A 57,064-nucleotide genomic window follows, 5' to 3' on the forward strand; every position below is an offset into this window, starting at 1 on the left:
GGGCGGGGGCGGGCTCGGCGGCGAGCTCGGTCGCCTTGCTGGACGTCATGGTGTCTCCCTGGAGGTCGTCGGAACGTGTGCGCCCGCCGGTCACGCGGGCAGCGCCGCCGCGGCCTCCCGCAGCGGACGGTGCGGGGACAGCGCGGCGCGCTTCTTCAGCGGCTCCCACCAGTCCCGGTTCTCCCGGTACCAGCGGACGGTCTCGGCCAGCCCCTCGGCGAACGCGACGCGCGGCCGGAAGCCCAGCTCGTCGCGGATGAGCCGGTCGTCCAGGGCGTAGCGGCGGTCGTGGCCCTTGCGGTCGGCGACCCGGCGGATCCGGCTCCGGTCCGCGCCGACGGCGTCCAGCAGCAGCTCGGTCAGCTCGAGGTTCGACAGCTCGGTGTCGCCGCCGATGTTGTAGGTCGCGCCCGGACGGCCGCGCTCCAGCACGAGCTGGAGGCCGCGGCAGTGGTCGTCCACGTGGATCCACTCGCGGACGTGATGCCCGTCCCCGTACAGCGGGACGTCCTCGCCGTCCAGCAGGTTCGTGACGAACAGCGGGATGACCTTCTCCGGGAACTGGTAGGGGCCGTAGTTGTTGGAGCAGCGCGTGACGGACGTCTCCAGCCCGTGCGTCCGGTGGTAGGCCCGGACGAGCAGGTCGCTGGACGCCTTGGACGCCGCGTACGTGGAGTTCGGCTCCAGCGGGTGCCGCTCGTCGGACCGCCCGTGCTCGACCGATCCGTAGACCTCGTCGGTCGAGACGTGCACGAACCGCCGCACCCCGGTGCGCAGGCAGCACTCCAGCAGCGTGTGGGTGCCGACGACGTTCGTGGTGACGAACTGGGCGGCGCCCGAGATGGACCGGTCGACGTGCGACTCGGCGGCGAAGTGGACGACGGCGTCGTGGCCCGGCAGCAGGTCCATCATCAGGCCGCCGTCGCAGATGTCGCCGTGGACGAAGTGGAGCCGCGGATGGGCCAGGTTCAGGCTGTCGAGGTTCCCCGCGTACGTCAGCTTGTCCACGACCGTGACGTCGACCGGGTCACCTCCCGTCAGCCTTCCCTCCAGCGCGCTCCGGACGTAGTGCGAGCCGATGAATCCGGCACCGCCGGTGACGAGCAGCCGCACGGTTCTCAATCCCTCCGCAGTGAAGACGGGACGGACGTCCCTATGCGAGGAGACTCGGCGGCGGGGGTCGAGAGCCGTTCGAGATCCGCTGAACCGGCCCTCGACCGGGCCCTCGACCGGGCCCTCGACCGGCGCCTCGGCGGGTCCGCGGAAGGGGCTCGACCGAGGCTCGACCGGCGCGGAGCACGCTGGGCGCCGACATCCGAAGGGGGAGCCCATGCCGGAAGAGGCCATGCCGGAACAGGTCATGCCGGAACAGGTCATGCCGGAACAGGCCGTGCCACCGGAGCCCGTGCGGGACGAGGCGGCGCCCGAACCGCCGCCGTTCCCGTTCCCCGTCCCGGACGGCCCCGACCCGGCCGCCGAGTTCGGCCGGCTGCGCGCGGCCGGGCCGGTGGCTCGGGTGCGGCTGCCGTCGGGGACGGACGCCTGGCTCGTCACCCGGTACGCCGAGAACCGGGAGGTGCTGGCCGGGGCCGCGTTCAGCCGCGCCGCCGCGGCCGCGGCGGGGGCGCCCCGGCTGCGCCGCGTCCCGCTGGAGTCCGGGTCGATCACGACGCTGGACCCGCCGGAGCACACGCGGCTGCGGCGGATCGTGGCGGGCGCGTTCACGCACCGCCGGGTCGCGGCGCTGCGGGTCCGGGTCGCCGCGATCGCCGACGAGCTGCTCGACGGCCTCACCGCCGGGTCCCGGACCGCCGACCTGGTCGGCGGGTACGCGCGGCCGCTGGCGATGACGGTGATCTGCGAGCTGCTCGGCGTGCCCCGTCCCGACCAGGACCGCTTCGCCGCGCTGAGCGCCGCCTACCTGGGCGGCGCCGCGACGCCGCCGGAGGAGACCGAGCGGGCGGCGAAGGAGCTGCGCGGCTACCTCGCGGAGCTGGTCGCGCTGCGGCGCGCCGAGCCGTCCGGCGACCTGCTCGGCACGCTGGTGCGGGCCCGCGACGAGGACCGGATGACCGAGACCGAGCTGGTCGCGCTCGGCCTGACGATCCTCGTGGCCGGCTTCGAGACGTCCGCCGGGATGGTCGCGGGGTCGGTACACGCGCTGCTGCGCCGCGACGGGATGCTCGACCCGCGGCTGGCGGACCGGGCCGCGCTGCGCACGGCGGTGGAGGAGCTGCTGCGCCACGTCGCGGTCTCGGCGGCCGGGGGGACGATCCGGGTCGCGACGCGGGACGTGCGGCTCGGCCCGCCGGGGTCCGGGGTCACCGTGCGGGCGGGCGAGGCGGTGCTGCCGGCCACGACGTCGGCGAACCGGGACCCGGCGGTGTTCGCCGAACCCGACCGGCTCGATCTGACGCGCAGCCCCAACCCGCACCTGGCGTTCGGGCACGGGCCGCACCACTGCCTGGGCGCCTCCCTGGCCCGGGTGGAGCTGGAGGAGGCGCTGGCCGCGCTCGTGCGGCGCCTGCCGGCGCTGCGGCTCGCGGTGCCGGACGCCGAGGTCCGCTGGCGCGGCGGGGGGATGGTGCGCGGTCCGGAACGGCTGCCCATAGCCTGGTGACACGGCTGGTGACACGGCTGGTGACACGGCTGGTGACACGGCTGGTGACACGGCTGGTGACACGGCTGGTGACACGGCTGGTGACACGGCTGGTGACACGGCTGGTGACACGGCTGGTGACACGGCCGGTGACACGGCCGGTGAGGCGGGCGGTGCCGCGCGCGGCGCGTCCTGTTCCCGCCCCTTGGACCGCCGGTGATGATGGCCCGTGTCCCCGACGGGCCATCATCACCGGCCCTAGCTTGCGCGCAGGCTCTCCGACAGCGACTCGACCACCTGGTCGCACACCATGATGCGGTGGAGTTCGGACGTCCAGCGGTAGACGCGGTGCTCGGCGCCGGGGTCGGAGCCTTCGTACATCGGTGTCTCCCGCAGGAAGCGCGCGGCCGTGAGCCGTTCCAGCACGTCGGACGCCTGCGCCCGGTCGGTGCCGATCAGGGCGGCGCACCCGCGCGGGGTGAAGGCGGAGCCGGAGAGCAGGCTCAGCCAGCGCAGCGCCGTCCGGTCCGCCTCGCCGAGCCGCCGGTAGGCGGCCTCGAGCTGGGCGCGCAGGTCGAAGTCGGACGAGCGCAGCTGGGCGAGCCGCTGCCGTTCGACCGCGAGCTGCTCGGCGTAGGCGGCCAGGCTCAGGAACGGCAGCGCCGCGAGGCGCGCCCCGGCGGCGCGCACCGCGAGCGGGAGCCGCCCGCAGTACCGCACGATCCGGTCCGCGGCCTCGGTCTCGTCGGCGAGCCGCTGCCGTCCCACGACCCGGCCGAGCAGGACGCGGGCGGACTCGGCCGACAGCTCGCCGACGGCGACCTCGCGGTCGCGCAGCGGTTCCGGGGGGACGCCCCGCATGGTGGCGATCAGCGCGCAGCCCGGGTCGCTGGGCAGCAGGTCGGCGGTGCCCGGCCGGTCGCCCATGTCGTCCAGCAGGACCAGCGTCCGGCGCCCCTCGAGCCGCCGCCGGTACAGCTCGGCGCGGCCGGCGCGGTCCGGCGGGATCTCCTCGGCCGCGACGCCCAGCGCCCGCAGGAACCCGTACAGGACCGTCGCGGGGTCGGCGGGGTCGGTGCCGGAGCCGCGCAGGTCGACGTACAGCTGGCCGTCCGGGAAGGCGTCCCGGACCCGGTGCGCGGCGTGCACGGCGAGGGCGGTCTTGCCGGTCCCCACGGCCCCGGTCAGGGCCGCGGCGGGCGCGCCGGTGCCGGCGGGCGGGCCGGACAGCATGCCGAGCACGGCGTCCAGCGACCGGGCGCGCCCGGTGAAGTCGGCGATGTCGGGCGGGAGCTGGGCGGGGGGGCGCGGTCCGGCGGGTGCGGTGGCGGGGCGCTGCCGCGCCGGGCCGAGCGGCCCGCGGCCGGCGTCGCGGGGCAGGTCGAGCGACGGGTCGCCGGTCAGCACCGCCTGCTGCAGCTCGGCGAGTTCCTGCGACGGTTCCAGCCCCAGGTCGCCGACCAGCACCTCGCGCAGCGACCGGTAGGCGTTGAGCGCCTCCCACTGCCGGCCGGAGCGGTAGAGCGCCAGCATCAGCGGGCGGTGGAAGCCCTCGTGGTAGGGGTGCTCGGCGGTCAGCGCCTTGAGTTCGCTGATCAGCTCCCGGTGCCGGCCGCAGCGCAGGTCCGCCTCGATCCGCATCTCCAGCGTCCGGATGCGGCTCTCCTCGAGCCGGGTCACGTGCGCCTGCAGCAGCCGGCCCGTCCGGACGTCCGCCAGCGCGGCTCCGCGCCACAGGCCCATCGCCTCGCTGAGCAGGTCCGCCGCCGTTTCGGGGTCACCGCCGTGCAGCGCCGCCCGCCCGCGCTCGGTGAGCGCCTCGAACCGGAACAGGTCGATGTGGTCGCTGGGGACCGCGGCCATGTAACCGGACGGCCGGGTGAGCAGGAACCGCTCCCCCGCGTCCGGTTCGAGTTCCTCGTTGATGATCTTCCGGAGCAGGTAGATGTAGGTCTGCATGGTGGTCATCGCACTGCGCACGGGCGAGTCGCCCCACAGTTCGTCGATGAGCGCTTCGGTCTGCACGATCTGGTTCGGATGGAGAATCAGGAAGCACAGCACCCTCCGCAGTTTTGGTGCGGTCGGGGTGATGTCTCGGCCGTCGTGGAGTACTTCAAGACCCCCGAGGATCTTGAATTCCATGCTGCCTCCCATGGTGAAACCCGGGATCATCCGGCGATCCGCCGCGCCGGCCGGCCGGGTGGCGGCCTCCGCCGGGGCGGCATCGGACGGATGCGGTCTCGATCGAGACCTGGCGCCGGAGATCTCCACGCCCGGTCAACGTGACGATCATCTGATAGCGCCGGTCGGACTTTATCAGTACATATTTCGACAGTCTAGGACTTATAGGGTCAGGAACCAGCAAAGCCGCTAATCGTTCGCAAAGCTAAGACAATTGAAAGACGAACCTTCGGTGCACGGAAGGGACCCGTGACAGATGACACTTGCGCGCCGGAGTCTCCCCTCCCGGGTTTCGGTCGGGGACCGAAACCCGGCCGGTGGCACGGTCCGACACGGGAGCGCCCCTGGACGCCCGTTCACACGAGTCGGCTCGCGCCGTCGACGAATGCCGTCAGTGCATGACAGGGATCTTCGGAATGCGGTCGGTCCGAAACCCGTACCGCGAGACGGGACGCGGGGCGGCGGCCGGGACCGCCGGTGCGCCCGGGACCTCGCCGGTTTCTCGATCGAGAGCGGTTCCGCGGCGGCTCGGGAGCGATTCCACGCCCCGCCGCAGAGTGTCCGTAATCGAATGAAATCCGGTATTACGGATTCTCGCGGGCCCCGCGGCGGCTCAGCCGAAGTATTCGGCGAGGAAGGCGTAGGCGAAGGCTGCGAATTGGTAACGCATCCGCCCCTCGCCGGTGTACCCCGTAATCACGAGGAAACAATGTTCGGCCGCGACGGCCACGATCGCCTCGGCGGCGCGCTCGTCGGTCCCCAGCGCCCGCGCCGCGTCCGCCACCGTGGCGGGGCCCGGCTCCAGCTCCGCGAGCCGGCGGACGGCGGCGCGCTCGTCCTCCGACAGGCGCGCGTACATCGAGGCGCACAGCGCCCGCAGCCGCTCCCCGCCCGCGCCCAGCTCGTCCAGCGGGCGCCGCGCGCCCAGCAGCCGGTCGGCGAGCGCGCCGGCGGGCAGGGACGGGTCCTCGCGCAGCCTCCCGGCGATGGCGTGCGCCGTGAGCGGGCTGCCCGCGCACAGCCGCGCGAGCCGCTCCATCCCGCGCCGCTCCCCCTGGCCGCGCCGCCCGGCCGCGGCCAGCAACCGGACGAGGTCGTCGCGGGACAGCCCGTCCAGCCGCAGGACGCGCGCGCCCGCCAGCCCGTACAGCGGGACGCGGCCGGTCACCAGCACCGCGCTCAGCGGGCAGCCGGGCAGCAGCAGCCGCGCGTCCGCCGCGGACGCCACGTCGTCGAGCACCAGCAGCGTGCGGCGGCGCTCCAGCACGGTCCGCAGCAGCGCCGAGCGCTCCGCCGTCTCCGCCGGAAGCTGCCGGGACGGGACGCCCAGCGCGCACAGCATCCGCTCCAGCGCGGCGTCCACCGGCATCGGGTCGGGGCCGCTGCCGCCCAGCGGCACGAACAGCGTGCCGCCCCGGAAGCGGCGCGCGACCCGGCGGGTGATCTCGGCCGCCAGCGCCGTCTTGCCGATGCCCGGCATCCCCGCGAGCGCCACGATCGGGGTCGCGACCGCCGCCTCGCCGTGCTCCAGCAGCATCCCCACGGCGGTGCCGCGGTCGCCGCGCCGCCCCACGAACGGGTCCGGCACCGGCGGCGGCCGCAGCCCGCCCGGCGGCGCGCTCCGCGGCGCGCTCCCGGCCCCCGGCAGGCGGCCGCCCCCCGCACCGCGGCCGCCGGAGCCGTCCCGGCCGTCCGCGCCGTCGTCGTCGAGGGCGAGGTACAGCCGCCGGAGCGCCTCCGACGGCTCCAGGCCCAGCTCGCCCGCCAGGGTGCGGCGGACGCGCCGGTACACCTCGGCGGCCTCGCGGCCCAGCCCCGAGTGGGACAGCGCCGTCATGAGCTTGTGCGTCAGGCCCTCGTGGGTCGGATGGTCGGCGCTGAGCCGCCGCAGCTCGGTGATGACCTCGCGGTGCCGGCCGAGCCCCAGCTCCGCCTCGATGCGCCACTCCAGCGTCGTCAGCCGCCGCTCCTCGAGCCGCATGGCGTGCGCCGCCAGCGACCCGCCGGGCGCCGCGCCCGCCAGCGCCGGGCCCCGCCACCACGACAGGGCCTCGGCCAGCGTCGTCCGCGCGCCCGCCGCGTCGCCCCGCGCCAGCATCCGCCGGCCCTGCTCGCTCAGCCGCTCGAACCGGCACAGGTCGAGGTCGTCCGGGGCGATCCGCAGCTGGTAGCCGCGCGACCTGGTCAGCAGGACGTTGTCGCCCCCGAGGATCCGCCGCAGCTTGTACACGTACGTCTGGACCGTGGACGCCGCGCTGTGCGGCGGGCCGTCCCCCCACAGCTCCTCGATCAGCTCCGGGATCTGCACCACGCGGTTGTGGTGCAGCAGGAGCAGGGTCAGCAGGGCCTGCAGCTTCGGCGTCGTGGGCGTGACGTTCCCACCGTCGCGCCGGACGCTCAGCGGGCCGAGCACCCCGTATGTCGTTCGTCCATCGCTCATCGCACGGCTGCTCTCACGCGCCCCCCGTACCGGATGCCCGCACAGTCACATCGACTGCTCGAATTCCCCTCGAAGCCGCCTCGAAGGGAGCGGCGCGCCCGCCGGCGGGCGGCCCCGTGACCTGCGGCTCGCCGGGAACTCCAGGCGTCTTCGAGCGTCCCGCGCGACGGTCCGGGCATGCGCGTGCTGATGACATGGACATGGCCGACCCACTACCTGCACATGGTCCCGCTCGGCTGGGCGCTGCGCGCCGCCGGGCACGAGGTCCGGGTGGCGTCGCGGCCCGGGCACGTCGCGGCGACCGTCCGCTCCGGGCTGCCCGCCGTCGCCGTCGGCCGGGACGTGGACGTGATGGCCGCGGCCCGGCGCAGCGCCGCGTCCGGCGACGGCGGCGCCGCGGACGAGCGGCGGTGGACGGCCCCGCACCGGGAGCGCGTCCTGCGCGCCATCGGGACGTGGGCGCGCGTCGCCGACGCCATGGTGGACGACCTGCTCGGCTTCGGCCGCGCCTGGCGCCCCGACCTGGTGGTCTTCGACCCGATGGCCTACGCGGGCGCGCTGGCCGCCGCCGCCCTGGACGTCCCGGCCGCGCGGCACCTGTGGGGCGTCGACCTCGCCTACGGCGACCGCCACCGCGACCCCGGGCTGCTCGGCGACGTCCCCGAGTTCGGCCCGCTGCTCGGCCGGCTCGGGCTGCCCGGCTTCGACGACCTCGGCGACCTCACCCTCGACCCGTTCCCGCCGTCGCTGCAGATCCCCGCGCCGATCCCGCGCCGCACCGTGCGCTACGTCCCCTACAACGGGCCGGGTGCCGAGCCGGACTGGACGCTCGCGCCGCCGCGCCGCCCCCGGATCTGCGTCACGTGGGGGACGACCGGCGGGCAGTACGCGGCCGAGGGCTACTTCCACGGGTCCGCCGCGGTGGCCGCCGCCGCCGAGCTGGACGTCGAGGTGGTGGTCGCGACGACGCCCGAGCAGCGCCCCCTGTACGGGGACCTGCCGGACGGGGTGCGGGTCGCCGAGTCCGTCCCGCTGCACATGCTGCTGCGGCACTGCTCGGCGATCGTCCACCAGGGCGGCGGCGGCACCACGCTGACCGCGCTGGACGCGGGCGTCCGGCAGCTCGTCGTCGGGCACCTGCCCGACCACCGGCTGCACGGCCACAAGATCGCGGCCGCGGGGGCGGGGATCGTCCGGGAGGCCACCGGGACGGACGCGGCGGCGCTGCGCGCGGACCTGGTGCGGCTGCTGTCGGAGCCGCGGTTCGGCGAGCGGACGGCCGCGCTGCGCGCCGAGGTGCGCGCGCAGCCCGCGCCGGCCGCCGTCGTCCCGGACCTGGAGCGCCTCGCGGCGGGCGTCCCCGCCGGAGCCGCCGCCGGACCGGTGCCCGTGGGGTGAGGTGCCGCGCCGACACGCCGCCGCCGCCCGCCCGGTCCCGGGCGGGCGGCGGCGGCGTGTCGGGCCCCGGCGTCAGGACGCGCGGAGCAGCGCGTCGCGCGTGTAGGCGCCGATGTAGCGGTCGATGACCGAGCGGTAGTAGTCGGGGCCGAACCCCATCCAGGCGACCCCGGGCACGAGGGACGTCAGCCGGGTGAGGTCCACCGGCTCCTCGATGTTCCCGTCCGGCGGGTCGACCCAGTGCTTGTCGGCGGTGCGGCCGAGCCGCCGCTCGATGTGGGCGACGATGTCCTCGATCGGCACCGGCACCCCGGAGGCGATGTTGACGACCCGCCGGCCGACCCCCCGGAACAGCAGCGTGTCGAGGATCGCCACCATGTCCACGACGTCGAGCAGGTCGCGGCGGGCGCCCCGGTGCAGGGTCAGCGACCCGCCCAGCGCGCCCCGCACCAGGTGCGGGAACAGCTGGTGCGGGCGCTGGAACGGGCCGACCAGATGCGTCAGCCGGATGACGAGGTAGTCGATGCCCGCGGCGGCGAGGACGCCCTCCATCGCCAGGTTGTGCCGCCCGTAGGCCGACAGCGGGAACACCGGGGCGTCCTCGCGGCGCAGGCAGTCCGGCACCCCGTACATCGCGGCGGAGCAGGTGGAGAAGAACACCAGCCGCCGCCCGTCCGCCTTGCACCGGCGCACGACGTCGTAGAGCAGCACCGCCTCGCGGCGGAACTGGTCGTCCAGCGTCGTGCTCGTCGTCGGCACCCCGGCGGCGAACGCCACCACGTCGTCGTGCGACCCGGAGATGGGCCGCAGGTTGCGCGCGATGAAGCCGCGCCCCACGATCTCCACGGCCGCTCCTCAGCCCGCGGGCGCCGGACCGGCGGGCACCGGCCCCGGCGCCATCGACCGCAGGCACGCGATGAGGCTGCGGGCCTGCATGTTCAGGTAGTGGCTGTGCCGGAGCAGCCCGGTGAGCTGGTGCAGGGTCATCCAGCGGTAGTCGTCCAGCTCGCCGATGATCTCGTCGATCTCGTCGCCGACCTCGATGACGAGGTAGCGGTTCTGGGCGTGGTGGAACCGCCCGCCCTCCTCCGACAGCAGGACGTCGTAGCGGACCCGGCCGGGGTCCGCCGACTGGACGTAGTCCAGGAACGGCGGGCGGATCTCGGGCGGCAGGTCCTTGTAGTTGCCCGGGTTGAAGTGGACGGTCGGCGACAGCTCCAGCAGGTCCACGTAGCCCGGCTCGACCCAGGCGTGCACGAGCACGTGCAGCACCCCGTCGATGGGCCGGGCGAGGAACGCCACGATGCCGTGGCCGGTGGGCCGCAGCAGCGGCTGCGTCCACCCCCGGACCTCCCGAGTGCTCGCCTCCACGTTGACGGCGATGACGTCGAAGTACCGTCCCTCGTCGTGGCTGATCGTCGTGTCCGTGCGGTGCCAGCGCTCCACCCGCCGCAGCGGGACGCGCTCGACCGTGACGGTGTGCCGGGCCTTCGCCGACGTCAGCCAGTCCAGCAGGTCGCCGACCGGGTGCAGGGGGCGGGCGTCGGGCGCGAACGACCGCGCGAGGGCCGCGCGGAAGCCGTCCCCCTCGATCCCGCCGGACGCGCGGTCGGGCAGGACGAGCGGAAGGTGCGCCATGACCGACCGGCTGTCCATGTTGAGGACGTTCGGCTCGTGCAGCAGCTCGTACAGGACGTCGAGCGGCACCCAGCGGAAGTCCTCGTCGGCCGGGACGTCGCCCTCCACCTCGACGATCATGTTGCGGTTCCGCTTGCGGAAGAACCAGGAGCCCTGCTCGGACTGCAGGACGTCGATGAGCATGCGCGACGGCGCCTGCCCGGTGAAGTACTCCAGGTACTTCACGCTGTTCCCCGCGTGCACCCGCGTGTAGTTGCTGCGCGTCGCCTGCACGGTCGGCGAGAGCTGGAGCGTGTTGACGTTGCCCGGCTCCATCTTCGCCTGCATCAGCGCCTCCCAGCCGCGGGCCGTGCGGCGCAGCGCGATCCCGACGATGCCGAGTTCGGGCTGCACCATGATCGGCTGCGACCAGGCGGTGACCGGGCCGAGTTCGGAGCGGACCGAGACGCCCTCCACCGAGAAGAACCGGCCGCTGTCGTGCCGCAGGTTCCCGGTGTCGGGGTCGAAGCCCCAGCCGCGCGTCTCCTGGAACGGGATGGGCGTCACCTCGAACGAGCCGGCCCCTCGACGCTCGTCGAACCAGGCCGTGAACTCGGCGGCGGACCGCACTCCTTGGGATGGACCTACCGTCAGCTTGGGCATGCCGTCATCGTCCGGAACGGCTCTCGAAGACCGCTCGACCCGGAATCGAGCCTCCCCGGCGACGCTGACGGCGGAAAGGAGCCTCATGGACGAGATCCGGTTCGGTGTGCTGGGCTGCGCGGACATCGCCGCGCGCAAGACGATCCCGGCGATCGCGGCGGCGGGGCACCGCGTCACCGCGGTCGCGAGCCGCGACGGCGCGCGGGCGGAGCGGTTCGCCGCGCGGTTCGGGGCCGCGGGCGTCGCCGGGTACGCGGCGCTGCTCGACCGCGGCGACGTCGACGCGGTGTACGTGCCGCTGCCGCTGTCGATGCACGCGGAGTGGACGGCGGCGGCGCTGCGCGCGGGCAAGCACGCGCTGGTGGAGAAGTCGCTGACCGGCGACGCCGGCACCGCCCGCGACCTCGTGGCGCTGGCCCGCGGGCGCGGGCTGCTGCTGATGGAGAACTTCGCGTTCCTGCACCACGCGCAGCACGACGCCGTCCGCCGCCTCATCGCCGACGGCGCGATCGGCGAGGTCCGGTCGGTGACCGCCGAGTTCGGCATCCCGCCGGGCCCGCCGGACGCCGTCCGGTACGACCCGGCGCTCGGCGGCGGGTGCCTGCTGGAGACCGGCACCTACCCGGTGCGGGCCGCGCAGCTGTTCCTCGGGCCGGACGCCGAGGTCGCGGGCGCGGCGCTGCGCCGCGACGACCGCGGCATCGACGTCGACGGGGCCGCGCTCCTGCGCGACGGCGCGGGCGTCACCGCGCACTGCACGTTCGGTTTCGACCACCACTACCGCTGCGCCTACGCCGTGTGGGGGTCGGCGGGGCGGATCGCGCTCGACTGGGCGTTCACGCCGCCGCCGACCGTCCGGCCCGTGCTGCGGCTGGAGCGCCGGGACCTCCGCGAGGAGCGGGTGCTGGACGCCGACGACCAGTTCCGGGGCATGGTGAGCGCGTTCGCGGCGGCCGTCCGCACCGGGGAGCACGCCCCGCACGGCGCGGCGATCGAGCGGCAGGCGCGGCTGCTGGAGGACGTCCGGACGCTGGCGGGCGGGACGCGAGCGGAACGATAGCCGTCCTTGAGCCGCCGGGCGCACGCTGGCGGGCATGTCGAAGGTAGAGAGGGTCCCGGCGGCCGCGCCCGCCGGGACGGTCATCGCCGCCCTGGAACGGGACGGCGTCGTCATCGTCGAGGACCTGCTGGACCCGGACCTGCTCGCCCGGTTCAACGCCGAACTGGACCCGGTGCTCGAGGCCGCCGCCCCCGGGCACGACGCGGCGTTCATCAACGAGAGCGTCGCGGCGTTCTTCGGGGAGCGCACCCGGCACGTCACCGGGGTGGCGGGACGGTCGCGCGTGTTCGCCTCCGAGGTGCTCGTCCATCCGGTGCTGCTCGCCATCGCCGACCACGTGCTGCTCCCGGCGTGCGCGAGCTACCTGCTGAACGTCGCCCACGTCCTCGACCGGGGGCCGGGCGCCGAACGGCAGTGGACGCACCGCGACGAGATCGTGTGGTCCCATCTGCCCTCCCCGCACCCGGAGATCGAGCTGTCGACCGTGATCGCGCTGAGCGAGTTCACCGCGGCGAACGGCGCCACGGTCGTCGCGCCCGGCAGCCACCGGTGGCCGGAGGGCCGCGAACCGTCCGAGGACGAGCTGGTCGCCGCCGAGATGGCGCCCGGCTCGGCGGTCGTCTACTACGGCTCGACCGTCCACGCGGGCGGCGGCAACACCACCGCGGACCGGTGGCGGCGCGGCATGCACATGAGCTACGTCGCCGGGTGGCTGCGCACCGAGGAGAACCACTACCTGAGCGTCCCGCCGGACCTGGCCCGCGGCCTGCCGCGCCGCGCCCAGGAGCTGCTCGGCTACGGCGCGCACGACGCGCTGGCGTCCGGCGGCGGCTTCCTCGGCGCCCACGAGCTGCGCGACCCCCTCGACGCGCTGGCGGCCGGCCGCCTCTGATCCGCGGGGCCGGGCGCGGTCAGGCGTCCGGGGACGGGGCGGGGGCGCGGTCGCGGCGGCGCCACAGGGAGCCGGGCCACCACACGACCGGGCCCGCGTCCCGGACGAGCGCGGGCACCAGCAGCGAGCGGACCACCAGCGTGTCGAGCAGGACGCCGAACGCGACGATGAACGCGATCTGGACGAGGAACGCGAGCGGGATGACCACGAGGGCGGCGAACGTCGCGGCGAGCACCACGCCCGCCGAGGTGATGACGCCGCCGGTGGCGGTCAGCCCGCGCAGCACGCCCTCGCGCGGCCCGTGCCGCAGCGACTCCTCCCGGACCCGCGTCATGAGGAAGATGTTGTAGTCGACGCCCAGGGCGACGAGGAAGACGAACCCGTACAGCGGCACCGAGGCGTCCGTGCCGGTGAAGCCGAGCACGTGCCGGAAGACGAGCGCGGCCACCCCGAGCGTCGCGAGGTAGTTGAGCGCGACCGTCGCGACCAGCAGCAGCGGCATCAGCAGCGAGCGGAGCAGGACGACCAGGATCACCACGATGATCGCGAGCACGACGGGGACGATCACCGTGCGGTCGTGCTGCGCCGCGGCCTGGGTGTCGACCTGCTGGGCGGTGTAGCCGCCGACGAGGGTGCCGTCGATGCCGTGCAGGTTGCCGCGCAGCCGCTCGACGGCGTCCCGCGCGGCCTCGCTGTCGGCGGCGTCGCTCAGCGTGACGTCCACCAGCGCGCGGCCGTCCACCACGAGCGGCTCGCCGGCGCCCGGGCGCCCCTCGGTCCGCGGCGCCGCGCCGAACACGCCGTCGGTGCGCTCGGCCGCGGCCACGACCTGCCGCACCGCGGCGGCGTCGGTGAGCACGACGGCGGGGTTGCCCTGGCCGCCGGGGAAGTGCTCGTCCAGGACCTCCTGGGCGGTCACCGACGGGGCCCCGCCGACGAACGTCTCGCTCAGCGGCACGCCGTCGGAGCGCAGTTGCGGCATGAAGGCCGCGCACGCGATCAGCACGATCAGGGAGCCGGCCCAGAGGCGGCGCGGCCGGTGGTCCACCAGGCGGGCGACGCGCTCCCAGACGGGGTGGGCGGAGCGGCCGGTGTGCGGCTTCGCCGGCCAGTAGGCCGCGGGCCCCAGCAGGGCGAGGACGGCGGGCAGGAAGGTGAGTGCGCTGAGCAGCGCGCAGCCGATGCCGATGGCGCCGACCGGCCCGAGCGCCTGGTTGTTGGACAGGTCGCTGAGCAGGAGCGCGAGCAGCCCGGCGGCCACGGTCCCGGCGCTGGCGGCGATCGCCCCGGCCGACCCGCGCCACGCGGCCAGCACGCCGGGCAGCCGTCCCGTGCCGGCGGCGAGTTCCTCGCGGTAGCGGGAGGACAGCAGCAGCGCGTAGTCGGTGCAGGCGCCGATCACCAGGATGAACAGGATGCCCTGCACCTGCCCGTCGACCGTCACGACGTCCCGCCGGGCGAGCCCGTACACGATCGCGCACGCCAGCGCGAGGGCGAACACCGAGCCGAGGATGATCACCAGGGGCAGCAGCACGCTGCGGTACACCACGAGCAGGATCACCAGCACGACCCCGACGGCGACGCCGAGCAGCAGGACGTCGATCCCGGCGAAGGCGTCGCCGAGGTCGGCCTGCGTCGCGGCGGGCCCGCCGACGTACGCGCTGGTCCCGGGCACCCGCTCCGCGGCGTCGCGGATGCGGTCGACGGTGTCGGCGACGTGGTCGCCGGCGTCGGCCGGGATCTGCACGACGGCCTGCATGGCGGCGCCGTCCTCGGCGGGGATCGGCGGCGACGGCTCGCCCGCGATGTACGGGGCGCCGCGCAGGGAGCCGAGCGCCGCCGCGGCCGCGGTCCGCTGCTCGGGCGTGACCCCGCCGTCCCCGGACGTCCAGACGACGATCGCGGGGAACGTCCGGTCGCGCTCGAAGGCGGCCTGCTCCTCCAGGACCCGCGTGGACTCGGCGCTGGTCGGCAGGAAGGACGACTGGTCGTTCGTCGAGACCTCGCCGAGCTTGCCCGCGAACGGCCCGAACACGCCGCCGACGACGAGCCAGGCGAGCAGGAGCAGTGCGGGGACGGACCAGCGTGCGGCTCGTGGTGCGGGCATTTCCGTTCCTGGGGTCGCGGGACCGGGCGGGCGCGGACGCGCTCCGCTCGGCGAGGGCACACGGAAAGTTACCTCAATAATTGAGATAACGCTATTCTGGGGAGCGTGTCCTCGCCCACCTCCCCGCGCCCGGCCGGCCCGCCGCCGGATCCCGGCACCGACCTGCGCACCCTCGCGGAGCTCCTCCGCCGGATGAACGCCGAACTCGGCCGCGCCACCCGCGACTTCGCCCGCGCGCAGGGCCTGCACCAGTCCGACGTGCAGGCGCTGGCCGCGCTCCTCGACGGCATCGCCACCACGCCCGGCGAGCTGCAGCGGCACCTCGCCCTCACGTCCGGGGCGATCAGCGCGTGCCTCCGGCGGCTGGAGCGCGGCGGCCACATCGAGCGGGTCCGCGACCCGGACGACGCGCGGATCGTCCGGCTCCGGTACACCGAGTCCGGGCGCGCCCTCGCCCGCGAGCACTTCCGGCCGCTCGCCCGCACGACCGAGGACGTCCGCCGCGGCTTCGACGAGACCGAACTGCACACGATCGTCCGGTTCCTCACGGAGCTGTCCCACGGGCTCGGCGACGACCGGCATGCTCCCTAGCGCGGGGCGCCGGGTCTCCCGATCGTCGGTCGCGTCTCGGACGGGCCGACGGTATCGGCGGTCCGCCCCCTGATCGATATCCGATGGTTCGGAACTGCCCAGAAAACAGGCGGTTATTCGTGGGCCATTTCAGGAAAAGGCACGACGCGGCATCTATGCAGGTCAGAAGCCATTTCGACCGCCAAATTGCGTAGGCTCGCGGCGTTCAGCAAACTGGCGTCGAAGATCTCCCGCCCCCCGACCGTGCGCGAATGCGCACTTCAAGGAGACGTTCCTCGGTGAAGTTCAGCTACGCCATGCTCCCCGACCACCCGGTCGCGGAGTCGCTGGCCTCCATCAAGCTCGCCGACGAGCTCGGCTTCCACGCGGTGTACGCGGCCGACGAGCCGTGGCACAAGGACCTGTGGCTGCTGTTCGCCGCCGCCGCGGCGAGCACCTCGCAGATCCGCATGGGCCCGTCGGTGTCCGCGGTCACCCTGCGCGAGCCGTCCCTGATCGCGCAGGCCGCCGCGACCCTCGACGAGCTCACCGGCGGCCGCGCCGAGGTCGTCCTCGGCAGCGGCAACTTCGGGGTGCTCGCCCAGTACAAGATCGACTGGGCGCGGACGAAGCCGCTCACCCGGGTGAAGGAGGCCGTCGCGGTCGTCCGGACCCTGCTGGACGAGGGCACCATCACCCGCGACGGCGAGTTCTACTCCTACGACGGCCTGTTCACCTTCGCCCGCCCCGTCCAGGAGCGGCTGCCCGTGAAGATCGGCGCGATGCGCGGGCCGAAGTCGTTCGAGGCGGCCGGCGAGCTGTCCGACGGCGTGCACCACGCGCTCAGCTACTCGCGCGGCGCCTACGAGTACGCGGTCGAGCACTTCCGGGCGGGCGCCGAGCGCGCGGGCAAGGACTGGCGGTCGCTGGACGTCGGAGCCTGGGTGGTGTTCGCGGTCGGTCCGGACTCGGCGGCGGCGAAGGAGGCGGCCCGCAGCATGGTCGGGCTGTACGCGTCGGCGATGCCGCCCGAGCAACTCGAGCGCAACGGCGTCGACCCGGCGGACATGGCCCCGATCATCGAGGCCATCGGCGCGGGCGACCTCGCCAAGGGCATCGAGCTGACCACGCCCGAGATCACCGAGAAGCTGTCCCTGGCGGGCACCCCGGACGAGGTCCGCGCCCGGATCGAGAGCGACATCGCCCCGACCGGGGTCAACCACATGATCTGCGCGATCACGGACCCCGTCCTGGTGAAGTCCTTCACCGGCCGCGACCTCACCGGCGTCCCCGGCGTGGACGGCCAGCTCCGCCTGATCCACGAGCACCTGATGCCCGCGTTCGCGTGACCGCGGGCCCCGGTGCCGGCACCGGCACCGGGGGCTCCGGGTCCTCCTCCGGCGGCGTGCGCCGGAGGAGGACTCCGAGGGCGGGCGGCCGGTCAGGCGAACCGCCGGCCGGGGGCGGCGGCCAGCGCGCCGAGGTCGACGGGGCCGCCCGTCCGGAGACCTGCGGCGTCGACGGCGCGCCGGACGGTCTCGCCGGCCTCGTCGAAGTGGGCCTGCTCCAGCTCGAAGGTCGGGCTGGCGTGGCACCCCTCCTCGGCGAGGACCGGGTCCGGGTGCGGGTTGCGGTACATCCACCGGGCCCGGTCGCGCAGTTCGAGCATGGTGGGAACGGCCAGCGCCATGTGGCGCGGGCGGCCGTTGAAGGCCGAGTGCAGGAAACCGAGCAGCTTCGCGTAGCAGGTGTTGAACTCGACGGCCTCCCGGTAGACGGCGCTCGTCGCCTCGTACTCCCGGTAGTCCTCCACCTTCGAGTCCCCGTGGATGGGGTAGGTCTCGTCCCAGTCGACGTCCAGCAGCGGGCCGCTGGGCGGGGTGGACGGGAGGTCGTGCGGCCCGTAGCTCCGCCCGGTGTAGATCTCGTTGAACCGGAAGTAGTGGGCGAGCTGGCGCTGCTCCCCGAAGACGCGGTCGTCGTCGGTGAAGATCGTGTCGTCGGTACCCTCCCCCTGGTCGCCGATCACCTCGATCGCCTTCAGCGCCGTGGGAAGGCCGGTGACGGCGAACGCCTCGCCGCCGGAGTTGTAGAAGTCCTCGGGGCCGACCTGCCTGCGGGCGTCGCCGGTGAAGACCGCCGCCGGTCCGTGCGCGTCGACGAGGGCGACCAAGCCGCGCCGGATCGCGTCGTAGAACTGGCCGATGGACGTCCACCCGGGATCGCCGCCCGGGTCCGGGAGGAGCGACCGGGGCTTCTCGATTCGCAGGAACGTCTCGAGCGCCTCCGGGGAGAAGTGCCGCAGCCCGATGTCCGGGATCGTCCCGCTGCTGAACGGCAGCCTGGCCGGGTACTCGGAGACGAACTCGGGATGCGCCACGTTCGGCTCGCCGCCGACCGCGTTGAGCAGGTTCGCGGCCAGCGTCATGTGCAGCATCTCCTCCAGCACGACGCCGCGGAGGGTGAAGGAGGCCCGGCGGTTCGTCCCCGCGCGGATCGTGTACATCCCGGTCATGTAGACGGGGATCGTGAGGTGCTCCACCTCGATGGCGGCCTGCAGGTACGTCCGCAGCTCCGGGACGGTCTCGGGGATCTTGAAGCCCTGGGCGTGCAGGGCGCGGGCGGTGATCACGATGTCGCCTCCTGCCGGGCGGCGGGGTCCCGCGGGGCCGGGCCCCGCACGGCGACGGGCCGGTGCAGGTCGGCCAGCTGCCGGTCGATGCGGTCGGCGCTGCGCAGCGCCAGCGCCGCCATGGTGACCGTGGGGTTGCTGGTGCCGATGGACGGCATCGAGCCGCAGCCCGCGGCGTAGAGGTTGGGGTGGTCGTGGGTGCGCTGGTAGGAGTCCACGACCGAGGTGTTCGGGTCGGTGCCCATGATGTGGGTGCCGGCGCCGTGGCCGGCGCCGCGGTACGCCAGGTGCACCTCCCGGCCGCCGTAGGTGCGGGTCAGGTGGCCGATGGGCGGGACGCCGTCCTGCGGGCGGTAGGTGGTGAAGTCGGTCGCGCCGAGCCGCGCGAAGATCGCGCGGGCCACGTGCCGGGCCGCGACCATGCCGTCGCGGACGTGGCCGTCGAGGTCGTAGGCGATGACCGGGCGGGGGTTGCCCATGGGGTCCCGGTACCGGCGCGGGTCGATCGTGACGCGGTTGGCCGGGTCGGCGGACTGCTCGATCGCGATCTGCAGCTGGAGCTGCCGCCCGATCACCGAGCCCAGCAGCCGGCGCAGCTCGGGCCCGAACGTGCGGTCCGGCCGCACCTCGCCGTCCGCCGTGCCGCCGACGCCCAGCGCGGCGGCGACGTTGCTCATCGGCGCCCCGGTCGCCCAGCTCCACCCCCAGTTGCTCAGCTCGATCCGGAACGGGGCCCGCGCGCGGCGGGCGTCGCCGAAGCGGAACACCTCCACGCCGGACGTGTGGCCGGGACCGCGGTAGGGGCCGACGGGGCCGTCCGCCTCGGCGCCGAGCGCCCACGCCAGCATGGTGGGGTGGTCCATCAGGTTCCGGCCGACCTGGCCGCTGGTGGCGGCGAGTCCGGAGAACAGCAGCAGGCGGGCGTTCTCGACGGCGTGCGCGGCGAGCACGACGATGTCGGCCTCCGCGGTGTACGGCTCGCTGACCGGCGTGGCCGGGTCGCCGTAGGAGCGGTACTCCACGCCCCGGACCGTCCCGCCGCGCCCCCGGAGCACGCGCGTGACGACGGAGCGCGTCGCGAGGGTCACGTTGCCGCCGAACCCCGCCTGCACCCGCAGCGGGGACGACTTCGCCTGGACCGGGCAGATCGGGACGCAACTGGCGTTGCCCACGCAGCGCTCGCCGTAGTTCGGCAGCCCGGACGCACCCGCGGGCCGGTACCCCCGGCCGCCGTCGTACGCCGGGTCGGGAGTGCTGTTGCGGGCCTGCGGCAGGGCGGTCACCCGCAGCTCGCCGGCCTGCCCGCCCACCGGTTCCGTGACGACGTGGCCGTCGAGCCGCTCGGCGCAGTAGCGGTCGATGTAGCTGGGCGGGACGGTGTGCATCGGGTAGACGTACGCGGGGTCGCCCACCACGCCGAGCCGGCGCTGCTCCGCGGCGTCCCCCGCCACGCCCATCTCCCGCTCGGCCCGCGCGTAGTAGGGCTGCAGGTCCGCGGCGGTGAGGGGCCAGTCGCGCCCGTAGCCGTACGCGGTCCGCACGCGGAAGTCGTCGGGGTGCATGCGCGGGACGGCGCCCAGCCAGTGCATGCCCGCGCCGCCGAGCGCGCGCAGGTAGTCGGTGCCGTAGGGAAGCGGGCCCTCCTGGACGAAGTACCCGTCCGCCGTGAACTCCTTCCCGCCGGGTTCCGCGGCGCGGACCGGCGCCATGTCCAGGACGTCGGGGGACGGCACGGCCTTGTTGGGGCGGTACGCCGAGTTCGGCACCTTCGCGACGGCCGAGTAGAACGTGTCGAGGGAGTCCAGGTAGCCGGGCCAGGTCTCGGTGCCGCCGCCGCCGGCCTCCAGGACCAGCACGTCCCAGCCCTTCTCGCCGAGCCGCCGGGCGATGAGGCTGCCGGCCCAGCCGGCTCCGACGACGACGGCGTCGTAGTGGCGGCGGGCCGCCGCCGCGGGCGGCACGGTCGGTGGCGCCGTCATGTGTCGTCTCCCGGCATCTCGTCTCCCGGCGCGTCGGCCGCGGTCGGGACGGTGGACGGTGCGGTGCCGCGCGCGAGCAGCGGGCCGGGGAGCTTGGCGGCGGGCACCGCCTCCCCTGCGGCTCCCTCGCCGGCCTCTTCGGCGGCCTCTTCGGGGGGCGCGTCCGTCCCCGCCTCGCGCCGCAGTTCGGCGAGCGTGCGCGGGCGCGGCGGACGCACGCTCCACGTCCCGTACCCGGGCGGCGCGGCCCCGGCGGGATGTCCGTCGAACGTGCGCCACACCAGGCCCTCGGTGTAAGCGGCGGGGGCGGCGACGAACTCGACGTTGGCCTTCTCCCGCCGCAGGGCGGCGTGCGCGGCCGGCGCCATCCGCGGCCACGCGCCCGTGTACCAGAGGTAGGTCACCGCGCGGGCGATCTCCAGGTGCGTCGGGGAGAGCGCCTCCGGTCCCCCGCCCGCCTCGACGGCGGCGGCCCACGCGCGCAGGAACCCGGCGAAGTGCTCCTCCCCCACCTGCGCGCGGGCGGTGTCCAGATAGAGCTCCGCCATGCCGGTCCCGTAGAGGTCGTACTCGGCGAAGCCGGTGAGGGGTACGCACGATCGGACGAACTCGCGCGCGTCCGCGGAGATGGCCATGTCGCCCCGCCTTCTCGCTCGTTCATTTCGGGCACGTTCCGAAGATCAGCCTAGAGTCGCCGATCGACTACCTAAAGTCACATTCCCCTTGCCTGGCGGCTGCACATGCGGCCCCACCCCCATCCGCACCCTCGCACCTGCGGAAACGAAGACGCACCTCGTCGACTCCCCAGACGCCGCGGGAAACCCAGTCGATCGATTGACCGATTCGAAGATGACGGCCTGCCGGGCGTGGGGGCGCGCGCCGTCACCACCCTGGCGTTCGCGCCGGTCAGGGCCGCCAGCGCGCCCCCGAACGCCACTGCCGGCCCGGTGTCCATGGTGTCCTGGGTCGTGGTGCCGCAGTGCACCCGCCCGTCACCGTGCGGACGGGGATCCATCGCGTTGTGCGATCAATCCGATGAACAACATGTGTTGGACTCATCGATAGTCCGTCCCCGAGGCTGGCGGCATGACGACGAGATCCCATCCGGGCGGAGCGCTGCCGCGCGGGCTGCTCCTGCTCATGTCGACGGCGACCGGGCTGGCGGTCGCGGGCAACTACTTCGCGCAGCCGCTGCTCGACCTGATCGCCCGCGAACTGGCGATCGGGACCTCCCTCGCGGCGCTGGTCGTGACCGCCGCGCAGGGCGGGTACGCGCTGGGGCTGGTCCTGCTCGTCCCGCTCGGCGACCTGCTGGAGCGGCGGCGGCTGGCGGTGTCGCTGTACGCGGCGACCGCGCTGTTCCTACTGGTGTCGGCCGCCGCCCCCAACGGCACGGTGCTGCTGGCGAGCACGGCGCTGACCGCGCTGACCTCGGTCGGCGCGCAGGTCGTGGTGCCGTTCGCGGCGACGCTGGCCGCCCCGGCCGAGCGCGGCCGGGTGGTCGGGACGGTGATGACCGGCCTGATGCTCGGGCTGCTGCTGGCGCGCACCGCGTCCGGAGCGCTGTCGGAGCTGGGCGGCTGGCGGACGGTCTACTGGGTGAGCGCGATCCTGATGGCGCTGATGGCAGTGCTGCTGCACCGCTTCCTGCCCCGGCTCGGCGGCGGCGGCGAACGGCCGTCCTACCCGGGGCTGCTGCGCTCGACGGCCGCGATGTTCCGGTACGAGCCCCTGCTGCGGTGGCGGGCGGGAATGGCCGCGCTGAGCCTCGCCTCGTTCAGCGTGCTGTGGACGGCGCTGACGTTCCTGCTGGTGCGGGCGCCGTACGGCTGGTCGGAGTCGGCCATCGGCCTGTTCGGGCTGGTCGGCGCCGCCGGCGCGCTGACCGCCACGGTGGCGGGACGGCTGGCCGACCGCGGGCACGTCCAGCGGGTCTCCGGCGCCGGCGCCCTCCTCCTGCTCGCCTCATGGCCGCTCATCGCCGCCGGGGCGGACGCGCTCGCCTGGCTGCTCGCGGGCGTGATCGTCCTGGACCTGGCGCACCAGGCGGTGCTGAACAGCGGCCAGAACGTCCTGTACGCTCTGCGGCCCGAGGCCCGCAACCGCATCAACTCCGCGTTCATGACCTCCATGTTCCTGGGCGGCGCGGCGGGCTCCGCGCTGACCTCGGCGGTCTGGGTGCACGGCGGCTGGACGGGCGTGTGCGCCCTGGGCACCGCGCTGTCCGCCGGCACCGTCGTGCTCTGGGTCCTGGAGCGCCTCACCGTCCGCCGGGCCGCCGCCGCGAAACCGGAGAGCGATCCGACCCGCGTCCCCGCCCTCACCGCCACCGCCGAAGGAGAATGAGCATGCCGCGCACCGTACTGATCACCGGAGCGACCGGAACCGTGTCCACCGCGCTGCTGGACGCGCTCGCGGGAGCCGGCGTGCGCCTGCGCGCGCTCGTCCGCGACCCGGCCGGGGCAGACGGCCCGCGGGCGCGGGGGGCCGAGGTCGTCGCCGGCGATCTCGGCGACCCCCGGTCCCTGCAGCGCGCCTTCGAGGGCGTGCAGGACGTGTGGCTGCTCGTCCCGAACGGGCCGCGCACCCCGGAGCACAGCTCGAACGCGGTGTGGGCCGCGCGGCGGGCCGGCGCCGAACGCGTCGTGCGCCTGTCCGTCGTCGGCGCGGCGCACGACGCGCCGAACCGCAGCGGCAGGCTGCACGCGCTGTCCGACCGCGAGACCGAGCGGTGCGGCATGCGCTGGACGATCCTGCGGCCGCACTGGTTCATGCAGAACCTGCTGAACGAGGCGGCCGACATCGCCGCCACGGGCCGGTTCTCCCTGAACATGGCGTCGGCGCGGGTCGGCATGATCGACGCCCGCGACATCGCCGAGTGCGCCGCCCGCGTGCTCCTGGACGACCCGGACCGCCACCACGGCGAGACGTACACGCTCACCGGCCCGAGCCCACTGACGTTCGACGAGGTCGCCGAGCGGGCGGGCCGCGCCCTCGGCCGGCCCGTCGCGTACGTGCCGGTCGGCGACGACGCCAAGCGGAAGGCCCTGCTCGGCCACGGGGTCCCGGTCTGGATCGTGGACATGCTCGAGGAGTACGCGCGGGCGTACGCCTCCGGCTGGGGCGACTTCACCACCGGCACGGCCGCCGAGCTCCTCGGCCGTCCCCCGCGCGACGTCGCGGACTTCGTCCGCGACCACGCGGCGGCGTTCGGCGGGACCGGGCGCGGCTGAGGGCGGCCCTCCGCGGGCGGTGCGCGGGCGGCCGTCCAGGGCGGTCAGCCGTCCAGCAGGCCGCGCATGCGCTCGATCTCGGCCGCCTGGGTGGACTGGACGTCGCGGGCCATCTCCTGGACCGTGACGTCCGTCCCCTTGTCCAGGACGTCGTCGACCATCGTGATCGCGCCCTGGTGGTGGGTGATCATCAGCTGCAGGAAGAGCTCGTCGAACGCCGCGCCGGTCGAGCCCCGCAGCCGCTCGAGCTGCCGCGGCGTGGCCATCCCCGCCATGTCCCCGGCGGTGTGCCGCCCGCCGTGGCCGTCGCCGTGCGCCTTCAGGACGGCCTCGGGGTTCTCGTCGAGCCACGAGCGCATCGCGTCGATCTCGACCTTCTGCGCCGCCTCGATGCGGGAGGCCAGCGACCGCACCCGCTCGTCGGACGCCCGGGACGGCGCCAGCCCGGACATCTCGAGCGCCTGCGCGTGGTGCGGGATCATCATCTGGACGAACCGGACCTCGGCCGCCGTCGGCGGCGCCGCCTCGCTCGGGCCCGCGACCCGGGTCTCGTTCGGGTCGCCCGGACGGTCCGGGACCAGCACGGTCCGCTTCGGCGCAGGCTCGGGCCCGTCCTCGCCGCCGAAGAACGCCACGGCCCCGGCGGCCAGCAGGACCACCGCGCACGCCACCAAGATCCGTTGCCGCATCGAACCTCCCGATTCCAGCCCGAACCGTACCCACTGAGTGGTCAGTACCAAAAGGTCGTTTGATCTCTAGAGGCTTACATTTGCGTTCAGACCTAGGCATGGACTCCATATCGCTAGATACTCCGGAAGATCAGATCCTGTACACCGGGGGCGTGTAGACAAAGGAGTCATGGGGTGGCGCAAGTTCCCAAGCGAAGAACCGGACGCAGAACCCTCGTCGGCACCGTTTCGGCCCTCCTGCTGGTGATGTCGGCCGTGCTCGTCCCGTCGGCCTCGGCCGACGGCGCTCCGGGCCGGGACGACATCGACAAGAGCCGGAACATGCATCTCGTGGCGAACATCCCCAAGCAGGGGCCGCTCGCCGCTCCCAACGCCTACGGCTCGGACTGGGCCTTCCAGGGCCGCTACGCCTTCGGCGGCAACTACGAGGGCTTCACGGTCTACGACATCAGCCGGCCCACGCGGCCGAAGGTCGTCACGGTCGTGCACTGCCCGGGTTCCCAGAACGACGTGTCGATCTCGGGGAACCTGCTGTTCCTGTCGACGGACAGCTCGCGGAGCGACGACTCGTGCCGGTCCGTGCCCAAGCCCGCGACCGAGAAGTCGGCGTGGGAGGGCATCAAGATCTTCGACATCAGCGACGTGCGCAACCCGCGCTACGTCAAGGCCGTCGAGACCAAGTGCGGCTCCCACACCAACACCCTCGTCCCGGGCAAGCGGGGCACGGCGTACATCTACGTGTCCTCGTACTCCCCGAGCGACACGTATCCGGACTGCCGGACCCCGCACGACCTCATCTCGGTCGTGAAGGTCCCGCTGAAGAATCCGCGCGCGGCGCACGTGGTGGCCGAGCCGGTGCTGTTCCCGGACGGCGGCAACCCCGGTGACCCGCCGGGCACGCCGTGGCCGAACGAGACCCGCGCCACGTCCGGCTGCCACGACCTCACCGCCTACCCGGACAAGGACCTGATGGCCGGGGCCTGCATGGGCGACGGCGTACTGTTCGACATCTCCGACCCGGTCAGGCCGCGCACCATCACCACCGTGCGCGACGACGAGAACTTCGCGTTCTGGCACTCGGCGACGTTCAACAACCGCGCCAACAAGATCGTCTTCACCGACGAGCTGGGCGGCGGTTCCGCCGCCACCTGCAACGCCGAGGTGGGCCCGGAGAAGGGCGCCAACGCGATCTACGACATCGTCGGCAAGGGCGACAAGCGGAAACTGAAGTTCCGCAGCTACTTCAAGATCCCGCGCCACAACACCGACAGCGAGAACTGCGTGGCCCACAACGGCTCGCTGATCCCGGTGAAGGGCAAGGACATCATGGTGCAGTCCTGGTACCAGGGCGGCATCTCGGTCATGGACTTCACCGACTCGCGGAACCCGAAGGAGATCGCCCACTTCGACCGCGGCCCGTGGGCGGACGACCTGAGCGTCCTGGCCGGGACGTGGTCGACGTACTACTACAACGGCTACATCTACTCCAACGGCATCCAGCGGGGCCTGGACGTCATCGACATCCGCGACCGCCGCACCGACAAGGCCAAGCGGGTCCGGCTCGACGAGCTGAACGCCCAGTCGCAGCCGAACTACTTCGACTGACCTGACGGGACGGGCCCCGGCCTCGCCGAGCACGGCTCGGCGGGGGCGGGGACCGTTTCGCGTCCGGGGACGGCCCGGGCGGGCCGCCCCGTCCGCCTCGTTCGTCCGGCTCGCCCGTCCGGCTCAGCCGTCCGCCTTGCGGGGCCCGGTGAAGCCGAACAGGTACCCGGCGACCTTGCGCATCTGGATCTCCTCGGCGCCCTCGGTGATCCGGTAGCGCCGGTGGTGGCGGTAGATGTGCTCGAACGGCGTGTGCCGCGTGTAGCCGAGGCCGCCGTGCACCTGCATCGCGCGGTCGGCCGCCTCGCAGACGAACCGGTTGGCGCGGTAGTTGCACATCGACACCCGGTCGCTGATCTCCATGTGCGGGAGGCGGTCCAGCTCCCACGCGGTCTTGCGGACCAGGCCGCGGAGCATCTCCGCCTCGGTCTGCAGCTCCACCAGGGGCCACTGGATCGCCTGCCGCGTCGCCAGCGGGCGGCCGAACGTGGTGCGCCGCCGCGCGTACTCGACGCTGCGGTCGATGCAGTACTGCCCGGCGCCCACACCGGACGCGGCCTGCCGGATGCGGTTCTCGTGCACGAACGTCTGGGCGACGGCGAGGCCCTCGCCCTCCGCGCCGAAGACCGCCGAGTCCGGGACCCGGACGTCGCGCAGGGTGACCTCGGCGTGGTCGGTGGGCATGTTGAGCGTCCACCAGTGGAAGTCGACCGACAGGCCCGGGGTGTCGACCGGGACGATGAAGGCCGTGATGCCGCGCGCGTCGCCGGGCTTCCCGGACGTCCGAGCGAAGACCACGTCGTGGGTGGCGGCGTGCATGCCGGAGTTGAAGCGCTTGGCGCCGTTGATCACCCAGTCGCCGCCGGTGCGGACGGCCGCGGTCTCCATCCACGTCGCGTCGCTGCCGTGGTCGGGTTCGGTGAGCCCGAAGCCGACCCGCTTCCCGCCGGTCAGCATCGGCTCCAGGAACTCCTGCCGCTGCTCGGCGGAGCCGTACTCCAGCATCATGTGGACGAACGGGAAGTTGCCCACGACGGAGGACTCGTTCTGCAGGTCGTTGTGCAGGCCGATCCCCCTGTGCGCGAGGTGCTCGCGGATCACCGCCATGTCGAGGTTGGTGCCGTCCGAGCCGCCCGCCTCCTTCGGCAGGCCGTAGCGCAGCCAGCCCGCGGCGTCGGCGCGCCGGAACATCTCGCCCAGCAGCTCCTCCCACTCGGGGCGCGGGACGCCGCCGTTCTCGAAGTCGGTGCGGGCGTACTCGCGGCGGTGGTCGAAGAACCGCTGGTTGTCGTCCCGCTCCTGGAGCGGCGCGATCTCCCGGTCGATGAAGTCGTCGAGGTCGGCCAGCAGGCGGGTCAGCTTGCCGGGCAGCGCGAAATCCACAAGTCCTCCTGAACGATCGTTCAACCAGCATGGCACCGGCCGCAGCGCCGAGCCAAGAGGAGAGCACGGATGCGCGAGATCCGCTACGCGGTGGACGCCGAGTTCGGGACGCAGGCCGTCGATCGCCGAGGCGTCCCCGTTCGCGCCGGCCCGGACCAAGCGGCTGGTCGTGGAGGGGGCGGCGGCCGGGCTGCGGGACCACGTCCGGGCCACCGGCGAGGCGCTGGCCGAGTGCTTCGGCTCCGCGGACCACGCCGAAGGCGTCGCGGCGTTCCCGGAGAAGCGGCCGCCCCGCTTCACCGGCCGGTGACGCCGGAGCCGTCCCCCGGGTCGCGCGGGAGCCCGGGCCGGTGGCCGACCGTGTCGAGGGCCATCCGCCGGTAGACCGCGGCGACCTCGTCGGGCGTCATCGGCCCCGACTCCCGGAACCAGGTCGCCACCGCCGTGCAGGCGGTGACGATCATCCGGGCGGCCTCCTTGGGGTGCGGGGTGGCGAACGCCCCGCGCACCACCCCGTCCCGGACGACCCGGTCGAACATCCGCTGCTGGGTGTCCCGCTTGGAGATGATCAGCCGCCGGGCCTGCTCGGTGAGGCTGCGCAGCTCGGTGTTGCCGAGCAGGCTCTCGCGGCGGAACCGGGTGTGCGCCAGCACGTGCTGCCCGACGATCGCGCGCAGCCGGTCGGCCGGGTCGTCCCCGGCGTGGAACAGCGCCTCCTCGGTGCTCTCCACCAGCCGGTCCATGCCGCGGTCGAGGATGGTCAGCAGGAGGTCGTGCTTGGAGCCGAAGTGGTGGTAGATCAGGCCGGGGCTGACCCCGGCCGCCTCGGCCAGGTCGCGCACCGAGGTGCCGTGGTAGCCGTGCCGGGCCATGACGTCCACCGCCGCCATGATGATCGCCTCGGCGGCGGGGTCGTCGCCCGCCACCAGCGCGTTGCTCGGCACGCGGCCCGTGCCCGGCCGCTCGCCCTTCCCCGCTGCGCTCACGCCGCCTCCCGCTCCTCGAGCGCCATCCTATCGAGCCCGAACGATCGTTCAGTTCGTCTACAGGAAGGGTCGGCGAGCGAAAGTCAAGCCTTCTGAGGGCCCTGTGATTTCACGCACCGCGACGAACGTTCACTTGAACGGTCGTTTAGCAACGGTCGGACGCGCGCGCCCCGGGCGACGCCGCCGGGCCCGGGTCACGACACGGTTCCGCGGGTCTCGCCGGGTTCGGCGGAGGAGGCTTTGAGGCGGGCGGCGAGCGCCGCGGCCTGGGTGCGGCGGTTCATGCCGAGCTTCGCGAAAATGGTGGAGATGTAGTTCTTGACCGTCTTCTCGGCGAGGAAGAGGCGCTCGCCGATCTGCCGGTTGGTGAGGCCCTCCCCGATGAGCTCCAGGATGTGGCGCTCCTGCTCGGTGAGGCCGTTGAGCGGGTCCTTCTTCTCCTGCCGGTCGCGGATCCGCCGCAGCATGCGGGCGGTGCTGCGCGGGTCGAGCAGCGACTGCCCGGCGGCGACGGTGCGGACGGCGCCGACGAGGTCGGACCCGTGGATCTGCTTGAGGACGTACCCGGACGCTCCGGCCATGACGGCGTCGAAGAGCGCCTCCTCGTCGTCGAAGGAGGTGAGGATGAGGCACGCGGGCGCGTCCTCCCGGGACCGGATGTCCCGGCAGACGCCGACGCCGTCGCCGTCCGGGAGGCGGACGTCCAGCACCGCCACGTCGGGCCGGGCCGCGGGGATCCGCGCCAGCGCCTCGGCGGCCGTCCCCGCCTCGCCGACGATCTCGATGTCGTCCTCGGCGGTCAGCAGCGCCGCGACGCCGCGCCGGACCACCTCGTGGTCGTCCAGCAGGAACACCCGGATCGTCCCCGCGCCCTCGGGCTCCTGGCCGGTCATCGCACATCCCCCGTCTCTCCGGTGTCGATCGGACGTTACCCCGTGGCGGTCGGTGCCGCGACGGCGGCCGGGGAGCCCGGCGCCGAGCCGTCCGGGATACTGGGTTCATGGCCGATGCATCCCGAACTGGCGCGGATCGGGCGAGGCTCGTTCTCCCGCAGCTGCACCTCGACGAGCTGCTGAGCGAGCTGCAGACGCGGCTGGAGGCCGCGCGGGCGACGCGCGACCGGGTGCACGCGCTGCTGGAGGCGGTCGTCTCGATCGGCAGCGACCTGGCGCTGGAGACCGTGCTGCGGCGGATCATCGAGGCCGCGACGACCCTGGTCGACGCGCGGTACGGCGCGCTGGGCGTGATCGGCGACGACCGCGAGCGGCTGGTGCGGTTCGTGACGGTCGGCGTGAGCGGCGGGAAGATCGAGGAGATCGGGGACTGGCCGGACGGGCACGGCATCCTCGGCCTGCTGATCAAGGACCCGCGCCCGATCCGGCTCGCGGACCTCGAGGAGCACCCGGAGTCCTTCGGGATCCCGCCGGGCCACCCGCCGATGCACTCCTTCCTCGGGGTGCCGATCCGGGTGCGGGACGAGGTGTTCGGCAACCTCTACCTGACCGAGAAGGCGGGCGGCGGCGCGTTCGAGGACGAGGACGAGGTGGTGGTGACGGCGCTCGCGACGGCCGCGGGCGTCGCCATCGAGAACGCGCGGCTGTACGAGGAGACGCGGCGGCGGGAGCGGTGGCTGGAGGCGTCCACCGAGATCTCCACCGCGCTGCTGTCCGGCACCGACCCGCACGAGGTGACCGCGCTGGTGGCGCGGCGCGCCGGGGAGATCGCCGGCGCCGGGCTGGCCGCGGTGGCGCTGGCCGCCGAGGACGGGCGGTCCCTGCTGGTCGAGGCCGCGCACGGCGCGGACGCCGAGCGCCTGGTGGGGCTGCGCGTGCCGCTGGACCACCCGGTGGCCGGGCCGGTCTTCGCGGACGGGACGGCGCGGCGGCTCGGCGACGGGGCCGCCGCCGCGGGCGGGACGGAGCCGCCGCTGCCGGTCCCCCTCGGGCCGCTGCTGGCGGTGCCGCTGGGCGTCGGCGCGTCGGCGCGCGGGGTGATCGCGGTGGTGAACCCGCCGGGCGGCGCGACGTTCTCGGACGGGACGCAGCGGCTGCTGGAGGCGTTCGCCGGGCAGGCGGCGATGGCGCTGGAGCTGGCGGACCGCCGCCGGGACGCCGAGCGGCTGGCGCTGCTGGAGGACCGCGACCGGATCGCCAAGGACCTGCACGACACGGTGATCCAGCGGCTGTTCGCCACCGCGATGACGCTGATGGCCGCGACGAAGATCACCCAGAAGCGGGAGGTCCGGGTCCGGATCGAGCGGGCGGTGGACGACCTGGACGGCACCATGCGGCAGATCCGGTCGACGATCTTCGCGCTGCAGGCGCCCGCCGACGACGCGTCGCTGCGGGGCCGGGTGCACGAGCTGGTTGACGCCGCCGCGGAGCAGCTCGGGTTCGCCCCGTCCGTGCGGCTGGACGGGCTGCTGGACACCGCGGTCGACGACGACATCGGCGAGCACCTGCTGGCCGTCGTCCGGGAGGCGCTGTCCAACGCGGCGCGGCACGCGCACGCGTCGCGGGTCGACGTGGCCGTCGACGTGGACGACGCGGTGACGCTGCTGGTGGAGGACAACGGTGTCGGCCTCCCCCAGGGCGGGCGCCGCAGCGGCCTCCGCAACATGGCCGAGCGCGCCGCGGGCCTGGGCGGCTCGTTCACCGCCGGGCCGCGCGCGGACGGCGGGACGGCGCTCGTGTGGCGCGTCCCGCTGCGGGACGGCTGAACCGGCTCACGGGCCGATGCGGTGGTCGTCGAAGCGGGCCCACGCGGCGTCCCACATGCCGCGGCGGATCCGGTCGTAGCGGCGCCGCGCCAGGAGGTAGGCGCCCAGCAGCGGCGCGCCGACGGCGGCGACGGCCCCGGCCCCGGCCGCCGCGGCGGCGAAGCGGGTCTCCGCCCGTGTGCGCGGCGGAACCGCCGACACCGTGTCCCCCGCGCCCACCCAGACGGCGACCCGCTCCCCTTCCGCGCGGTCGCGCCCCGTCGTGTGAACGCCGGTGCGCCGCGTCCCGTCCGGCCCGGTCCACGCCACGGTGACCCGGTGCCGGCCCCGCGAGTCCGCGACCCGCACCACGGTGGCGTCCACCCGCCGCCAGGCGGACGCCCCGTGCCGCTCGGCCCGCACGCCGGACTCGTGGACGGCGCCGGCGACCGGCGCGCCGAGGACCGGGGCCGCCACGAGGAAGATCCCGAGCAGCGCGAGGCCGAGCCTCCACTGGGCGCGGTCCACGTAGCGGCGCAGGTCGTTGCGGTCGAAGCCGCAGCGGCGGCGCCACCGGTCCAGGCGCGCTGCCGGTCTCATCACGCGTTCCCCTTCCCGCTCGCCTGACGCGACGTTAAGCACCGGAGCCGCGCGCGGTGCAGGGGCCGAAGGCTTCCGATCACGGGCCGTTGGGCCCTTTACACGGCCGGGCGCGGCCCCCTTCCCCGTTCCGGCGGCGGAAGTCCCTGCCGGGAAGGGCCCTTCGGCCCTGGGCCGGCGCCCCGCACGGCGGTGGGATGGCGCTCCGAGCACCGGCGGACGACAGGTGGGAAGGGAAGGGGGCGGTCCGGATGAGCACGGTGGCCGGTGCGGACCTCGCGTCCGCACCGTTTTTCGGCGACATGCGCGGCGCCGACCTGGACAGGCTGGCGTCGGCGGCCAGGCGCGTCGCGTTCCCGGCCGGGCGGCGGTTCTTCCGCGAGTCCGATCCGGCGGACCGGTTCTGGCTCGTGCTGGACGGGCGCGCGGCCGTCGACCTGCACGTGCCCGGGCGCGGGCCCGTCGTCCTGGAGGCCTTCGGGGCCGGGGCCGTCCTCGGCTGGTCGTGGCTGTTCCGCCCGCACCGGTGGCGGTTCGGCGGCGTCGCCGCCGCGCCGACCCGGGCGGTCGAGTTCGACGGGCGCCTGGTCCGGACGCTCTGCGCGGTGGACCCCGCGATGGGCCACGCGCTGGCGCGCCGCTTCGCCGAACTGGCCGTCGAGCGGCTGGAGACGGCCCGGATCCGGCTGGCCGGTACCGGCCCGGCGGTGAGGGACCCGTGTGGGGACGAAAGTCCCTACTCGGGTACGGGCACCTCCGCGAGGGTGGCGGCGATGGAAGTCGATCGGCGGGACACACGGTGACTGAGATGCGTGATGAGAACGGGCCCGGGTCCGGACGGGCCGTGGTGATGCTCGCGGTGGCCACGGTCGGGTTCGCGGTGAACTTCTGGGCGTGGGCGCTGCTGAGCCCGCTCGGCCCCCGGTTCCAGGACTCGCTGGACCTGTCGTCGTTCGAGCAGTCGCTGCTGGTGGCGGTGCCGGTGGTCGTGGGGTCGGTGGGCCGGATCCCGGTGGGCGCGCTCACCGACCGGTTCGGCGGCCGGGTGATGTTCCCCCTGGTGTCGCTGAGCACGATCGTCCCGGTCCTGTACCTGGGGCTGGCCGGGCAGTCGTCGCTGGCGGCGCTGCTGGTGGGCGGGTTCTTCCTCGGCGTGGGCGGGACGGCGTTCGCGGTGGGGGTCCCGTTCGTGAACGCGTGGTTCCCGCCGGAGCGCCGCGGCATGGCGATCGGGGTCTTCGGCGCGGGCATGGGCGGCACCGCGATCAGCGCGCTGACCACGGTGAACCTGGTCGACGGGTGGGGCGACGCGGCCCCGTTCGCGCTGACCGCCGTCCTGCTGGCGGTCTACGCCGCCGCGGCGTGGCTCCTGCTGCGGGAACCGCCGGAGCGCACCGCGCCGACCGAGCCGATGCTGCGGCGGCTGGCGGCCACCGCCCGGATGGGCGTGACCTGGCAGATGTCGGCGCTGTACGCGGTGACGTTCGGCGGGTACGTGGCGTTCTCGGTGTACCTGCCCACGTACCTGCGGACCGAGTACGGCCTCGAGCAGGGCGACGCGGCGAACCGGACGGCGGGTTTCGTGCTGCTCGCGGTGCTGATGCGCCCGGTGGGCGGCTGGCTGTCGGACCGGTTCGGCGCCGTCCGGGTCCTGACCGGGGCGCTGGCGGTGACGGTGGCGGCCGCGGCGGTGCAGGCGTTCGCGCCCCCGCTGATGCCGGTCGGGACCATCGCGTTCCTCGCGATGGCGGCGGTCCTCGGCGCGGGCAGCGGCGCGACGTTCGCGCTGGTGGCGCGGCTCACGCCGGCGGGCGAGGTCGGCTCGGTCACCGGTGTCGTCGGCGCGGCGGGCGGCCTGGGCGGGTTCGTCCCGCCGCTGGTCATGGGTTCGGTGCACGGCGGCCTCGGCTCGTACGCGGTCGGCCTGCTGCTGCTGGCGGTCGTGGCCGCGGCGGCCGCCGTCTTCACCGGCACGGCCGTCCGGCGCGCCACCACAACGTGAAGCTTGGAAGGGAATCCGCATGAAGTCGAGCAAGGGCGGGCCGGGCCTCGACGGCCCGCTGGAGGAAACGCTGGTCGGAACCCGCCGGTTCTTCACCCGGGCGGAGGTGTCGCCCGATCTGCGGACGCTGACCCGGAAGGGGGGACGGAGCGCCGACGCGTTCTACCGGGACCGGTGGTCGCACGACAAGGTGGTGCGGTCGACGCATGGCGTGAACTGCACGGGTTCGTGCTCGTGGAAGGTGTACGTCAAGGACGGCATCATCACGTGGGAGGCGCAGCAGACGGACTACCCGTCGGTGGGTGCGGACCGTCCGGAGTACGAGCCGCGGGGCTGCCCGCGGGGCGCGTCGTTCTCCTGGTACACGTATTCGCCGACGCGGGTGCGGTACCCGTACGTGCGGGGCGTGCTGCTGGAGTCGTACCGCGAGGCGCGTGCGCGGACCGGTGATCCGGTGGCGGCGTGGCGGGACGTGGTGTCGGACCCGGAACGGGCCCGCCGGTACAAGGACGCGCGGGGCCGCGGCGGTCTGGTGCGGGCGTCGTGGGACGAGGCGGTGGAGATGATCGCCGCTGCGCACGTCCACACGATCGCGGAGTTCGGGCCGGACCGGGTGGCGGGGTTCTCGCCGATTCCGGCGATGTCGATGGTGTCGCACGCCGCGGGTTCGCGGTTCGTGTCCCTGATCGGCGGGACGATGCTGTCGTTCTACGACTGGTACGCGGACCTGCCGGTGGCGTCGCCGCAGGTGTTCGGGGACCAGACCGACGTTCCGGAGTCGGGCGACTGGTGGGACGCGGGCTACCTGGTGATGTGGGGCTCGAATCTGCCGGTGACGCGGACTCCGGACGCGCATTGGATGGCGGAGGCGCGGTACCGGGGGCAGAAGGTCGTCGCGGTGTCGCCGGACTACGCCGACAACGTCAAGTTCGCCGACGAGTGGCTGCCCGCCCAGCCCGGCACCGACGGGGCCCTGGCGATGGCCATGGGCCACGTCGTGCTCAAGGAGTTCTTCGTCGACCGCCAGGTCCCGTACTTCGTCGATTACGTCAAGAAGTACAGCGACCTGCCGTTCCTCGTCCGGCTGGAACGGCGAGGAGACGCCTACGTCCCGGGCAAGTTCCTGACCGCCGCCGACCTCCCGGGCGAGGAGAGCCGGACGGAGAACGCGGCGTTCAAGACCGTGCTGGTGGACGCCGCGACGGGCCGGCCGCTGGTCCCGAACGGGTCGCTCGGCTTCCGCTACGGCGAGTCCGGCGAGGGCAGGTGGAACCTGGACCTCGGCGGCGCCGACCCGCTGCTGTCGGTCGAGGGCGGCGAGGCCGTCGAGGTCGAGCTGGCCCGCTTCGACGCCCTCGACGGCGCACCGGGCGTCCTGCGGCGCGGCGTCCCGGTCAGGGACGTCGGCGGGCATCTCGTCACGACCGTCTACGACCTGATGCTGGCGCAGTACGGGGTGCGGCGCGCGGGCCTGCCGGGCTCGTGGCCGTCGGGGTACGACGACGTCTCGGAACCGGGGACGCCCGGCTGGCAGGAGGAGATCACCGGGGTGTCCGCTCAGGCGGCGGCGCGGATCGGGCGGGAGTTCGCCGCCAACGCCGAGCAGACGCGCGGCCGCTCGATGATCATCATGGGGGCGGGGACGAACCACTGGTTCCACTCCGACACGATCTACCGGACGTTCCTGGCGCTGACGACGCTGACGGGCTGCCAGGGCGTCAACGGCGGCGGCTGGGCCCACTACGTCGGCCAGGAGAAATGCCGCCCGGTCACCGGCTGGGCCCAGCTCGCGTTCGGCCTGGACTGGAGCCGCCCGCCGCGCCAGATGATCGGCACCGCCTTCTGGTACCTGCACACCGACCAGTTCCGCTACGACCCGTTCGGCGCCGACACCCTGTCGGCCACGACCGGCGCGGGCGCGCTCGCGGGACGCTCGACCGCCGACGTGATCGCGCAGTCGGCGCGGCTCGGGTGGATGCCGTCCTACCCGACCTTCGACCGCAACCCGCTCGACCTGGCGGACGAGGCCGAGGCGGCGGGCAGACCGGCCGCCGACCACATCGTGGACGAGCTGAAAGCGGGCCGCCTGGGGTTCGCCTGCCAGGATCCCGACGCGCCCGAGAACTTCCCCCGCGTCCTGACGGTGTGGCGGTCGAACCTCATGGGGTCGTCGGCGAAGGGCAACGAGTACTTCCTCAAGCACCTGCTGGGCGCCGCGTCGTCGGTGCGCGCGGAGGAGGCCGCGCCGGACGCGCGTCCGCGGGACGTCGTCTGGCGGGACGACGCCCCGGCCGGCAAGCTCGACCTCCTCCTGACGCTGGACTTCCGGATGACCAGCACGACGGTCTACTCCGACATCGTGCTCCCGGCCGCGACCTGGTACGAGAAGCACGACCTGAGCAGCACCGACATGCACCCGTTCGTGCACTCGTTCAATCCCGCGATCGCCCCGCCCTGGCAGACCCGGAGCGACTGGAGCGCCTTCCAGGCCATCGCCGACGCGTTCAGCCGGCTCGCCGAAGGAACGCTGGGCGTCCGCAAGGACGTGGTGGCGATGCCGCTGCTGCACGACACGCCGGGCGAGATGGCGACGCCGCACGGCCGGGTCGCCGACTGGGCCGAGGGCGAGTGCGAGCCGGTCCCGGGCGTCACGATGCCCGGACTCGTCACCGTCGAGCGCGACTACCCGGCCGTCGGGGCGAAGATGACGGCGCTCGGCCCGCTGGCCGAGCGGCTCGGCGCCACGACCAAGGGCGTCACCTTCGACGTGGCGCGGGAAGTCGAGCGGCTCGGGCGCACCAACGGCCTGGTGCGCGGCGGACCGGCGGACGGACGCCCGTCGCTGCGGCGGGACGTGCACGCCTGCGAGGCGATCCTCGCGCTGTCGGGCACCACGAACGGCCGGCTGGCGACCCAGGGGTTCCGGGCGCTGGAGCGGCGGACCGGGACGCCGCTGGCGGATCTGGCGGCCGAGCACGAGGGCATGCGGATCACGTTCGCCGACACGCAGGCCCGTCCGGTCCCGGTCATCACCTCGCCGGAGTGGTCGGGGTCGGAGAGCGGCGGCCGCCGGTACTCGCCCTTCACGGTCAACGTCGAACGCCTCAAGCCCTGGCACACCCTGACCGGGCGGCAGCACTTCTACCTCGACCACGACTGGATGGCCGAACTCGGCGAGCAGCTCCCGGTCTTCCGGCCGCCGCTGAACATGCACGCCCTGTTCGGCGAGCCGCGGTTGGGCGAGACGGGCGAACTCGGTCTGGCGGTGCGGTACCTGACACCGCACAACAAGTGGTCGATCCATTCGGAGTACCAGGACAACCTGTTCATGCTGTCGCTGTCGCGCGGGGGCCCGACGATCTGGATGAGCGGGATCGACGCCGCCAAGATCGGCGTCCGCGACAACGACTGGATCGAGGCCGTCAACCGCAACGGCGTCGTCGTGGCCCGCGCGGTGGTCTCCCATCGGATGCCCGAAGGCACCGTGTACATGTACCACGCCCAGGACCGGCTCATCGACGTCCCGCGGGCGGAGACGTCCGGCCGCCGGGGCGGGACGCACAACTCGCTCACCCGGCTCCTGATCAAGCCGACCCATCTGATCGGCGGCTATGCGCAGTTGTCGTTCGCGTTCAACTATCTCGGCCCGACCGGCAACCAGCGCGACGAGGTCACGGTGATCCGGCGCCGCTCCCAGGAGGTGACGTACTAGCCATGCGCGTGATGGCGCAGATGTCGATGGTGATGAACCTCGACAAGTGCATCGGATGCCACACCTGCTCGGTCACCTGCAAGCAGGCGTGGACCAACCGCAGCGGGGTCGAGTACGTGTGGTTCAACAACGTCGAGACCCGCCCCGGCCAGGGCTACCCCCGCCGCTACGAGGACCAGGACAGATGGCGCGGCGGCTGGACCCTCAACAAGCGCGGGCGCCTCGCGCTCAGAGCCGGCGGCAGGCTCCGCAAGCTCCTCACCATCTTCTCCAACCCGAAACTGCCCGGCATCGACGACTACTACGAGCCCTGGACCTACGACTACGAGACCCTCACCGCCGCCCCGCTCCAGGAGCACACCCCCGTGGCCCGCCCCAAGTCGCTGCTGTCGGGCGAGGACATGAAGGTGTCCTGGTCGGCGAACTGGGACGACGATCTCGGCGGCTCCATCGAGCACGGCCACGAGGACGTCGTCCTGGCCGAGATCTCCGACAAGGTGAAGATGGAGTTCGACAAGACCTTCATGTTCTACCTGCCCCGGATCTGCGAGCACTGCCTCAACCCGAGCTGCGCCGCCTCCTGCCCGTCCGGCGCGATCTACAAGCGGACCGAGGACGGCATCGTGCTGGTCGACCAGGACCGGTGCCGCGGCTGGCGCATGTGCGTGTCGGGCTGCCCCTACAAGAAGGTGTACTTCAACCACCGCACCGGCAAAGCCGAGAAGTGCACCTTCTGCTTCCCCCGCACCGAAGTCGGCATCCCCACCGTCTGCTCCGAGACCTGCGTCGGACGGCTGCGCTACATCGGCCTGGTGCTCTACGACGCCGACCGCGTCCTGGAGGCGGCGTCCGCGCCCGACGACACCGACCTGTACGAGGCGCAGCGCGGCGTGTTCCTCGACCCCCGCGACCCGGAGGTCGTCCGGGCCGCCGAGCGCGACGGGATCCCGGCCGACTGGATCGAGGCCGCCCGGCGCTCCCCGGTGTACGCGCTGATCAACACCTACAAGGTGGCGCTGCCGCTGCACCCGGAGTACCGCACCATGCCGATGGTCTGGTACATCCCGCCGCTGTCGCCGGTCGTGGACGTCGTCCGCGACACCGGCCACGACGCCGAGGACGCCGGGAACCTGTTCGGCGCCATCGACGCCCTGCGCATCCCCGTCGAGTACCTCGCCGAGCTGTTCACCGCCGGCGACACCGCGCCCGTCGACGCCGTCCTGCGCCGCCTGGCCGCCATGCGCGCCTACATGCGCGACATCAACCTCGGCCGCGACCCCGACGAGGGCGTCCCCCGCGGCGTCGGCATGACCGGCGAGGCGATGTACGACATGTACCGGCTGCTGGCCCTCGCCAAGTACGACGAGCGGTACGTGATCCCGCCCGCCCACGCCGAGCAGGCCCACGCACTGGAGGAACTCGCCACCGAATGCGCCCTGGACTACGAGGGCGGACCCGGGATGGGCGGCTCGGGCCCGTTCGGGGAGGCGTCCGGCGGCGCGTCGCCGATCGCCGTCGAGAACTTCCACATGCTGCGGCAGCGCCAGACGGCCGACAGTCCGGTCGATCCCGCCGACAAGCACAGCCGCGTCAACCTCCTCAACTGGGACGGCAAGGGCGCCCCCGCCGGGCTCTTCCCGCCCCGCGGCGAGGGCGCGACCGGCGAGGACGACGAGAGCGGAACGGAGGCGACCCCGTGAAGGCACGATCGGCCGGCAGGCCGGAACTGGACGACGCCCGGGTGGCGACGGCCTGGCAGGCGGCGTCGCTGCTGCTCGCCTACCCCGACGGGGAGCTGCTGGACCGGCTCCCGGTGCTGCGCCGGCTGGTCCGCGGACTGCCCGCGCCCGTCGCGGAACCGCTGGGCCGGGTCCTCGGCCATCTCGAGACGGCCCCGCCGCAGGCGCTCGCCGCCGAGTACGTCACCACGTTCGACCAGCGCAAGCGCACCTGCCCCTACCTGACCTACTACGCCTGCGGGGACACCCGGAAGCGGGGCATGGCCCTGCTCCGGTTCAAGCAGGTGTACGACGCGGCCGGGCTCGTGCTGGACGGGGAGCTGCCGGACCACCTCGCGGTCGTCCTGGAGTTCGGCGCCACCGGCGACCTCGCCGGAGGCCGCCGCCTGCTCCTCGAGCACCGCGCCGGCCTCGAACTGCTGCGCCTCGCGCTCACCGAGGCGGAATCGCCGTGGACCGGCGTGCTCGACGCCGTGTCGGCGACGCTGCCGCCGCTCACCGGCGACCTCCGGGAGGCCGTCGCGCGGCTCGCGGCCGAGGGCCCGCCCGGGGAGCGGGTCGGCCTCGCCCCGTACGGGACCGGACCGGGTCCCGTCCTCCTTCCCGACCCCGTTCTGGAGACTCGCTCATGAACGTCCTCGCGTCACTCGCGCCCGCCGCGGCCGCGCCCGCCCTCGCCGCACCGGACGGGGCGCGGGCGGGCGTCGGGTCCGTCCTGCTGTGGGTCGCCCTGCCGTACGTGGCGATCGCGGTGTTCGTCCTCGGGCACGTGTGGCGGTACCGCTACGACAAGTTCGGCTGGACGACCCGCTCGTCGCAGCTCTACGAGCGGCGGCTGCTGCGCATCGGCAGCCCGCTGTTCCACTTCGGCATCCTGGTGGTGGCGCTCGGCCACGTCGGCGGGCTGCTGGTCCCCGACGCGTGGACGGACGCCGCCGGGATCAGCGAGCACACCTACCACGTCGTCGCGGTGGCGCTCGGGACCGTCGCGGGGTTCTGCACCCTGTCCGGCCTCGCGATCCTGATCTACCGGCGGCGCACGGTCGGTCCCGTGTTCTCCGCGACGACCCGCAACGACAAGCTCATGTACGCGGTCCTCGCGCTGACGATCGTGCTGGGCCTGGCCGCCACCGTCGCGGCGAACATCGTCGGCGGCGGCTACGACTACCGGGAGACGGTGTCCCCCTGGTTCCGGTCGGTCTTCGTCCTGCGGCCGGACGCCGAACCGATGGCGGGCGTCCCGGTCCTGTTCCAGCTCCACGCGCTCAGCGCGCTCCTGCTGTTCTCGATCTGGCCTTTCACCCGCCTGGTGCACATGCTCACCGCCCCCGTCGGCTACCTCACGCGCCCCTACATCGTCTACCGCAGCCGCGACGAGCGGCTGGGGGCGGCCCCGCCCCGCCGGGGATGGGAGCGGACGCCCTAGGACGCGCGCTCCGCGGCCCCCTCACCGTCCGGCGCGCGGCGGTGCGGGGGCCGTCCGCCGTCCGGGGACCGGGTGCCGCCGATGCGGCGGCCGGTGACGAGGTCGGATCCGATGCGGATGAAGACGTCGCGCCGGCCCGGCACCCAGGTGTCCAGGGGCAGCGCCTCCAGCGCGGCGATCTCGCGCGGGTCGGTGACGCGCCGGGCACGGCCGACGACGACCACGGACCAGCCCGTGCGGGCCGCGGTGTCGACGTCGTCGATCTCGAACGCGACGACGGTGTCGGCGGCGGCGGTGGCGAGCCGGGACGTCCGCGACGTCCGGATCACGATGTCGCGGCGTGCGACGACGAAGTTGACCGGCTGCACGGCGGGGAGCGCCCGGTGGGTGAAGACGATCCGCCCGATCGCGGCGCGTCCGAGGAGGTCGCGGCACTCGTCCTCGTCCAGGATCTCCAGTCCGCTCTGATCGACCTGCATGACCCCACATTGCCGCAGCGGCGGCGGCGGTGTTAGGGACGAAGGTCCCAGGTCCCGCCTTCACCGTGCCGGCTTTACCGTGCCGGCTCTACCGTGCGGGGCGGGCCGTGCCGAGGGCGGCGAGCTCGTCCGGAAGGGGAAGGAGCCGGGGACGTAGGAGCACCAGGCGTCCTCCGCGTACGGGTCCCCGGACACGGCCAGGGCGCGTGCCCCTGGAGGATGCTCGGCGCTCCGGTCGGCGCGATGCCCGCTTCGGTTCTGGTCGTACGGTTCTCTCAGCTCGGCCGAACACGTGTCAGGACCTCCGGGTAGGGCCGCCGGGGCGCGCCGGGGACGGGCGCCCCGTAGCCGAAGCGGACGATCGCCTGGATGTGCCCGCCCGCCCGGGCGCGGGTCCCGCCGCACCTGTCCAGGGGCTGCGTCAGCAGCGAGGCCGCCACCCCGTGCCGCTCGGCGGTCAGCAGCACCCGCTGCAGGGCCTGCCCGGCCCGCAGCCAGTCCGCCGGGCCGTCGCCGGCGGTGAGCAGGACGCCGAGCTGCGGGCGGGCGGCGAAGTCGTCGACGTCCCGGCCGGGCTCCGTCCCGCCCGCCCCGAAGTCACGCACGGGCACGCCGCGACCGCTCGGCCGCGGCCCGAACGCGTAGCGGGGGACGCCGTCGCCGCGGGCGCGGAAGGACGTCCAGCGCCGCAGTTCGGCGAGGTAGCGGTCATCGGCGGCCAGCCGCTCGTCCGCGGCCGCCACCACCCCGAGCAGGTACGCCGTGGTCTGCGGGCCGGGCCAGGCCAGCATCGCGCCCTCGGCCCGCGCCGCCGCCGCCAGTTCGCCGCGGACCGGCGCCGGGACGGCGCGCCGGCCGAACGGGCGCCGGTTGCTGCGGCGCCGCGGGATCCGCGCGTACAGCTCGGCCTGCTCCAGGGCGGGCATGGGCGCGGGCACGGCGCCGACGGACGCCAGCAGCGTCGCGTCGGCGGTCCCGTCCGGGAAGTACCGCACCTGCGGGCGGTGCCCGGTCGTGCGGATCGCCAGCCGCAGGTTGAGCAGCGCGGCCCCGCAGCTGACGTGCAGCGCGCGGCCGCGCGGGTCGATGACGTCCAGCCGGCGCTCCGGGTCGGCGTGCAGTTCCATGACCGCGGCGCCGTCGACCCGGAAGCGCCAGGGCTGGGTGTTGTGGACGGACGGCGCCGCGATGGCCGCGGTGACCAGCCGCCGGACACCGGCGTGCGTCGCGAACGGATGAGGCACGGTCCTACCTCCGCGTGCTGTTCCACGTACTCCACCGACCCCCTCAGGCTCCCGCCCTTCGGAGCGGCGCCCCAGGGACGAAGGTCCCTCGCCCGGAGGACCAACGGCGGCACGGCGGAGGCGGGCGGAAAAGCGCGGGCGTCCGGCCTTTCAGGGCACCGCGGGCCGGACCGGCGCCGGGCCGCCCCGGCCGGGAAACCGACGTACCGGTCATTGGCGATGTCGCCCCACAGAAAGCGAATGAGGCCGTGATGTCCTGCCGTATATCGACCACCTCACTGGAAACAGAGAGTACTTCTTTAGTCACACATTGTTATATTGTGGGACGGTGAGCGTCCGGTACGAGTTCGGAATCCTGGGGCCCCTCGAGGTCACGCGCGACGGCGTGGGCGTGCCGCTCCGCGCCGGCCAGCAACGCGCCCTCCTGGCGGCGCTGCTCATCGACGCCGGGCAGGTCGTGTCGGTCGACGCCCTGGTGAGCAGGCTGTGGGGCGAGGACCCGCCGGGGGGCGCGCGCAACGCCGTCCAGAACTACGTCCTGCGGCTGCGCCGCACCCTCGGCCCCGGCGTCGTCGTGACCGACCGCCGCGGTTACGTGATCGCCGTGCCGCCCGACGTCGTGGACGCCCGCCGGTTCGAGGCCCTCGCCCGGCGGGGGGCCGCCGCCTCGTCCGCGGGGAGTCCCGAACGCGCCGCGGCGCTGCTCGGGGAGGCGCTCGGCCTGTGGCGGGGCGAGCCCCTGGCCGACCTGCCCGCCGAGCGCTTCCAGGACGTCGTCCCGGCGCTGTGCGAGCAGCGCCTCGCGGCGCAGGAAGCCTGGATCGACGCGGTCGTGCAGTGCGGCCGTCCCGCCGAGGTCCTGCCGGAGCTGCGGCGGCTGACCGAGCGCCACCCGCTGCGGGAGCGCTTCTGGGCGCAGCAGATGCTGGCCCTCTACCGGTGCGGGCGGCAGGGCGAGGCGCTGGAGCGCTACCGGGCGGTCTCCCGGGTGCTCGCCGACGAGCTGGGGATCGATCCGGGCGACGAACTCCGGACGCTGCACCAGCGGATCCTCACCTCGGCGCCGGAGCTCGCCTCGGTGCGGCGCCGGCCGCCGGGCGGCGCCGGGGCCCTGCCCGCCGAGACGACGTCGTTCGTCGGCCGGGAGCGGGAGCTGGCCGAGACGCGGCGCCTGCTGCGGGCGGCGCGCCTGGTCACCCTGACCGGGGTGGGCGGCGTCGGGAAGACGCGGCTCGCCCTGCGGACCGCCGAGCAGGTGCGGCCGTCCTTCCCTGAGGGGGTGTGGCTGGCGGACCTCGCCGCGCTCACCGACTCGACGCTGGTGGCGCGCGCCGTCGCCGAGGCGCTCGGGCTCCGCGACCAGTCCGTGCGCTCCGCGCTGGACGCCCTGGCCGACCACGTCCGCGACCGGCGCCTGCTGCTCGTCCTGGACAACTGCGAGCACCTGATGGACGCTGTCGTGCCGCTCGTCCAGCGGCTGCTGTGCGCGGCGCCGGGCCTGCGGGTGCTCGCCACCAGCCGCGAGCGGCTCGGCGTCCCGGGCGAGCACGTCTTCCTCGTCCCCGGCCTGACGCTCCGCGACGACGCCGACGGGGGCGCGTGCGAGGCCGTCCGGCTGCTGAGCGACCGGGCCGCGGCCTGCGCCGCCCCCCTGCGCGACGGCGGCTCGGCCGCCGAACTGTGCCGGCGCCTCGACGGCATCCCGCTGGCCATCGAGCTGGCGGCGGTCCGCCTGACCTGCCTCACCGTCGAGGAGATCCTCGAACGCCTGGAGGACCGCTTCCGGCTGCTGTCGGTCCCTCAGGCGCCCGCGACGAACCGCTACCGGCGGACGCTCCGCGGCGTCATGGACCTGAGCCACAACCTGTGCACGCCCGGCGAACGCCTGCTGTGGACGCGGCTGTCGGTCTTCGCCGGGAGCTTCGACCTCAAGGCGGCCGAGGCCGTCTGCGCGGGCGACGGCATCGACGGCGCCGACATGCTGGACCTGGTCGGCGGCCTCATCCGCAAGTCCGTCGTGGTCCTCGACGGGACCGGCCGCGCCGCCCGCTACCGGCTGCTCGAGACCATCCGCCAGTACGGGCTGGACCGGCTCCGCGCGGACGGCCGGGCCGTCGCGTACCGCGTCCGCCACAGCGACCACTACCACGCCCTGGCCAGGGAGGCCGCCGCGGACTGGTGCAGCCCCCGCGAGGCCGGCTGGCTGGAACGGCTGCGCACGGAGCTGCCCAACTTCCGCGCCGCCCTGGCGTTCTGCCTCACCCGGCCGGACCGGGCCCGGATCGGCGCGGAGATCGCCGCCGATCTCACGCGCACCCGCTCCTGGTTCTTCAGCGGCACCCTCGGCGAGGCGCGCCACTGGCTGGAGAGCTTCTCGGGCGGCCCGGGCCACCGCGTCCCCGAAGCGACGATCATGAAGACCTTCATCGCGTCCCTCCAGGGGGACGTGGCGGCGGCCGCGGCGCTCCGGCGCGAGTACCTCGCCGACCCGGCGGCCGCGCAGGCACCGCCGGTCGCCTACGTCGAAGGCGTCCACGCGCTGCTGGCGCACGGCGACCCGGCGTGCATCGACCGGCTCGCCCGGGCGCGGGACGGGTTCCGCGCCGCGGGGCGCACCGGCGACGCCCACATGGCCATGATGTTCTGGGCGATCGCCGCGGCGTTCCTGGGCCGCCGCGGCGCCGCCGCGTCCGTCTGCCGCCGCTACGCCGCCGAAGCCGACGCCTCCGAAGCCGAGTGGGCGCGCACCTGGGCGCGGTGGTGCACCGGCCTCACCGAGCTCCTGCACGGCGACCCCGCCGCCGCGGTCGCCCCGCTCTGCGCCGCGCTCGTCCGGCAGAGCTCGATGGACGACCGCTGGGGGCCCGCGTGGGACCTCGAGCTGCTCGCGTGGACGATGAGCGCGCTCGGCCACCACCGCCACGCCGCCCGGCTCCTCGGCGCCGCCCACCGCCAGCGCCAGGTGACCGGCGCCGCGCTGACCGGCCTCAAGCCCATCCTCCTCCACCACACCCGCGCGAGGAACCGGGTGCGCGAGCACCTGGAGCCCCGGGCGTACACCGATGCCTGGCAGGGCGGCGCCGACGCCGAGGACGGCGTCGCCCTGGCGCTCGGCATCGCGGACGAACTGCGCCGGGGCACCGCCGGGTGACCGGGGAGCGATCGGCGGAGCGCGTCCGGACGGAGGCCGCCGCGCCGCTCACTCGGTCGTGGCGGCCTCCAGGACGGGCACGGCCGCGGCCCGGCGCGCGGGCAGCGCCGACGTCGCCAGGGTCGCCGCCGCCGCACCGGCCGCCACCAGCGGGAACAGCCACCACGGCGGGTCCGGGCGCAGGAAGGAGCTGCCGCTCGTCACGTGCAGCAGCGCCAGCGTCCCGGTCGCGATCGCGAGGCCGAGCGCGGTGCCGAGGACGACGACCGCGGCCGCCTCCCAGCGGACGATCGAGCGGATCTGCCCCGAGGTGGCGCCCACGGCGCCCAGCAGGCCGAACTCCCGGGTGCGTTCGGCGACGCCCAGCGACACCGTGGTCGCCATCCCGAACAGCGCGAGCAGCAGCGCCATGCCCGCGAAGGTGTACGTCGCCCGCAGCGGGCGGGTGAGCGTGTCCGACGCGGCGTGCACGTACGCGTCGCGGTCGAGGACGCGCGCGCCCGGCACCGCCGCGACGGCGCCGGCCAGCGCGTCCGGGGAGCCGCCCCGCACCAGGACGGCGCGGGTCTCGGCGTTGGGGTCGAGCCGGTCCATCGTCGCGGCCGACACGAGCGCCTGCTCGGCGAACACGTGCGAAGGGTCGTGGTAGGCGGCCGCGACGGTGAGCGCGACCCGGCCCTGGGGGCCGCGCACGACGATCTCCTGCCCGCGCCGGAGCCCGAACTGCTCCATGGCGGTGGAGGCGAGCGCGATCTCCCCGGTGCGGAGCGCGGGCGGACGTCCGCCGAGCCGCAGGACGTCCGGCAGCCCCTCCTGCTCGGCGCCGCTGACGAGGAAGGTGGACGGCTCGGGCGCCTCGCCGTCTTCGGTCCGGGCGGGCGGCGACACCAGTTCGGCCTCGGTCTGCGTGAGGGCCACGGCCCGCGACACTCCGGGCGCGCCCGCCGCGAGGGCGGCGACGTCCCGGGACAGCGGCGCGGGCGCGCCCTCGGCCGTCCGGGAGGTCGCGGCGATCGCGTGCTCGGCCGCCATGACCTCCCGTCCCGCTTCCCGGAACCGGTCCTGGACCGACACCGTGATCAGCGCCACCGAGGACACCAGCGCGACGCCGAGCATCAGCGACGAGGCGGCCGAGGACACCCGGCGCGGGCTGCGGGTGACGGCGGCGCGCGCCAGCCGCCCGGTCTCCCCGCCGACGAGCGTGCCGATCCGGCCCACCGGCCCGCCGAGGGGCGCGACGAAGAACGGCGCGAGGACGGCCAGCGCCGGCACGGCGAGCACCGCCCCGAACACGATCATCAGCGCGACACCGAACGTCCGGTCCGGCCCGGGCGGGTCGTCCGCGCGGACCGCCACCGCGACCGCCCACCAGAAGCACGCGCCGACCAGGAGCGCGGACGCGCCCAGCAGCCGCGGCAGCCGGCGGCCCGGGGTCTCGGCGGCGGTGCTCCGCAGCGCCTGGACGGGCGGGACGCCCGCGGCGCGGCGGGCCGCGCGCCACGCGGCCAGCTGGGTGACGCCGATCCCGGCCGCGACCGGAGCGGCCAGGGCGACCGCCCCGAACTGGGGCCCGGCGGCGGAGACGTCGAAGCCGTCCCGCGCGAACAGGCGGATGAGGAGGGCGGAGAGGGGGAAGCCGGCGGCCGTGCCGCCGACCGCGGCGAGCGCGCCCAGCACCAGCGCCTCCAGGCGGATCAGCCGGTGGATCTGCCGCGGCGTGGCGCCGATCGCCCCGAGCAGCGCGAGCCGCCGGGTCCGCTGCCGCACCAGCGCGCCGAAGGTGTTGGCCACGACGAACAGGCCGACGAAGATCGCCACCAGGGCGAGCATGCCGATCACCCCGGCGACCGAGGCGCCCTCGCCCGCCGCGGCGGCGGCCTGCGCGTCCCGCACCGACGTCGCGGTCCGGACGGTCGCCGTCCCCTCCAGATGCCGGGCCAGGTCGTCGCGGAGCCGCTCGGCGGACACCCCGGGTCCGGCCTTCACCCAGACGGTCCGCCAGACGCCCGGAGGGAGCACCGCGGCACGCCGCACCGTCTCGGGCGGCGCCAGCACCAGGTCGCCGGCGGCGACCGCGCCCCGCCCCTGGACGCTCACCACCCCGGCGACCGTCACTCTGCGCGTCTCGCGGGGCAGCGTCAGCGTGAGCGTGTCCCCCACGTCCAGGCCGCCGGTCCGCGACAGGTGCTCGACCACGGCCACCTCGCCGTCGGCGGCCGGTGCGCGCCCCGCCTCCAGCCGGTACGGGTTCAGCCGCGGGTCGGCCACCCAGGGGCGCAGCAGCGTGCCGCCCTCGGCCGACGCGGTGATCGCCCGCCCGCCGGGGCCGGCCGCCGTCACCGCCACCGCGGCGTCGCCGGCGACCGCCGCGACACCGGGCCGGGACGCGACGAGGTCCAGCCGGATCCGGCCGTCGGGTGACGCGTTCGGGTCGTCCGGCACGTCCGTCCCGCCCTGGACGAGGACGTCCGCGCGGTGGTACTCGCTCGCGTCGGCGCTCGCCACCGCCTCCTGCGCGCGCAGCGCGAACTGCAGCGACCCAGCGATGAGCGCGACGGACCCGAGCGCCGCGAGCAGCGTGGCCGTGAGCCGCGGCCACCCGTCGGCGAACGAGCGGCGCGCGATGAGCCACAAGGGGTTGCCCATGGTCAGCCCTCCGTCTTCCGCATGCGGGCGTGGACGGCGTCGACGGTGGGCGCGGCCAGTTCGTCCACGATCGTCCCGTCGGCGAGGAACAGCACCCGGTCGGCGCGGGCGGCGGCCGCCGGATCGTGCGTGACCATGACCACCGTCTGCCGGTAGGAGTCGACGGCCGTCCGCAGGAAGGCGAGCACCTCGGCGCCGGAGCGGGAGTCGAGGTTGCCGGTCGGCTCGTCGGCGAACAGCACCTCCGGCCGGGTCAGCAGGGCGCGCGCCACGGCGACCCGCTGCCGCTGCCCGCCGGACAGGTCCGAGGGGCGGTGGCCGAGCCGCTCGCGCAGCCCGAGCGCGTCCACGATCGTGGCGAACCACCGCTCGTCCGCGCGGCGGCCCGCCAGCCGCCCGGTGAGCCGGATGTTCTCCTCGGCGGTCAGCACGGGCAGCAGGTTGAACGACTGGAAGACGAATCCCAGCCGCTCGCGGCGCAGCTCGGCGAGCCGGGCGCGCGACAGGCGGGTGATGTCGACCGCGCCGATCACGACGGTGCCGGACGTCACGGCGTCCAGGCCGGCCAGGCAGTGCAGGAACGTCGACTTGCCGGACCCGGACGGCCCCATGATCGCGGTGAACTGCCCACGGGGGAACGCCGCCGACACCCCGCGCAGGGCGTGCACGGCGCCGTCCCCGCTCCCGTAGGTCTTGACGACGTCCGACGCGACCATGACCGGTTCCTCGACGTCCGGCCCGGTCGGCGCCGCGTTCCGCGCCGCGGGAGGGGGCGGGGCGGGTCGCGCCGGCCGGCGGAGCGGCGCGCGGCGGCGGATCGGCTCTGGCATGTCTCCTCCGGTCACTTTCTGACTTACCACGAGAGATAATCTCAGTTGAGACTATATCAAGTGGTCCTAGAATGGACCCATGCTCCACGACCTGCTCGAACGACTCCTGTCCGGAGACGGCGGCCCCGCCGCCGACCACGTGGGGCTCGGCATGCTGCTGGCCGAGGCCCACAACCGGAGCCGGGAGCGCGTCAACGACGCGCTGCGCCCGCTCGGCATCAACATCCGCGGCTTCGGCGTCCTCCTCGCGCTGCCGCTCTACGGCCCGGTCACCCAGCGCGACCTGATCGACCGCACCGGCATCGACAAGTCGACGATGGTCCGGCTCATCGACGAACTGGAGGACGGCGGGCTGGTGTCCCGCGAGCGGACGCCGCAGGACCGGCGCGCGTACTCGATCGTCCTGACGCCGCGGGGCGGGGAGACGCTGGAGAAAGCGTGGCGGGCCACGGACGAGGTGGGCGGCGCGATGTTCGGCCGGCTCACCGGTCCCGAACGCGGCCTGCTCGTCGACCTGCTCCGCCGCCTCGCCGACCCCGCCGGCGCGCCCGGCCCGGACGGGCCCGCGCCCGGCCCGCGCTGACCGCCGGCGGCCGGGCCCGCGCCCCGGCCGTCCGCCGGGACGCGGTCAGGGGCGGCCCGGCGGGGACAGCGCGGGGGCCAGCCAGCGCTCCAGCAGGGCGCGGAGCCGGGCCTCGTCGTGCGGCGGTTCACCCGGATGCTGCAGCAGCGAGGTCAGGAGCCGCATGATGATCTCGGCCAGGCCGTCGAGGTCGTCGTCCCCGATCCCGGCGGCGGCCCAGTCGACGGGGTAGCGCTGCAGCATCTTCGCGCCGTAGGCGATGGTGTCGGCGGTCGTCGCGCCGCGCCCGAAGGCGCTCGCGTCGCCGAGCCGCAGCAGGAGGCTCAGCCGCGGGTCGGCCGGGATGGTCCGGACGCAGAACACCATGCCCTCGACGACGGCCTCGGCCGGGTCGGTGACGCCCCGGAGGTGGGCGATCAGCCGGTCGACGAACGACTCGGCGCCCTGGGCCGCCACCTCGGCGAGGATGTCGCCGATGCGGCCGAAGTGGCGGTAGACGGTCTGGCGGGTGACGCCGAGCTCGTTCGCGACGTCGGACAGGGTCGTCTTCGCGACACCGTGCCGCTCGATGCACCGGACGGTCGCGTCGACGATGCGCTGCCGGGCCTCGGCGTCCGATCCGGGCGGCCGCCCTCCCCAGCCGTGGTGCCCCATGGCCCTAGGATCGCACAGGCTCCGCCGTCCGCCGCGCGCCGGACGCGCGGACCGCGGCCGCGATGAGCGCCGCCGCCGCGGCGGCGCACGGCACGACGTACCAGAGGCTGCCGATCGGCGTGCCCTGCTCGGTGACGCCGTCCGCCGCCGCGAAGTACGCCGGCAGCGCGACCAGCCACAGGACGACGTGGACGCCGAGGTACAGCGCCGGGTAGATCCGCGCGAACCCCGGCGACGCCACCGGGGACGGCTCGGCGCGCGCGGCCCGCCAGGCGTCCGCGAGCAGCCACAGGCCGGCGGCCCAGACGACGGCGAGCTCGGCGCCCAGCACGGCCCGCTGGACTCCCAGCAGGTCCTCCCCGCGGAAGGCGCCGCTGGGCGCGCTCGCGATGATCATCGCCAGGGGCGTCGCGGCGCCCGCCACGGCGGCGCGCCACCCGATCCGCGGGCCGGTGAGCGTGCGCGGGCCGTCCGTCCCGCCGGTCAGCCGGACGACGAGGTAGGTCATCGCGCCGAAGGACACCGAGGCGAACAGCAGCATGCTGTTCATCGGCACCGACGCGAGCGTCGGCTGGTTGATCGTCTCGTTCCCGGTGTTCCACGCCCACCACTTCAGCTGCGGGCCGAGATGGTCGAAGATCTCGTAGAAGACCTGGCAGGCGAACGCGACCGCCACCGCCCCGGCCAGCGGCCCGCGCCGCGCGAAGACGCCCAGGACGCGGACCAGCTCGTAGGCGAGCTGCGACAGCGCCGGGTAGAAGGCCACGATGTAGAGCGGCAGCCGGTCGAACATGAACTGCACGGTGAACACGTTGTGGGAGAAGATGAACCCGACGTGCTGTTCGAGGCCGAACCACTCCGGAAAGTAGAGCGGCGGCTCGATCACGGCCAGGTAGACGACCGACGCGAACCACAGCGCGATGTTGGCCGGGTCGCCGTCGCGCCGCCACCGCCGCCACGCGTGGACGAGCGCGAACACGGCGCCGCCGATGACGAGCAGCTCCAGGACGGGCATCGTGCCGTTCTCGAGGCCGAACGGGTCGCGCAGATCGACCACCGGCTCGGTGCCGTGGCAGGAGTAGCCGAGTCCCTCGGCGAGGCGCTCGGCCGCGGCGCCGCAGGTGTGGTCCATGGGGGGCTCCTCGGGTCAGGCGTCGACGAGGCCGGTGCCGGCGGACGCGCCGGCGGAGCGCGTGCGGCCGGTGTAGTCCGTGCCGGGCGGGTCCTTCTTCTCGTCGAACCCGCCGGGCACGACCATGCGCCCGAGCCGCCGCCGCACCTGGTAGCGCGCCAGGCCGAACCAGAACCGCGGATCGAGGGCCATCTGCCGCAGCGACCGGTCGAGGTTGAACACCTCGGCGAACGTCCGCTCCACATAGGCGTCCTCGCGGCCCGCGGCGGTGATCGCGTTGAAGACCGGCCAGCCGAACCGCGCGGTCAGCCTGCGCCGCCAGGGCGCCGCGACCTCGGTACCTGTGGCGAAGTCGTACGCCTGGTCACGGGCCATCGCGAGCATCCAGGGCACGTCGAGGGACGCCTTCTGCCGCTCGAGGAACGCGCGGAAGAAGCCGGGGTCGAGGGCGTCGCGGTCGCGCAGCAGCTCGCCGAGGATGAGCGCCGAGCGGGCGGCCGAGCTCATTCCCTGGGCGTAGAACGGGTTGAAGGCGCAGATCGAGTCCCCGAGGGCGACCAGCCCGGCCGGAGGGGCCTCGAGAAGGTCGAACCGGCGCCACTTGTTGCCCGTCGAGCGCGTCAGGTGCACCTCGGACGTCGGCGTGCACGCACGCGCCGCCCGTCCGAAGGCGGCGGCCCGCACGCGATCGGCCGCGGCCTCGAACGCGTCCGCCTCACGCGGCATCCGGATGCCCCACGACCCCATGCACACGATGGCGCGGTCGCCCTCGATGGGGAAGAAGTTGCTGAGGAACTCGTGCTCCTCGGGACGGTCGCCGCGGTCCTGCGTCGGCGTGACGACGAGGTGCTTCCACCACCACGTCTCCGGGCGGCGGTCGGCGGGCGGCAGGTCGTACCACCGCGAGACGTAGGTGACCTTGGCGTCGAGGGTCCGCTCCGGCGGCGCGGGCCAGCCCGCCGCCGCGAGCCAGTCGGCCACCGGGGAACCGCGCCCGAGCGCGTCGACGACCAGGTCCGCGGCGAGCCGGCCCGCGCCGTCGGCGGTGCGGTACTCGACGCCCTCGACGCGCCCGCCGGCGGTGCCGCCCCCGGACGAGCGGAGCCCGGTGACGGTCGCGCCCTCGCGGATCTCGATGGACGGCAGTTCGCGGACCCTGTCGCGCAGGACCCGCTCGATGAGCACGCGCGAGCCGTAGACCATCGTCATCGACCCGGACTTGCGCGGCGCCCAGCCGTCGTTCTCGCAGTACGCGGCGTCCATCGACGGCATCAGCCGCATCCCGCCCGCGGCGATCAGCGATTCCTCGAAGCCGGGGAAGATCTCGCCGATCGCGCGGCGCCCGGAGTTGAGGAGGAAGTGCGGGTGCTTGCTCTGCGGCACGCCGCGGCGGTGCTCCGCGCCCGGCGGCAGCCGGTCCCGCTCCAGGACGACCACCGCGTCGAAGTGCCGCGCGAGCACCCCCGCGGCGCACAGGCCCGCCACGCTGCCGCCGAGCACCACGGCCGTCCGTCCCCGCATCCCGCCCACCTCACAGTCATACAGATTGTGAGTGAATGTATGATCCAGGCATGGGCGGGTCAAGGGGGGGAGCGGTCGGCGGCCGGGGTCAGGCCCGGTGCCCGGGCTCCATGGCGGGCAGCGAGCGGAAGGTGAGCGGGGCGGACCCGGTGCCGGCCGACACCTCGGTCGGTTCCAGCAGGAACCCGACGTGGTCGCCGACGTCGAGGCGCTCCAGGACTCGGCCCACCAGGTGGCGGCGGGCGCCGGTGAGCAGGGGCACGCCTCCGGGCCCCGGCCGCCAGGAGCAGCGGGCGAACTTGTCGATCTCGTCGCCGGTCCGCGAGCCGAACAGCGCGGCGAGCCGCCGCTGGTCGCCGTCCCGTCCGAGGACGTGGACGGCCAGGACCTCCGCCGCCTCGGCGATCCGGAAGGTGCGGTTGCGGCGGGACAGGCACACCAGGAACCGGAACGGGTCGATGCTGGTCTGCGTCGCGAACCCGACCAGGCAGCCCGCCCGCGCCCCCGTCCCGGCGTCGGCGGCGGTCACCACGAACATCGGGTAGTCGAAACCGTCGACGAACTGTTCGCTGTCCACCGTCTCTTCGCTGTCCACCGTCGCAGCCTATGAGCCGGGGCCCGCGCGGCCGAGGACCGCGGCCCGCGGGCGCGCCCGGTCACGCCGTCGCGCGGGCGGCGAGCAGGTCGAGGACGAGGCGCAGCGGCGGCCAGTTCGCGTGGCCGCGGCGGACCACCGCGTACGAGCGCAGGACGACCGGCGGGCCGGCCGGCGGCAGCAGGGCGGTCTCGGGCGGCACCGGCGGGCAGCGCCGGCGCCTCGGCGGGCTCGTGCTCGCGGATGCGCAGCCGCACCGCCGGGCGGTCGGCGAGGTCGGCGACCACCGGCAGCAGGGAGCGGCGGACGGCGGTGGCGAACCCGTCCCTTCCACTGGGGGCATGACCTCCACCTCCCCTCCCCCCGCCGCGCCTGCGGGGACGACCGCGCCGCGTCCGCGGGAGCCGCGCGCGGGGGCGGCGTCCGCGCGGGGGCACCGCCAGCGCGCTGGGGTTCCTCGGCCCGCTCGGCGTGGCGGTGGCCCGGGGCCGCGGCGGCGCGCGGCTGTGGCCGCTGCCGGCGGGCGCGGGGGTCCTGCTGCTCACCGAGCCCCGGCACGGCGCGACCGACCCGGTCGGCGTCGGCTGCGCCCTGGCCGCCGCCGCCTGCTGGGCCGTCTCCATGCCCGTCGCCGCCGTGGTGGCCACCGCGGTCGCCGGACCGCAGGTCGTGGACCGCCTCACCTGGCCGCTGCCGCCGGCCGGGCTGGGCCTGGCGGTCCTGGTGCCGGTGGTGCCGTTCATCCTCGAACTGATCGCTCTGCGGCGGCTCAGCACCGCCGCGTTCGGCACGCTGATGAGCCTGGAGCCCGCCATCGCCACCGTCATCGGCCTGGCCCTCCTCGGGCAGACGCCCGGCCCGCTCGCCGCCGCGGGCGTCGCGCTCGTCGTCATCGCCGGCGTCGGCGCCGAACGCACCGGGGCCCGCGCGGGTGCCCGCGCCGGCGCACCGTCCGGGGGCCGCCCGCCGGAACCGGGCCCGGATCCGGGGGCGCCCGTCAGTGCCGGGTCTCGATGAGGCGCCGCAGCGCGGCCCGGGCGGGCGGGCCCCACGTGGCCTTGCCGCCGGGCCGGCCGTGGACGCCGGCGTCGCCGATGAGGACGCAGGCGAGGGCGCGCAGCACCGCCCATCCGCGGGCGCGGCGCAGGGTCGCGGCGTCCGGGGCCGGGCGGTAGGCGGCGTGGAAGCGGTCGACGGCGCCGTCCGGCAGCAGGATCCAGGCGGCGGCGAGGTCGCAGGCCGGGTCGCCCGCGCAGAGGTCGCCGAAGTCGACCACACCGTGGAGGGTGCCGTCGGCGGTGAGGACGTTGGCCGGATGCAGGTCGCCGTGGAGCCACAGCGGCGGGCCCGCCCAGCCGGGCGCCGCGGCGGCGTCCTCCCACACCTCCCGGACGGCGTCCGGGTCGGGGACGAGCCCGAGGCCGGCGGCCGAAGCGAGCTGCTCGGCGAACCACGCGGTGTGCTCGGCCGGCGGGCCTCCGCGGTTCCGGCCGACGGGCGCCCCCTCGGGAGCGGGCCGGTGGAGCGCCGTCAGGAAGGCCGCCAGGGCGTCCGCCGCCTCCGCCCCGCGCGCGACGGGGGCGCGGTCGGCGGGCGTGCCCGGCACCCAGGTCGTGACGATCCAGGGGCGCGGGAACCGCGCGGAGGGCTCGCCGAGCCGCTGCGGGACGGGCACCGGCAGCGGAAGGCCCGGAGCGAGGACCGGCAGCCACGCGTGCTCCTTGCGCAGCAGCTCGTCCGCGGACGCCGTCGCCCAGGGCAGCCGCACGGCCAGGTCGTCCCCGAGCCGCCACAGCTGGTTGTCCCAGCCGCGGGCACCGAGCCTCACCGGGCGGCCGGCCAGGTCGGGGTGCTGGTCGCGCAGCAGGCCCCGCACCAGCCCCGCGGTGATCTCGATCTCGGAATGCGTCATGGGGAGCAACGGTAACCGGACGGCGGCGGCCCCGGCGCCGCCGCGCACGCGGGCACCGTTCCCGGTCCGTCATCGATGAGTCTCGCCGGCCTCCCGAGTCTGTATCCCCGAAACGCCGCACGATCGACCGCACCCGGGGAGAGAGCATGACCGCCACCTACACGTTCGACGTCTTCTCCAGCCTCGACGGCTTCGGCGCCGCCGGCGGCGACTGGACCGGCTACTGGGGCAAGCAGGGCCCCGAGCTGCTCGACCGCCGCCTCGCCCTGTACCGCGAGGAGCAGCGGATGGTCTTCGGGGCCGCCACGTACCGCCTGTTCGCCCGGATGCTCGCCGAGAGCACCGAGGACTCCGACGTGCGCGACCCCTGGGTCACCCGGATGTGGAACCTGCCGGCCACGGTCGTGTCGACCACGCTGGAGGAGCCCCTGGACTCGCCGGACGCGACCGTCGCGAACGGCGACGCCGTCGACGTCGTCGCCCGGCTCAAGAAGGAGTCCGCGGTGCCGCTGCGCTCCCACGGCAGCCTGTCGATGAACCGGGCGCTGATGGCCGCCGGCCTCGTCGACCGCGTCCAGGTGACGCTCTTCCCCGTGATCACCGGCGCGACGGGGCTGGACCCGGTCTTCCGGGGCGCCGCCGACTTCGATCTCGAACTGCTCGAGCGGCGGACGCTCGACGGCGACATCCAGGAGCTCGTCTACCGGCCCGCCCTGCACGCCTGACGGCTCCCCTCGGGACGAACCGGGAACCGGGACGCGCCACCGGCGGTCATACTCCTTCGGGACGATCTCGAGGAGTGTGGGTGCGTACCTTCGCGCGTGTGGTGACCGTACTGGGACTGGCGCTCGCCTCGTCGGCAGCCGGCGCGGCGCGGCCGGCGGCGGCGTGCGGCTGCGGCGCGATGATCGCCGACAGCTCGGTCCGGATCTCCGACGAGACGTCGATCGTCCGCCACGACGCGGCGGCCCGCACCGAGGACATCGTGATGCGGCTGTCGGCGGAGTCGGCGGAGAAGGACGCGGCCTGGCTGTTCCCCACGCCGTCCGAGGCGACGGTCCGGCTCGGCGAGCGCGGCTGGTTCGAGCAGCTCGACGCGCTCACCGAACCCCGCGTGGTCACCCGCCGGATCTGGTTCCCCGACCTGGGCTCCGGCGACGGCGCGACCGCCGGGGCCGCGCCGTCCGGGCCCGGCGGGTCCGTTGAGGTGCTCGGCGAGCGCGACCTCGGGCCGTTCCGGGTGGCGACGCTCGACGCCGACGACCCGGACGCGCTGAGCGGCTGGCTCGGCCGCAACGGCTACCGCCTCCGGCCCGACCTCGCGGAGGCGCTCGGCCCGTACGTCGAGCAGGGATGGAAGTACGTCGCGGTGAAGCTGCGGCCGAGTTCCGGCGACCGGCTCACCGGTGAGCTGGCCCCGCTGCACGTGTCGTTCGCGTCGGACGAGCTCGTCTACCCGATGCGGCTCTCGCGCCTCGCGGAGAACACGCAGCGCCTGCACCTCTACGTGCTCGCCGACCACCGCGTCGAGCAGACGACCGGCGCCCGCATGCGGCTGGCCTTCGCCGGACGGGTGGCGCCCGGTCAGGTGCGGTCCCCGGAACTGCGGGAGTTCCTCGGGGACGGCCGGTTCATGACCGAGCTCACCGACGCCTCCATCGACCCCGAGGAGATCGACGACGACTACCGCTTCGCGGCCTCGGGCGACGAGCCCTACCGGCAGGTCGTCTACCGGGAGGAGGTCGTCCGGTTCCTGGGCATGCCGGCCGGCTGGGTGATCGTCTTCGGCGGCGGCGCCCTCGCCGCGGGGCTGGGGGCCGTCCTGGCGGCGCGCCGTCTCCGGCGCTCCCGGGTCACCGGCGCGTGACCGCGCCGGGCCGCGCCCGCCGCCTCGAAACGTCGCAGCGCGCCGCTACTCTCCCTCCACCGGAACCGATCAAGGGAGCCCGCATGGACCTGCCCCTGCCGCGCACCGCGTACGACATCGAGTTCGACGACGAGGGCCGGGACGGCCACGCCTTCGGCCGCCCGCCCGGGCTGCGGCCCGAGCAGTGGCCCCGCTCCCGCGTGAACGGGCTGCCGATGGCGCACCTGTTCACCGTGCGG

Annotated in this window: 47 protein-coding genes (1 of these 47 cut by a window edge); 23 read left to right on the top strand and 24 right to left on the bottom strand. The window is 74.6% G+C overall.

Annotated elements, in window-relative coordinates; translation table 11 throughout:
• Positions 1-90: 90 nt before the first annotated feature.
• Positions 91-1,113, bottom strand: a complete 1,023-nt coding sequence (gene rfbB, locus DMH08_RS03865; RefSeq protein ID WP_199747603.1) for a dTDP-glucose 4,6-dehydratase — start codon at positions 1,111-1,113, stop codon at positions 91-93.
• Between the two features lie 217 nt (positions 1,114-1,330).
• Between rfbB and DMH08_RS42295 the strand changes: the two genes are divergently transcribed.
• The gene (locus DMH08_RS42295; protein WP_199747604.1) at positions 1,331-2,620 is read left to right on the top strand and encodes a cytochrome P450; all 1,290 of its coding nucleotides are present in this window, start codon (positions 1,331-1,333) and stop codon (positions 2,618-2,620) included.
• 237 nt (positions 2,621-2,857) lie between these two features.
• On the opposite strand, the gene DMH08_RS03880 is transcribed toward DMH08_RS42295, so the two are convergent.
• Together DMH08_RS03880 and DMH08_RS03885 are read right to left on the bottom strand one after the other, a co-directional pair.
• On the bottom strand, positions 2,858-4,741 hold the full coding sequence (locus DMH08_RS03880) for an AfsR/SARP family transcriptional regulator (RefSeq protein WP_158642245.1): 1,884 nt from the start codon (positions 4,739-4,741) through the stop codon (positions 2,858-2,860).
• A 652-nt stretch (positions 4,742-5,393) separates the two neighbouring features.
• Positions 5,394-7,220: an AfsR/SARP family transcriptional regulator gene (locus DMH08_RS03885; protein ID WP_125611749.1), complete on the bottom strand. Its 1,827-nt coding sequence runs from the start codon at positions 7,218-7,220 to the stop codon at positions 5,394-5,396.
• Between the two features lie 177 nt (positions 7,221-7,397).
• Between DMH08_RS03885 and DMH08_RS03890 the strand changes: the two genes are divergently transcribed.
• Positions 7,398-8,618, top strand: a complete 1,221-nt coding sequence (locus DMH08_RS03890) for a nucleotide disphospho-sugar-binding domain-containing protein (RefSeq protein WP_125611751.1) — start codon at positions 7,398-7,400, stop codon at positions 8,616-8,618.
• A 72-nt stretch (positions 8,619-8,690) separates the two neighbouring features.
• Here DMH08_RS03890 and DMH08_RS03895 read toward each other — a convergent pair whose 3' ends face one another.
• Positions 8,691-9,464 carry an NAD-dependent epimerase/dehydratase family protein gene (locus DMH08_RS03895; protein WP_026401548.1) on the bottom strand — a complete coding sequence of 258 codons (774 nt, stop codon included), beginning with the start codon at positions 9,462-9,464 and terminating at the stop codon, positions 8,691-8,693.
• Between the two features lie 9 nt (positions 9,465-9,473).
• Positions 9,474-10,898 carry an NDP-hexose 2,3-dehydratase family protein gene (locus DMH08_RS03900; protein ID WP_051300403.1) on the bottom strand — a complete coding sequence of 475 codons (1,425 nt, stop codon included), beginning with the start codon at positions 10,896-10,898 and terminating at the stop codon, positions 9,474-9,476.
• An 85-nt stretch (positions 10,899-10,983) separates the two neighbouring features.
• Between DMH08_RS03900 and DMH08_RS03905 the strand changes: the two genes are divergently transcribed.
• The gene (locus DMH08_RS03905; protein ID WP_125611753.1) at positions 10,984-11,958 is read left to right on the top strand and encodes a Gfo/Idh/MocA family protein; all 975 of its coding nucleotides are present in this window, start codon (positions 10,984-10,986) and stop codon (positions 11,956-11,958) included.
• 34 nt (positions 11,959-11,992) lie between these two features.
• A complete protein-coding gene (locus DMH08_RS03910; protein ID WP_026401546.1) occupies positions 11,993-12,850 on the top strand; it encodes a phytanoyl-CoA dioxygenase family protein in 858 nt (285 codons plus the stop codon).
• Between the two features lie 19 nt (positions 12,851-12,869).
• Here DMH08_RS03910 and DMH08_RS03915 read toward each other — a convergent pair whose 3' ends face one another.
• On the bottom strand, positions 12,870-14,957 hold the full coding sequence (locus DMH08_RS03915; protein WP_125611755.1) for an MMPL family transporter: 2,088 nt from the start codon (positions 14,955-14,957) through the stop codon (positions 12,870-12,872).
• 105 nt (positions 14,958-15,062) lie between these two features.
• On the opposite strand from DMH08_RS03915, the gene DMH08_RS03920 reads away from it, so the two are divergent.
• Together DMH08_RS03920 and DMH08_RS03925 are read left to right on the top strand one after the other, a co-directional pair.
• Complete coding sequence (locus DMH08_RS03920; RefSeq protein ID WP_064743530.1) at positions 15,063-15,548, top strand: MarR family winged helix-turn-helix transcriptional regulator; 486 nt, start codon at positions 15,063-15,065, stop codon at positions 15,546-15,548.
• Between the two features lie 278 nt (positions 15,549-15,826).
• Entirely contained in the window at positions 15,827-16,876 is a 1,050-nt protein-coding gene (locus DMH08_RS03925) for an LLM class flavin-dependent oxidoreductase (RefSeq protein WP_026401544.1), read from the top strand.
• Between the two features lie 92 nt (positions 16,877-16,968).
• On the opposite strand, the gene DMH08_RS03930 is transcribed toward DMH08_RS03925, so the two are convergent.
• Genes DMH08_RS03930 through DMH08_RS03940 form a run of 3 tightly spaced genes read right to left on the bottom strand, consistent with a single transcriptional unit; the run spans position 16,969 to position 20,773 of the window.
• Complete coding sequence (locus tag DMH08_RS03930) at positions 16,969-18,159, bottom strand: ferritin-like domain-containing protein (protein ID WP_125611757.1); 1,191 nt, start codon at positions 18,157-18,159, stop codon at positions 16,969-16,971.
• Positions 18,156-20,138: a GMC family oxidoreductase gene (locus tag DMH08_RS03935; protein WP_125611759.1), complete on the bottom strand. Its 1,983-nt coding sequence runs from the start codon at positions 20,136-20,138 to the stop codon at positions 18,156-18,158. The genes DMH08_RS03930 and DMH08_RS03935 overlap by 4 nt, the downstream gene beginning before the upstream one ends.
• A complete protein-coding gene (locus DMH08_RS03940) occupies positions 20,135-20,773 on the bottom strand; it encodes a hypothetical protein (RefSeq protein WP_125611761.1) in 639 nt (212 codons plus the stop codon). Before DMH08_RS03940 ends, DMH08_RS03935 begins: the two co-directional genes overlap by 4 nt.
• Before the next feature lie 451 nt (positions 20,774-21,224).
• Between DMH08_RS03940 and DMH08_RS03945 the strand changes: the two genes are divergently transcribed.
• Both DMH08_RS03945 and DMH08_RS03950 read left to right on the top strand, forming a co-directional pair.
• The gene (locus DMH08_RS03945) at positions 21,225-22,484 is read left to right on the top strand and encodes an MFS transporter (protein WP_199747605.1); all 1,260 of its coding nucleotides are present in this window, start codon (positions 21,225-21,227) and stop codon (positions 22,482-22,484) included.
• A 2-nt stretch (positions 22,485-22,486) separates the two neighbouring features.
• Positions 22,487-23,371: an SDR family oxidoreductase gene (locus DMH08_RS03950; protein WP_125611763.1), complete on the top strand. Its 885-nt coding sequence runs from the start codon at positions 22,487-22,489 to the stop codon at positions 23,369-23,371.
• Positions 23,372-23,415: 44 nt separating this feature from the next.
• On the opposite strand, the gene DMH08_RS03955 is transcribed toward DMH08_RS03950, so the two are convergent.
• On the bottom strand, positions 23,416-24,060 hold the full coding sequence (locus tag DMH08_RS03955; protein WP_125611765.1) for a DUF305 domain-containing protein: 645 nt from the start codon (positions 24,058-24,060) through the stop codon (positions 23,416-23,418).
• 246 nt (positions 24,061-24,306) lie between these two features.
• Here DMH08_RS03955 and DMH08_RS03960 point away from each other — a divergent pair, with 246 nt between their 5' ends.
• The gene (locus DMH08_RS03960; RefSeq protein ID WP_051300401.1) at positions 24,307-25,665 is read left to right on the top strand and encodes an LVIVD repeat-containing protein; all 1,359 of its coding nucleotides are present in this window, start codon (positions 24,307-24,309) and stop codon (positions 25,663-25,665) included.
• A gap of 123 nt (positions 25,666-25,788) precedes the next feature.
• Here DMH08_RS03960 and DMH08_RS03965 read toward each other — a convergent pair whose 3' ends face one another.
• A complete protein-coding gene (locus DMH08_RS03965) occupies positions 25,789-27,048 on the bottom strand; it encodes an acyl-CoA dehydrogenase family protein (RefSeq protein ID WP_026401537.1) in 1,260 nt (419 codons plus the stop codon).
• A gap of 169 nt (positions 27,049-27,217) precedes the next feature.
• Here DMH08_RS03965 and DMH08_RS39940 point away from each other — a divergent pair, with 169 nt between their 5' ends.
• Positions 27,218-27,358, top strand: a complete 141-nt coding sequence (locus DMH08_RS39940) for a hypothetical protein (protein ID WP_157432938.1) — start codon at positions 27,218-27,220, stop codon at positions 27,356-27,358.
• Here DMH08_RS39940 and DMH08_RS03970 read toward each other — a convergent pair.
• Together DMH08_RS03970 and DMH08_RS03975 are read right to left on the bottom strand one after the other, a co-directional pair.
• The gene (locus tag DMH08_RS03970; RefSeq protein ID WP_233617383.1) at positions 27,345-28,034 is read right to left on the bottom strand and encodes a TetR/AcrR family transcriptional regulator; all 690 of its coding nucleotides are present in this window, start codon (positions 28,032-28,034) and stop codon (positions 27,345-27,347) included. The two genes, DMH08_RS39940 and DMH08_RS03970, sit on opposite strands and share 14 nt — an antisense overlap.
• Positions 28,035-28,228: 194 nt before the next feature.
• The gene (locus DMH08_RS03975; RefSeq protein WP_125611767.1) at positions 28,229-28,927 is read right to left on the bottom strand and encodes a response regulator transcription factor; all 699 of its coding nucleotides are present in this window, start codon (positions 28,925-28,927) and stop codon (positions 28,229-28,231) included.
• Positions 28,928-29,034: 107 nt separating this feature from the next.
• Between DMH08_RS03975 and DMH08_RS03980 the strand changes: the two genes are divergently transcribed.
• The gene (locus tag DMH08_RS03980; RefSeq protein WP_125611769.1) at positions 29,035-30,753 is read left to right on the top strand and encodes a sensor histidine kinase; all 1,719 of its coding nucleotides are present in this window, start codon (positions 29,035-29,037) and stop codon (positions 30,751-30,753) included.
• Positions 30,754-30,759: 6 nt separating this feature from the next.
• Here DMH08_RS03980 and DMH08_RS03985 read toward each other — a convergent pair whose 3' ends face one another.
• Positions 30,760-31,332, bottom strand: a complete 573-nt coding sequence (locus DMH08_RS03985) for an Rv1733c family protein (RefSeq protein WP_125611771.1) — start codon at positions 31,330-31,332, stop codon at positions 30,760-30,762.
• A gap of 251 nt (positions 31,333-31,583) precedes the next feature.
• Between DMH08_RS03985 and DMH08_RS03990 the strand changes: the two genes are divergently transcribed.
• Genes DMH08_RS03990 through narI form a run of 6 tightly spaced genes read left to right on the top strand, consistent with a single transcriptional unit; the run spans position 31,584 to position 40,211 of the window.
• Positions 31,584-32,135, top strand: coding sequence for a Crp/Fnr family transcriptional regulator (locus tag DMH08_RS03990; RefSeq protein ID WP_125611773.1), 552 nt, complete (start codon positions 31,584-31,586; stop codon positions 32,133-32,135).
• 5 nt (positions 32,136-32,140) lie between these two features.
• Positions 32,141-33,334 (top strand): MFS transporter, encoded by a 1,194-nt coding sequence (locus tag DMH08_RS03995; RefSeq protein WP_034517038.1) that lies wholly within the window; start codon positions 32,141-32,143, stop codon positions 33,332-33,334.
• 19 nt (positions 33,335-33,353) lie between these two features.
• On the top strand, positions 33,354-37,046 hold the full coding sequence (locus DMH08_RS04000; protein ID WP_125611775.1) for a nitrate reductase subunit alpha: 3,693 nt from the start codon (positions 33,354-33,356) through the stop codon (positions 37,044-37,046).
• A gap of 2 nt (positions 37,047-37,048) precedes the next feature.
• The gene (narH, locus tag DMH08_RS04005) at positions 37,049-38,746 is read left to right on the top strand and encodes a nitrate reductase subunit beta (protein ID WP_125611777.1); all 1,698 of its coding nucleotides are present in this window, start codon (positions 37,049-37,051) and stop codon (positions 38,744-38,746) included.
• Positions 38,743-39,417 (top strand): nitrate reductase molybdenum cofactor assembly chaperone, encoded by a 675-nt coding sequence (gene narJ, locus DMH08_RS04010; protein WP_233617384.1) that lies wholly within the window; start codon positions 38,743-38,745, stop codon positions 39,415-39,417. Before narH ends, narJ begins: the two co-directional genes overlap by 4 nt.
• The gene (gene narI / locus DMH08_RS04015) at positions 39,414-40,211 is read left to right on the top strand and encodes a respiratory nitrate reductase subunit gamma (protein WP_084549964.1); all 798 of its coding nucleotides are present in this window, start codon (positions 39,414-39,416) and stop codon (positions 40,209-40,211) included. Before narJ ends, narI begins: the two co-directional genes overlap by 4 nt.
• Here the strand turns inward: narI and DMH08_RS04020 are convergent.
• Positions 40,208-40,690: a pyridoxamine 5'-phosphate oxidase family protein gene (locus DMH08_RS04020; RefSeq protein ID WP_125611779.1), complete on the bottom strand. Its 483-nt coding sequence runs from the start codon at positions 40,688-40,690 to the stop codon at positions 40,208-40,210. The genes narI and DMH08_RS04020 overlap by 4 nt on opposite strands.
• Positions 40,691-40,965: 275 nt before the next feature.
• A complete protein-coding gene (locus tag DMH08_RS04025) occupies positions 40,966-41,934 on the bottom strand; it encodes an Acg family FMN-binding oxidoreductase (RefSeq protein WP_125611781.1) in 969 nt (322 codons plus the stop codon).
• 328 nt (positions 41,935-42,262) lie between these two features.
• Here DMH08_RS04025 and DMH08_RS04030 point away from each other — a divergent pair, with 328 nt between their 5' ends.
• Positions 42,263-45,085 carry a BTAD domain-containing putative transcriptional regulator gene (locus DMH08_RS04030; RefSeq protein WP_125611783.1) on the top strand — a complete coding sequence of 941 codons (2,823 nt, stop codon included), beginning with the start codon at positions 42,263-42,265 and terminating at the stop codon, positions 45,083-45,085.
• 48 nt (positions 45,086-45,133) lie between these two features.
• Here the strand turns inward: DMH08_RS04030 and DMH08_RS04035 are convergent, their stop codons facing one another.
• Positions 45,134-47,731 carry an FtsX-like permease family protein gene (locus tag DMH08_RS04035; protein WP_125611785.1) on the bottom strand — a complete coding sequence of 866 codons (2,598 nt, stop codon included), beginning with the start codon at positions 47,729-47,731 and terminating at the stop codon, positions 45,134-45,136.
• 2 nt (positions 47,732-47,733) lie between these two features.
• Complete coding sequence (locus DMH08_RS04040) at positions 47,734-48,447, bottom strand: ABC transporter ATP-binding protein (protein ID WP_125611857.1); 714 nt, start codon at positions 48,445-48,447, stop codon at positions 47,734-47,736.
• A 193-nt stretch (positions 48,448-48,640) separates the two neighbouring features.
• Between DMH08_RS04040 and DMH08_RS04045 the strand changes: the two genes are divergently transcribed.
• Entirely contained in the window at positions 48,641-49,144 is a 504-nt protein-coding gene (locus DMH08_RS04045; protein WP_051300396.1) for a MarR family winged helix-turn-helix transcriptional regulator, read from the top strand.
• Positions 49,145-49,189: 45 nt separating this feature from the next.
• Here DMH08_RS04045 and DMH08_RS04050 read toward each other — a convergent pair whose 3' ends face one another.
• The 5 genes from DMH08_RS04050 to DMH08_RS04070 all read right to left on the bottom strand — a co-directional run bounded on the left by DMH08_RS04050 (position 49,190) and on the right by DMH08_RS04070 (position 53,248).
• On the bottom strand, positions 49,190-49,798 hold the full coding sequence (locus tag DMH08_RS04050) for a TetR/AcrR family transcriptional regulator (protein WP_125611787.1): 609 nt from the start codon (positions 49,796-49,798) through the stop codon (positions 49,190-49,192).
• A gap of 4 nt (positions 49,799-49,802) precedes the next feature.
• Complete coding sequence (locus DMH08_RS04055) at positions 49,803-50,930, bottom strand: hypothetical protein (protein WP_125611789.1); 1,128 nt, start codon at positions 50,928-50,930, stop codon at positions 49,803-49,805.
• A gap of 15 nt (positions 50,931-50,945) precedes the next feature.
• Positions 50,946-52,451: an FAD-dependent oxidoreductase gene (locus tag DMH08_RS04060; protein WP_125611791.1), complete on the bottom strand. Its 1,506-nt coding sequence runs from the start codon at positions 52,449-52,451 to the stop codon at positions 50,946-50,948.
• An 88-nt stretch (positions 52,452-52,539) separates the two neighbouring features.
• On the bottom strand, positions 52,540-53,046 hold the full coding sequence (locus tag DMH08_RS04065; protein ID WP_233617385.1) for a flavin reductase family protein: 507 nt from the start codon (positions 53,044-53,046) through the stop codon (positions 52,540-52,542).
• A 61-nt stretch (positions 53,047-53,107) separates the two neighbouring features.
• Entirely contained in the window at positions 53,108-53,248 is a 141-nt protein-coding gene (locus DMH08_RS04070; protein ID WP_199747608.1) for a hypothetical protein, read from the bottom strand.
• A gap of 269 nt (positions 53,249-53,517) precedes the next feature.
• Here DMH08_RS04070 and DMH08_RS04075 point away from each other — a divergent pair, with 269 nt between their 5' ends.
• Complete coding sequence (locus tag DMH08_RS04075; protein ID WP_199747609.1) at positions 53,518-54,063, top strand: EamA family transporter; 546 nt, start codon at positions 53,518-53,520, stop codon at positions 54,061-54,063.
• Here DMH08_RS04075 and DMH08_RS04080 read toward each other — a convergent pair.
• Positions 54,044-54,958, bottom strand: a complete 915-nt coding sequence (locus DMH08_RS04080; RefSeq protein ID WP_125611793.1) for a phosphotransferase — start codon at positions 54,956-54,958, stop codon at positions 54,044-54,046. The genes DMH08_RS04075 and DMH08_RS04080 overlap by 20 nt on opposite strands.
• Positions 54,959-55,104: 146 nt before the next feature.
• On the opposite strand from DMH08_RS04080, the gene DMH08_RS04085 reads away from it, so the two are divergent.
• The 3 genes from DMH08_RS04085 to DMH08_RS04095 form a co-directional block, all read left to right on the top strand.
• Entirely contained in the window at positions 55,105-55,683 is a 579-nt protein-coding gene (locus tag DMH08_RS04085) for a dihydrofolate reductase family protein (protein ID WP_026401522.1), read from the top strand.
• Positions 55,684-55,781: 98 nt separating this feature from the next.
• Entirely contained in the window at positions 55,782-56,825 is a 1,044-nt protein-coding gene (locus DMH08_RS04090) for a DUF2330 domain-containing protein (RefSeq protein WP_125611795.1), read from the top strand.
• A gap of 83 nt (positions 56,826-56,908) precedes the next feature.
• Positions 56,909-57,064, top strand: partial view of a hypothetical protein gene (locus tag DMH08_RS04095; RefSeq protein WP_125611797.1) — the 5' portion only. Its footprint extends 243 nt past the window's final position; only the first 156 of its 399 coding nucleotides appear in the window; its start codon is at positions 56,909-56,911; its stop codon lies beyond the right edge, outside the window.

This window comes from Actinomadura sp. WAC 06369 (assembly GCF_003947565.1).
Classification (GTDB): Bacteria; Actinomycetota; Actinomycetes; order Streptosporangiales; family Streptosporangiaceae; genus Spirillospora; species Spirillospora rifamycini.

Coding starts and splice junctions, on each gene's coding strand:
- DMH08_RS42295 (WP_199747604.1), top strand. CDS start 1,331: ATGCCGGAAGAGGCCATGCCGGAACAGGTCATGCCGGAACAGGTCATG.
- DMH08_RS03880 (WP_158642245.1), bottom strand. CDS start 4,741: ATGGAATTCAAGATCCTCGGGGGTCTTGAAGTACTCCACGACGGCCGA.
- DMH08_RS03885 (WP_125611749.1), bottom strand. CDS start 7,220: ATGAGCGATGGACGAACGACATACGGGGTGCTCGGCCCGCTGAGCGTC.
- DMH08_RS03890 (WP_125611751.1), top strand. CDS start 7,398: ATGCGCGTGCTGATGACATGGACATGGCCGACCCACTACCTGCACATG.
- DMH08_RS03900 (WP_051300403.1), bottom strand. CDS start 10,898: ATGCCCAAGCTGACGGTAGGTCCATCCCAAGGAGTGCGGTCCGCCGCC.
- DMH08_RS03905 (WP_125611753.1), top strand. CDS start 10,984: ATGGACGAGATCCGGTTCGGTGTGCTGGGCTGCGCGGACATCGCCGCG.
- DMH08_RS03910 (WP_026401546.1), top strand. CDS start 11,993: ATGTCGAAGGTAGAGAGGGTCCCGGCGGCCGCGCCCGCCGGGACGGTC.
- DMH08_RS03915 (WP_125611755.1), bottom strand. CDS start 14,957: ATGCCCGCACCACGAGCCGCACGCTGGTCCGTCCCCGCACTGCTCCTG.
- DMH08_RS03935 (WP_125611759.1), bottom strand. CDS start 20,138: ATGACGGCGCCACCGACCGTGCCGCCCGCGGCGGCGGCCCGCCGCCAC.
- DMH08_RS03940 (WP_125611761.1), bottom strand. CDS start 20,773: ATGGCCATCTCCGCGGACGCGCGCGAGTTCGTCCGATCGTGCGTACCC.
- DMH08_RS03945 (WP_199747605.1), top strand. CDS start 21,225: ATGACGACGAGATCCCATCCGGGCGGAGCGCTGCCGCGCGGGCTGCTC.
- DMH08_RS03950 (WP_125611763.1), top strand. CDS start 22,487: ATGCCGCGCACCGTACTGATCACCGGAGCGACCGGAACCGTGTCCACC.
- DMH08_RS03955 (WP_125611765.1), bottom strand. CDS start 24,060: ATGCGGCAACGGATCTTGGTGGCGTGCGCGGTGGTCCTGCTGGCCGCC.
- DMH08_RS03960 (WP_051300401.1), top strand. CDS start 24,307: ATGTCGGCCGTGCTCGTCCCGTCGGCCTCGGCCGACGGCGCTCCGGGC.
- DMH08_RS03975 (WP_125611767.1), bottom strand. CDS start 28,927: ATGACCGGCCAGGAGCCCGAGGGCGCGGGGACGATCCGGGTGTTCCTG.
- DMH08_RS03980 (WP_125611769.1), top strand. CDS start 29,035: ATGGCCGATGCATCCCGAACTGGCGCGGATCGGGCGAGGCTCGTTCTC.
- DMH08_RS03985 (WP_125611771.1), bottom strand. CDS start 31,332: ATGAGACCGGCAGCGCGCCTGGACCGGTGGCGCCGCCGCTGCGGCTTC.
- DMH08_RS03990 (WP_125611773.1), top strand. CDS start 31,584: ATGAGCACGGTGGCCGGTGCGGACCTCGCGTCCGCACCGTTTTTCGGC.
- DMH08_RS03995 (WP_034517038.1), top strand. CDS start 32,141: ATGCGTGATGAGAACGGGCCCGGGTCCGGACGGGCCGTGGTGATGCTC.
- DMH08_RS04000 (WP_125611775.1), top strand. CDS start 33,354: ATGAAGTCGAGCAAGGGCGGGCCGGGCCTCGACGGCCCGCTGGAGGAA.
- narH (WP_125611777.1), top strand. CDS start 37,049: ATGCGCGTGATGGCGCAGATGTCGATGGTGATGAACCTCGACAAGTGC.
- narI (WP_084549964.1), top strand. CDS start 39,414: ATGAACGTCCTCGCGTCACTCGCGCCCGCCGCGGCCGCGCCCGCCCTC.
- DMH08_RS04020 (WP_125611779.1), bottom strand. CDS start 40,690: ATGCAGGTCGATCAGAGCGGACTGGAGATCCTGGACGAGGACGAGTGC.
- DMH08_RS04035 (WP_125611785.1), bottom strand. CDS start 47,731: ATGGGCAACCCCTTGTGGCTCATCGCGCGCCGCTCGTTCGCCGACGGG.
- DMH08_RS04040 (WP_125611857.1), bottom strand. CDS start 48,447: ATGGTCGCGTCGGACGTCGTCAAGACCTACGGGAGCGGGGACGGCGCC.
- DMH08_RS04045 (WP_051300396.1), top strand. CDS start 48,641: ATGCTCCACGACCTGCTCGAACGACTCCTGTCCGGAGACGGCGGCCCC.
- DMH08_RS04050 (WP_125611787.1), bottom strand. CDS start 49,798: ATGGGGCACCACGGCTGGGGAGGGCGGCCGCCCGGATCGGACGCCGAG.
- DMH08_RS04055 (WP_125611789.1), bottom strand. CDS start 50,930: ATGGACCACACCTGCGGCGCCGCGGCCGAGCGCCTCGCCGAGGGACTC.
- DMH08_RS04060 (WP_125611791.1), bottom strand. CDS start 52,451: ATGCGGGGACGGACGGCCGTGGTGCTCGGCGGCAGCGTGGCGGGCCTG.
- DMH08_RS04080 (WP_125611793.1), bottom strand. CDS start 54,958: ATGACGCATTCCGAGATCGAGATCACCGCGGGGCTGGTGCGGGGCCTG.
- DMH08_RS04085 (WP_026401522.1), top strand. CDS start 55,105: ATGACCGCCACCTACACGTTCGACGTCTTCTCCAGCCTCGACGGCTTC.